Below are 56,935 nucleotides of genomic sequence, written 5' to 3'. Positions count from 1 at the left end.
ATCCGAGCCGGGACCGAGCCGCAGTGCGCGGGCGCCCTCGACGACGCGGGCGAGCACCTCGTCGTAGCGGCTCCGGTCGATGAACAGTCGGGAGCCGGCGATGCAGCTCTGCCCGCTGGAGGAGAAGATCCCGTACAGGATCCCGTTCACGGTGAGGTCGATGTCGGCGTCGTCGAGCACGATGGTCGGCGATTTTCCGCCCAGTTCGAGCGAGACCGGCATCAGCTTCTCCGCGGCCTGGTGCGCGATCCGCCGGCCGGTGGTCGTGCCGCCCGTGAAGGTCACCTTGCCGATGCCCGGATGCCGGACGATCGCGTCGCCCACCACCGAACCCTTGCCCGGGAGCACCGACAGCAGGCCCGCGGGCAGGCCGGACTCGTCGATGATCCGGGCCAGCCGCATCGAGACCAGCGGGGTCCACTCCGCGGGCTTGAGCACGACGGCGTTGCCCGCCGCGAGGGCGGGGGCGATCTTCTGCGCATCGCTCGCGATCGGCGAGTTCCACGGCGCGATCGCGCCGACCACGCCGATCGGCTCGTAGACGCTCATCGTGAGGTAGTCGCCCCGCGGTGCGGTGAGATCGGCGTCGCCGCTCTCGAGGACCGCGGCGAAGTAGCGGAAGGTACCCGCCGCGCTGCCCACCAGTGCTCGCGTCTCATGTATCGACTTGCCGGTGTTCGCGGTCTGCAGGGCCGCGAGCTCATCGAGGTGCAGCTCGATGGCGTCGGCGATCCGGGCCAGGTACCGGGCGCGCTGGTGCGGCTGCAGGCCGCGCCACTCCTGGTCCTCGGCGGCCCGTCGGCCGGCCTCGACGGCGATGTCGACGTCGTCGGCGGTGGCCTGGGTGATGGTCTGCAGCGCCCGGCCGGTGGCGGGGTCGACGACCTCGAACACGGGGCCCGTGCCGCGGCGCCACACGCCGCCCACGCCGATCTCGTCGGTCACCGGTACGAACGGCGTCGCCGTGGTCACAGGGGCGTTCATCGGTTGATCTCCTCGAGGGTGCGTTCCTTGGTCTCGATCCCGAACGTCGCGACCACCAGGCAGCCGACGACCGCCACGAGTCCGAAGGTGGTGAACAGCCAGGACAGTGAGTCGTTGCTCGCGGTGAGCACCCAACCGACGACCAGCGGGCCGAAGATGATGCCGAGGCGGCCGGCGGCCCCACCGAAGGCGCACCCCTGGGCGCGGATCCGGGTCGGGTAGAGCTCGGCGGTGTAGACGTAGAGCGCCATGTTCACGGCGAAGATGAACAGTGCGGTGCCCGCGGCCCACAGCACCACCTGGCCGGCCGAGCCGGTACCGAATCCGGCGAGCAGGAACAGCGTCAGGGCGGCGAATCCGAGCGAGGCGGAGATGCAGAGCCTGCGGCCCAGGCGGTCGATGAGGAACGCCACGGTGAGGCAACCGACCAGGCCGGTGAGGCTGGTCAGCACGCTGTAGTGCAGCGCGGTCTTCTCCCCCACCTTGAAGATGCGGGTGAACAGCACCGGCAACCACGAGGCGATGCCGTAGTTGACGAAGTAGGCGGTGAGCCACGCCGTGGCGACCATCGCGGTGCGGCGGCGGTAACGAACGCTGAAGAGTTCGACGAACGAGCTGCGCACGGTGACCTCGGCCGGCGGGTTCCGGTCGTAGTCGGGCAGCGTTCCGAACTGCTTGGTGACCTCCGACTCGATCTTCTCCAGGGTGCGGGTGGCGTCGTCGAGCCGGCCGCGCGAGGCCAGCCAGCGCGGCGACTCCTGCAGTCGGAACAGCGACGGGACCAGGAGGATGGGCAAGGCGCCCAGGGCGAAGAGCCAGCGGTAGCCGTGCGCCGGCACCATCCACGACGCGACCAGCGCCGAGCACACCAGGCCGATCGGGAACACCGTCTCGTAGAGCAGGACGAAGCGGCCGCGGCCGTGCGCCTTCGTGATCTCGCCGATGTAGCTGGCGGCCACCGGGACCTCGGCGCCGAGCCCCAGCCCCTGCAGGAATCGGAAGATCACGAACAGCTCGAGGCTGTGCGTCAGGCCCATGCCGAGGCTGAGGACCGAGTAGACCACGAGCGAGACGATGATCACGTTGATCCGGCCGTAGCGGTCGGCGAACCATCCGCCGAGAAGCGCGCCCACCAGCATGCCGATGCCGCCCACGGCGATCATCCAGGCGATCGATGACGAGGTCAGATGCCACTGCTTGGCGATCTGGGGCATCGAGTAGGCGATCATCAGTTGGTCGAACCCGTCGAAGAAGGTGACGGCGCCGGCGATGACTCTCGCCTTGATGTGCCATCGGCTGATCGGCAACCGCTCCATCCGTGCGCCGATCACCTCGGCGGACAGAGCAGGTGTGACGGAGGTACTCATTCTGAAGGGGCTCCCTTGGGCTGGGTGGAGCTGCAGTCGAGATTTGCTAAGTGCTCAACTATTTACCCCTAAGATGTGACCGCAGTCACAGTGCTGCGGTCAAGTGGGTCGCGAGAATTCGACAATCAGTACCGGAATTGCGCCAACGGCGATACGGACGCGATCACGGGACCACCGCGGACCCGGTCGCCGCGGAGCGCGTGTGCTACCCATGAACCATGAAGGCGATCGACGTCGACGAGACCACGCGGAACCTCCAGCTCGTCGACCTGCCCGTTCCCGAGCCCGGACCCGGTGAGGTGCGGATCGCAGTGGCCGCCACCGCGGTGAACCGGGCCGATCTGCTGCAGCGTCGGGGCCTGTACCCGCCGCCGCCCGGCGCCAGCCCGATCCTCGGGCTCGAGGTCGCCGGCATCGTCGACGCGCTCGGCGCGGAGGTCACCGGGATCGCTGTGGGCGACGAGGTGTGCGCGCTCCTGGCGGGCGGGGGCTACGCCGAGTACGCGATCGCGCCCGCGGCGCAGTGCCTGCCCGTCCCCGCCGGGGTCCCGCTCGTCGACGCCGCCGCCCTGCCCGAGGGCGCCTGCACGGTGTACTCGAACGTGGTCATGGAGGGTGGCCTGCGCGCCGGTGAGACGCTCCTGATCCACGGCGGCGGCAGCGGCATCGGCACGCACGCGATCCAACTGGGCAAGGCGCTCGGTGCCACGGTGGCGGTCACCGTCGGCTCGGAGTACAAGGCGCGGCGTTGCCGCGAACTGGGCGCCGACATCGTGATCGACTACCACGCAGAGGATTTCGCGGAGGTCCTGCGGGACCGCGCCGACGTGATCCTCGACATCATGGGCGCGAGGTACCTGCCGCGCAACATCCGCGCGCTCGCGCCGCAGGGACGGCTGGTGATCATCGGCATGCAGGGCGGCGTCGACGCCGAGCTGAACATCGCTGCACTGCTGCGCAAACGGGGCCGGATCAGCGCGACCAACCTGCGCGGCCGGCCCGCCGTGGGGCCGCACAGCAAGGCCGAGGTGGTGGCAGCGGTCCGGGAGCACGTCTGGCCCCTGTTCGCCGACGGTGCGCTGCGCCCCGTCGTCTCCGCCCGTCTCCCGTTCGCCGAGGCGAACGCCGCCCATGACCTCCTCGACTCCCCCGAATCCGTCGGAAAGGTGGTGCTGACACCGTGATCGACGACCTCACCGCCCGCCTCCTCGAGGCGCAGATCGCGTTCGCACGCAAGCAACTCCGGGACAACGCCTTCCACGCGCTGGTCATCGAGGAGGTGGACAACACGCTCGCCGTCGCCTCCGACCTCACGCTCGCCGAGGCCGTCACGCCCGCCATGATCAAGGCCGTCGCCGCCAAGTACGCCGTCCAGGTCCCGGTCGAGGGCGCGATCCCCGAGCTCGTCGGCGAGATCGCCGGCCGCCTGTACCGGCACACCGTCAACGACACCACCCGCCTCGACGAGGTGATCGACAGCCGCAGCTTCGAGGAGCTGCTGAGCACCGTCACCGAGATGGACCTGACCCGGCGCGTGCTCCAGGTGCTCTCCGAGAGCCCCGTCACCGAGGACGCCGTCGCCTCCGTGCTGCACGCGGCGGCATCGTCCGCGGCCGACGACGCCACGCGCGCCCTGGCCCGGAACGCGGTGACGCGCACCGTCGCCGGTGCCGCCACGCGGGCCCTGCGTCCCGCCCTCCCGGCGCTCGGTCAGCGCGCGGACGCCGCCGCTCGGCGCGGCGTCCGGTTCGCCCTGCGCAGGGTCGCCGCCGACGGCGACGAGACCCTCGCCGACGCCGTTCGGGACTTCTGGCGCGCACACCGCAGCAACTCCGTGGCGGAGTACCGCGGCGTGCTGACCGACGCCGATGTCGAGGACGTGGTGGTGCTGATCTTCGAGTTCTGGCGCACCTTCCGCGACACCGACTACTTCCGCGCGCTCCTGGACGAGGGCATCGACCACGTCTTCGACAAGTACGGCGACGCCTCGCTCTACGAACTCCTGGCCGAGCTCGGCGTGGGCCGCGAGGACATGATCGAGGAGGCCCTGCGCTTCGGCCCGCCCGTGCTCGCCACCCTCGACGAACGCGGCGTCATCGAGGATCTGTTGCGCCGCCGCCTCACGCCGTTCTTCGAGTCCGACGAGTACCGTGCCGCGATCGAACCCCGGCCGTGAGGCCCCGGCTGGTCGCCGGCGTCGCGGCGCTGCTCCTACTCGCCGGATGCGATCCGGTCGTGCCCGCGGGGCCGAGCAGCAGTGCGGCACCGTCGAATCCGATGGCTACGTCGAGCACCAACCCCTACAGTCCCTTCCGCAGCCCTGCCCCCGTCGCGCCCCTCGCGGTCGCTGCGCACGGGTACACGATCACGGCGATCACCACGCCGACATCGCAGCCCGGGCGGGTGCTCACGACCCCACAGCTGGCCGGCGGCGACCCAGCGGTCACCGCGCGGTTCAACTCCGCGATGCGGACCAGCATGGCCGGCATGCCGCAGAACGATCCCGAGACGGATGCCAGCGACGGTGAACTTCCCGGCGGCGACCGCAGCGGCGTCACCCGGATCGGTGCCGGCGCCGTGGCCGGCCGGCTCGTAGTGTTCTGGTACGGGCACGGCGCGGCTCACCCGAATCATTCGATGGGCACCGTCGTGATCGCGACGAAGACGGCGACTCCCGTCACCGTCGACGACCTGTACCGGGACCCGGCGGCGGCCCGCTCGCGTCTGCGCACCATCGTCCCACCGCTGGATTCCAGCCTCCGCCTACAGGACCGCAAGCTCGAGACCGAGACCTTCGCGAACTGGCTCCCGACGGCACAGGGACTCGAGGTGTATGTGTGGGTGGCGCACGTGATCGGCGACTACGTGCCCGTGACAGTGCCGTGGGAGCGCATCGCGGACCTGCTCAAGCCCGGCGTCGAACAGATGCTCCGCGCCGACTGACGGATCAGGCGAACGCGGTCACCAGCACGACCACCCCGCACACCGCGACGATCCCGCCGCCGATCCCGGTGACCACGCGCTGGATACGCGCGGTCGAGCGCGCGCGGAGGACCGCGCCGAGCGAGATCAGCACCAGGTTCCAGCCGAACGAGGCGATGCCCACGCCGACGGCGAACGCCGCCGCGACCGGCGGCCGGTGCAGCCCCTCCCCCAGGCCGACGGCGATCGCGCCGAAGTAGACGAGCGGGAACGGGTTGACCACGGTCAGCCCGAAGAACATCGCGTACCGGGCCCAGCCCGTCGCCCCGCCGGCGGGCTCGGCACCGTCGGCCCCGGGCACCGCGGGACGAAGAGCCTTGCGCACCATGAGAACCGCGACGGCGAGCAGGAGGAGGCCGCCGACCGCGGCGGGCCACCGGCCCCACCGCTCGACGATCGGCGCGAGCGCGGTGCCCGCGGCGAGGGCGAGCACCGCGAACAACAGGTCCGCCGTGCCGACACCGGCGGCGGCCGGCACCGCGCGGCGGCGGCCCTTCGAGGCGCCCTCGTGCAGGAGCATGATGCCGATCGCGCCGAGCGGCAGGACCACGCCGAGGCCGGCGACGATCCCCGCCCCGAACGCGGCGGCGAGCGCCGACGGGGCCACCCGCTAGCCCAGGGAGGCGAGCGCGCGGACCAGCTGATCCACGTCGTACGGGGTGGAGTACGGGCCCAGCCCGACGGTCACCGCGCCCCCGTACTCGGGCACGCCCAGCCCGGCGAAGTACCGGCTGGGCACGTTCGACAGCGCGCACACGCCGTTGTCGGCGAGGCGCTTGGCCGCCTTCGCCGCCGGGACGCCCGGCAGCGTGAAGGAGACCGTGGGCACCCGCCGCTCGGCGCGGCCGATGATGGCCACCTGCGGCGCCGAGGCCAGCGAGTTGAGCATGTAGAACAAGAGCCGCTGCTGGTACTGACGCAGGCCGAACATGGAGTGCTCCAGGCGATCCCGCCGGGCACCCACCGACGACTCGTCCAGCCCCGCGAGGTGATCGATCGACGCGATGAGGCCGGCGAGCATGGCGTACTGGTGCTCGCCGAGCTCGAACCGTTCAGGGCCCGTCGCGCCGCGGTCCGGGTTGACCGCCCGCAGGCGGTTGAAGATGGACGGATCGCGGAAGGCCATCGCCGCGACCTGCGGGCCGCCCCAGCGGTTGGCGCTGACCAGCAACACGTCGGCCCCGAGGCGCTCGATGTCGAGCAGCTCGTAGGGCGCGGCACTCGTCGCGTCGACCACGAGCAGGGCGCCCACCCGGTGCGCGGCCTTCGCCGCCGCAGCCACGTCGATGACGGTGCCGATGGTGGACGAGGCCAGCGGGACCGCGACCACCGAGGTGGCCTGGCTCACGAGCTCCTCGAACTGCCACTCCGGGACCTCACCGGTCTCGATATCGGCCTCGACCCACTTCACGCGGCCGCCGCCCCGGTCCGCGACACGGAGCCACGGGGCCACGTTCGCATCGTCGTCGAGGCGGCACAGCACGATCTCCGCGCCGAGCCCGAGCCGGGCGCTCAGCGATTCCGCCAACGAGGCGAGCAACTGCTCCCGGGAGGGGCCGAGGACGACACCCTCGGGCTTGCCGTTGACGAGATCGGCCACCGCGGTGCGGGCCGCCTGGACGATCCCCCGAGTGTGGGCGGCCCCGGCGTACACACCGTGCGGGTTGCTCACGAACCCGCGAAAGGCGTTGGCCACCGCCGACGACACCGCGCCGGGGATCTGGGCCCCTGCCTGCGGATCGAAGTGGATCCACCCGTCTCCCAGCGCAGGGTAGAGCCCCCGGACGCGGGCAACGTCGAATGCGGATACCGCAACCGCAGTCGAAGCCCGGCCGGGTGCACCCTGGCCTTCTGAGAACGTGTTCACTGGCACGGAGATTACACCGCCCCACCGACGACTCCGTGGCCCGCCCGCGTCGAGCTGCCAGAATGGTGCTATGAGTGATCGCAACGAGGTGGAGATCATCCCTGCCGGAGCCGACGGCGGTGCGTCCGGCGCGACGGACGGTGCCGACGGCGCGGCCGAGGAACTGCACGACATGGTCGAGCAGCCGGCGAAGGTGATGCGGATCGGGACCATGATCAAGCAGCTCCTCGAGGAGGTGCGCGCCGCCCCGCTCGACGACGCCAGCCGCGCCCGGCTCAAGGACATCCACCGCACGTCCATCAAGGAACTCGAGGACGGGCTCTCGCCCGACCTGCAGGCCGAGCTCGAGCGGCTCGCGCTGCCCTTCACCGACGAGTCGACCCCCTCGGACGCCGAGCTGCGGATCGCGCAGGCCCAGCTCGTCGGCTGGCTGGAGGGCCTCTTCCACGGCATCCAGACCGCGCTGTTCGCGCAGCAGATGGCGGCGCGGGCGCAGCTCGAGCAGATGCGTCAGGGCGCGCTGCCGCCCGGTATGACGCCGGGACCGGAGTCGCAGACGGGCCACGGCCAGTACCTGTGACGGCGACGGTGCCGGGCCCGAGCGGGCGGGCACCGTCGACCTGCCGGGGTCCGCAGGCGGCGACGGGTACCCTTCAGAATCGTGCCCGTCGATAGCCCCGCCGCCTCCCAGTCGGCGCCCCTCGTCTCGGACTCGCGCACCTTCAAGCGCGCGATCCGGGACCTCGTCGACGGTGCCGTCGTGCACCGCGAGCTGTGGCTGGAACTGGGCTGGCAGGACATCAAGCAGCGTTACCGCCGCTCCGTGATCGGACCGTTCTGGATCACCATCGCCACCGGTGTCACCGCCGGTGCGTTGGCACTGCTCTGGTCGGTGCTGCTCAACGCGGACGTCGCGACCCTGCTGCCCCAGCTCACCGTCGGATTCATCCTCTGGAGCTTCATCCAGAACTCGATCATCGACGGCTCCGAGGTGTTCATCGCCAACGAGGGACTGATCAAACAGCTACCTGCGCCGCTCTCGGTGCACGTGTATCGATTGGTGTGGCGGCAACTGCTGTTCCTGGCCCACAACGCGATCATCCTGGTGATCGTGCTGGCGATCTTCCCGCCGAAGCACTGGTCGTGGACCCAGCTCAGCATCATCCCGGCGATCGTGATGCTCGCGATCACCGCGGTGTGGGTGGCGATGTTCTTCGGCATTCTGGCGACCCGGTTCCGCGACATCTCGCCACTGCTCACCGCGCTCACCCAGCTGCTGTTCTACGTGACCCCGGTGGTGTGGACGCTCGACACGGTGCCCGGCGGCAACAGCGAGCGCGCCCAGCTGGTGAAGCTGAACCCGCTCTACCACTACCTCGAGCTGGTGCGCGGGCCGCTGATCGGCAAGCCCTTCGACCCGCAGCACTGGTACGTGGTGCTGGGCTGCACCGTGATCGGCGTGGCGCTGACCCTGCTGCTGATGAAGCAGTTCCGTTCCCGAGTCGCGTATTGGGTGTGAGATGACCGTTTCGATCCGGACGCAGGGCGCCTGCGTCGACTTCCCGGTGTTCGATGCGAAGTCGCGCTCGCTCAAGCGCGCGGTCATGGGCTCCGCCGGCGGCAAGGTGATGGCCGACGACAAGGTGGTCGTCGTCGAGGCCCTGCGCGACATCACGATGAGCCTCGATGAGGGCGACCGGGTCGGCCTCGTCGGCCACAACGGGGCCGGCAAGTCGACGTTGCTGCGCCTGCTGTCCGGCATCTACGAGCCGACCCGCGGCACCGCGGTGGTCAAGGGCCGCGTCGCGCCGGTGTTCGACCTGGGCGTGGGCATGGACCCGGAGATCTCCGGGATGGAGAACATCATCATCCGCGGCCTGTTCCTCGGGCAGACCCGCAAGTCGATGATGCGCAAGGCCGACGAGATCGCCGAGTTCACAGAGCTCGGCGACTACCTCTCCATGCCGCTGCGCACCTACTCGACGGGCATGCGCGTGCGGATCGCGCTGGGCGTGGTCACCTCGATCGATCCCGAGATCCTGCTGCTCGACGAGGGCATCGGTGCCGTCGACGCCGAGTTCATGCGTAAGGCCCGCAAGCGCCTGCAGGCGCTCGTCGAGCGGTCGGGCATCCTCGTCTTCGCGTCGCACTCCAACGAGTTCCTGGCGCAGCTGTGCGACCGCGCCATGTGGATCGACCACGGCCAGATCCGCCAGGAGGGCGGCATCGAGGAGGTCGTGACCGCCTACGAGGGCCCCGACGCCGGCGCCCAGGTGCGCAAGGTGCTCGACATGGTCGAGGCCGAGGATGACTGACGGGCGGCCCGACGGTGGTCGCACGCCCGGTCCGGCCGCCGGATCGACATCGGCATCGGCATCGGCATCGGCATCGGCGGGACCCGACCGGGAGACGGTCATCGCGGTGGTCGTCACGCATAACCGCGCGGAACTGCTGGCGAAGTCCCTCGAGGTGCTCAGCTCCCAGGAACGGCCCATCGATCACCTGATCGTCGTGGACAACGCGGCGCAGGAGCAGGTGCGCGCGCTGGTCGAGGCACAGCCTGTCGCGACCACGTACCTCCCCTCGCATTTCAACCTCGGCGGCGCCGGCGGCTTCGCGCTCGGCATGCTGCACGCGCTGGCGATGGGTGCGGACTGGATCTGGCTCGCCGACGACGACGGCCGCCCGGAGGGCCCGCAGGTTCTCGCGACGCTGCTCGAGGCCGCCGAGCGGCACGGCCTGGCGGAGGTCTCCCCCGTGGTCGCCACCATCGACGACCCGGAGACGCTGGCCTTCCCCCTGCGGCGCGGCCTGGTCTGGCGACGCAAGCGGTCGGAGCTGATCGACCCGGGCGCACCGTCGGACGACGTGCTGATGGGGATCGCGTCCCTGTTCAACGGCGCGCTGTTCCGGAAGGACACCGTCGCGGCGGTGGGCGTGCCGGACCTGCGGCTGTTCATCCGCGGCGACGAGGTCGAGATCCATCGGCGGCTGGTGCGTTCGGGGCTCCCCTTCGGCACCTGCCTGACCACCGCCTACCTGCACCCGAACGGCGCGGACGAGTTCCGGCCGATTCTGGGCGGGCGCATGCACACCCAGTACCCGGACAACGAGACCAAGCGCTTCTTCACCTACCGCAACCGCGGCTACCTGCAGTCGCAGCCGGGCATGCGCAAGTTGATCCCGCAGGAGTGGGCGCGGTTCGGCTGGTTCTTCCTGGTGCAGCGGCGCGATGTCGCGGGTTTCCGGGAGTGGCTGCGGCTGCGCAAGCTGGGGCGCGACGAGCGGTTCACCCGGCCCTGACCAGGTACTGAACCGGGTCTCGCACCGTCTTCCGAGCCACTATTGAAGCCCTCTCAACAAACCGGGGGCGGTGCGCCTATCATCGTCGTCATGGAAACGAGCCTGGTCTCCGATCTGTTCGCACAGGGCCATGCCCTCACGCGCATGCTGCAGCGGCGGGTCGTCGATCCCGCGCGGCCCGATGTCGCGCTGCGCGCCCTCGGCTACAACCGGCAGTACGGCCCGCAGGCCGCGCTGGTCATCAAGGGCGCGGCGGAGAGCCCCGACCGCACCGCCATCGTCGACGAGCGCGGCGCGCTGACCTACGCGCAGTACGAGGCGCAGTCGAACGCGCTGGCCCGGGGCCTGCGCGCGACCGGCCTCAAGTCCGGCGACGTGATCGCCGTTCTCGCCCGCGACCACCGCGGCCTGCTGCTCATCATCAGCGCCGCGGCCCGCGCCGGCATGCGCCTGGCCATGATGAACACCGGCTTCGCCAAGCCCCAGTTCGCGGAGGTCTGCGCCCGCGAGAAGGTGCAGGCGGTGTTCCACGACAGCGAGTTCACGAGCCTGCTCGACGCGCTGCCCGAGGACATGCCTCGCTATCTGACCTGGGTCGACGAGGCCGACGCGATCCCCGAGGGCGCGCAGACGATCGATCAGCTCGCCGCCGGACGCGACGCCAAGCGCGTCCCGCCGCCCGAGAAGCAGGGCGGCTTCATCATCCTCACGTCCGGCACCACCGGCCTGCCCAAGGGCGCGACCCGCAGCAAGGTCCCGTCCCTCGCGACGGCCATGCTGGTCGACCGGATCCCGTTCCGGCGACGCGGCACGATCGTCATCGCGTCGCCGATCTTCCACTCGACGGGCTTCGCCATGTGGTCCGCCGGGATGTCCGTCGGCTGCACGACCGTGACGATGCGCCGCTTCGACCCGGAGAACACGCTCAAGCTGATCGCCGACAACCGCGCCGACATGCTGGTCGCGGTGCCCACCATGCTCACCCGCATGCTCGGCCTGCCGGCCGAGACCATCGCGAAGTACGACACGAGCTGCCTCAAGGCTGTCGTCGTGGCCGGGTCCGCCGTCTCCCCCGAGCTGTCGGAGAAGTTCCAGGACGTCTTCGGCGACGTGCTCTACAACGTCTACGGCTCCACTGAGGTCGCGGTCGCCACCGTCGCCACGCCGCGGAACCTGCGCGCGGCGCCCGGCACCGTCGGCAAGCCCCCGGTGCTGACGACGGTGCGCCTCTACGACGAGAACGACCGGCTGGTCGAGGGCATCGGCAAGCGCGGCCGCGTGTTCGTCCGCGCCGGCGCGCCCTTCGAGGGCTACAGCGACGGCCGCACCAAGCAGATCATCGACGGCCACCTGTCGTCGGGCGACATGGGGCACTGGGACGAGCACGGCCTGCTGCACATCGACGGCCGCGACGACGACATGATCGTCTCGGGCGGCGAGAACGTCTACCCGCTCGAGGTCGAGAACCTGCTGGTCACCCGCACCGACGTGGTCGAGGCCGCGGTGATCGGCGTACCCGACCCCGAGTTCGGGCAGCGCCTGCGCGCCTTCGTGGTGATCGAGGGCGGTGCGCCGGCCGACGACGCCGTCGAGGAACTCACCAAGGAGCTCAAGGACTTCGTCCGCGCGAACCTGGCGCGCTTCAAGGTCCCGCGCGACGTGGTCTACCTCGATCGCCTCCCGCGCAACCCCACCGGCAAGATGGTCAAGCGCGAGCTGCCCAAGGACTGAAAACGTGTGGTCATTCGTACTCATGATCATGAGTACGAATGACCACACACCTGTGCGAGGGAACCGCACGCCGGGCTGGTGCGTCCAATTGACATGTGGAGGGATGCGGCACTGCTGTTCGCGGCGCAGGACGGCGTGGCCACCCGGCGGGAGCTGCACGCCGCGGGCGTGAGCGATTCGATGATCGCGGTTCGGGTCGATCTCGACGAAGTGGTCCGGATCGCGCCCGGGCTCTTCCGTACGAAACACCACCCGTTCACCGACAGGACGGCGATCCGGGTCGCGGGCCTGCTGTCCGGCGGCGTCGCGGACCGGGAGACCGCGCTGTTCTGGCACGGGATGACCGACGAATCGCCGTCGACGATCGGCGTGACAGTGCCGGTCGCTCGCCGACTACGCGCCACGCACGGCTACGCGATCCGGACGCGTCGCCGCGCGCTGGACCGCGCCGATGTCGTGGACGTCGACGGGGTCGCGGTCACCTCGAAGGCGCTGAGCGTCCTTGAGATGGCCGACGCGAAGGTCATGGACCGCGCGCTGCAGCAGGGTGACGTGACGCTGGAGGAGTTGTCGGAGGCGCTGGAGCGGAACGCGCACGCGAAAGGCATCAGTGCGGCGCGAGCGATCTTCGACATCGCCTCGGGCGACACCGAGTCCGAGGCCGAGCGCATCTTCCTGGCACTCCTCCACCTGCACGGAATCACCGGCTGGACCATGCAGCTCACCTTCCGCGGATGGAGGGTCGACATCGCCTTCCCGGATATCCGGCTCGCGGTCGAGATCAACGGCTGGGCCTTCCACCGGTCCCGGGCGCGGTGGCAGAGCGATCAGGACAAGGCGAACGCACTCACCGTCGCGGGGTGGTCGGTGCTGAACTTCTCCTGGCACCACCTCACTGACGACCCCGAGGGCGTCATCACCACCCTCGCCGAGGCGATCGGCGCCCGGGCCGCCTGAGGTCCGGCCGGCCGGCAATGTGTGGTCATCCGTTCCCATGATCGTGAGTACGAATGACCACACATTCCGACGGCGTGCGGTTCACCAGTAGGAGTGGCGGGTGTGCGGGGGCAGCGGGGGCGGAATCGGCCCCGATGACGCCTCCGGCTGCACGAGATGAACCACCTGCAGGATGTGGAACTGCTCCTGATGGGTCACCGCGAGGCCGCCGTCGTCCAGCGATACCTGCATGTCCGTCCCCATGAACTGGAAGGGACGGAAGGTCCACCACAGATTCCCGTTCTCCTGCCGGAAGTCCGTCTCCGGCCGGTCCGCATCTGTGAGAACCCATGCAGCCGTGCAGTTGTCAGCAGCCCACGAGGCCCACTGGTTGACGCCCTTCTCCTTGTCCCAGAGCTTGCCCTCGGTGCGCCGGTTCCCGTCGTCGCCCATGTCCCGCAGACCGTCGAACATCCCGGGCAGGCCGTCGTACGCGATGCGCAGCGAGGGCCACGCCCAGCTCGGCTGCACCTGGAAGAACACGCAGTCGCCCGGCCGCGCGTTGTCGCGGATGTATCGCGCCGCATAGCTGAAATCGCTGCCGCCCGGCTTCGACAGCGGGCTGTGCTGCCACAGGTAGCCCGGGATCGCGGCCACCGTGAGCGCGACGAGCACCACTGCGCCCGCCACCCGCGGCCGCGGCAGGGCGCGCGCCACCGTCGTGACCGCGGCGGCGAGCACCAGCACCACACCGGGCACCGTGAAGCTCACGTACCGCCCCACGTACGAGGGCACGACCGGCGAGACCAGCAGGATCGCCGCGAGCGGTACCAGCGCTCCCGCCAGTCCGTAGCGCACCGCGGGCCCCAGGTCCGACGGTGCCGCCCCCGCGGTCCGGGCGGGGCCGGCGACGCCGCGGCGCCACCACAGGACCGCCGCGACGGCGATCACGAGCCACGCGGCCGCGGCGAAGGCGAGGGAATGGTCGAACCACTGGTCGACCATGACGTTCTGGAAGATCCGCCACCCCGGCCAGCGCAGCCACGACACCTGATCGCGCTGGGTGGCCGCGAGGATCGCCACCGGGCTCGCGAGGACGATCGCGACGACCGACGCGATCACGGCCGGCCGGAGGACGGCGCGCGTGCGGGTCCGCGGGTCGGAGGCGAGGACGACCGCCACGGCGAGCGCGAGGGTCGCCGAGTAGAGGAACAGCACCGTGGCGAGGAGCAGCGCCGCACCGTAACCGAACCAGGCCCGCCGCATGACGGTCGCGCCTGACGTCGCGGCACCGGGGGCACCGGCCGCCGACGCCGCGCGGTGCGCCGCGATCAGGACGAGTGCCGCGGAGGCGATCACCCAGGAGTACGAGCGGGCCTCGACGCCGGCCCAGGTGATCCGGGGCAGGATCAGCGCGATAATCCCCGCGACCAGCGCGAAGACATCGCCGCCGAGCCGGCGGGCGAGGACGTAGCAGGCCGCCGTGGCCGCGCCGACGCCGAGCGCGGAGAAGGCCCGCAACGCGGTCTCGTCCATGCCGAATGCCAGGGAGAAGGTGCGCACGCACCAGTAGTAGAGGCCGTGCACCGCGTCGATGTTCGTCAGCAGGTGCCACAGCTCACCGGGCGAGCGGTCGATCGCGGACGCGGTGGCGAGCTCGTCGAACCACACCGAGGGCCGCCCGCCGTGCCACAGCGACAGCAGGACGCCGCCGAGCGCGAACGCCCAGGGAAGGAACAGTGCTCGCCGCGGCCAATGCCCCTCCCGATCTCGCCATCGCGGCCGCGGCCGCGGTGCCGAGGACATCACATCAACCGGAAGATCACCGTGCGCTGCACAATGAAGTTCACCACGGTCGCGGTGCCCTGAGCGATCACGAAGGCGACGAGACGGTTGACGTAGCTCCCGATCCCGTCCTCCGGCGGCGGGAAGAGCGTGAAGAACGCCATGTACAGACCCAGCTGCACGCCGTACATCGCGATGTACAGAGCCCACACCGCGATCAACCGCTTGGTCGACGGCTCGGCCTTGAAGGTCCAGCGGCGGTTCAGCAGGTACGCGGTGGTGGTTCCGCAGATGAAGCCGATGGTCTTGGCGAGGGCCTCATCGAGCCCGAGGAACTTGCCGAGGAGCAGCGTGAGGCCGAAGTCCACGATCGCCGAGAAGCCACCGGTCACGATGAAGCGCACGAGTTGCGTCTTGAGATCGAGATGCTCCCGATCAGCGGCTTCGGAGGTGGTCACGAGGTCATATCGTACCGACGGATCCTTCGTTATTCGAATACGTCGTCCTCGGCGGCGGCCCGCTCCTCGCTCTTGCGCTCGCGGGAGGCGAGCACGCGCAGGGCGACGAAAGCCGCGCCGGCGCCCACGACACCGCCGACCAGGCCGCCCGCGAGCGTGCCCAGATCGCGGAACCGGCCGCCCTCGTGCAGCAGGATCAGGATCAGCGCCGCGAGCCCGAGGGGGATCGTGGTCGCCAGGGATATCCACCGCCGCCGACCGCGGTTGAACATGCTCAGCACCTGGCTCAGGGGCACCCCGTGCCGCCGGCAGTACCGCTGCACCGCCGTCATCTGGATCGCCCCCGGCGCGACGAGCGCGAGCAGCGCGGCTGCCACCGCGCCCTCGGCCGCCGCGACGATCGCCACCCCGAAGAAGGCGTAGATGCTCCAGAAGGAGGCGATCGCATTGGCGCGGTAGTACTCGTCCCGGTTGCGCTCGTCGCCCCAGGCCGGGTCCGACGGGGCCAGGATGAACTCCTCGAGCTTCGTATCAGCGGACATGACTCTCCTCCTCCAGCGGAAAAAGCAATTCGACGGTGCTGTCGAGGGCCCGGGCGATCTTCAACGCCAGGTACACGCTGGGCGCGTAGTCGCCCTTCTCGACCGAGACCACCGTCTGACGGCTCACGCCGACGACGACGGCCAGCTCGGCCTGGGTGATGCGCTGGGCGCGTCGCCGCGCCCGCACCGGGTTCTCATCCTCCACGCACATAGTCAAGCAGACTTGACATTTCTATGTCAAGCCTTCTTGACATCGCGACTCGAGCGCGTCGCGATACGCAGGTTTCGTCTCAGTTCTGCCCGATTCCGGGCAGATAATTGACACGGCACCGTCGAACCCGCAAGATCGAGGCGTGCCGGACAGCGACCTCGTGGATCACATCGCGCGGACCACGGGGCTCTCGGCCGCCGAGGCCGGGCGCGTGATCGACGATGTCACGGCCTACTACCGGGAACCCGTCGAGGAGTTCGTCCGCCGCCGCCACAGCGCCCTGCAGGGCCGCGGGGCGAAGAACGCGGAGATCTTCGCGACCCTGTCCGACGAGCTGCGCAGCAGGCTCGTCGCCGCGCCCGATCTCACCGAGCGGCAGCTGCGCCGTCTCATCTACAGCTAGGAGCCCCACCCCAGCATGTGCGGAATCGTCGGATACATCGGTGGCCAGACGGCCGTGGACATCCTCGTCGACGGGCTCACCCAGCTCGAGTACCGCGGGTACGACTCGGCGGGCATCGCGGTCCTCGGCCCGTCGGGCGCCAAGCGAGTGCGCAGCGTCGGCCGCGTCCGCGATCTCGAGGCGGCGCTGCCCAAGCGGCTGGCGGGCAAGACCGGCATCGGCCACACCCGGTGGGCCACGCACGGCGCTCCCTCGGAGCCGAACGCCCACCCGCACACCGACGTGACCGAGCGGATCTTCGTGGTGCACAACGGCATCATCGACAACGCCCGGGACCTCCGCCTCGAACTCGAGGCCGACGGGGTGGAGCTCACCTCCGACACCGACACCGAGGCGGTCGCGCACCTCATCGCCCGCACCGGCGCGGACAACCTGGAGGACGCCGTCCGGCAGACCCTGGCCCGGCTCAGCGGCACCTACGCACTGGCCGTGATCGACACCGAGCACCCCGACCGGATCGTCGTGGCCCGCAACGGCTCGCCGCTGATCCTCGGCGTGGGCGACAAGGAGATGTTCGTCGCCTCCGACATCTCCGCCGTGGTGCGGCACACCAGCCAGGTGGTCCACCTGGACGACGGCGAGTGCGCCACCGTCACCGCGTCCGGGTTCCGCATGTTCAACGCCGACGACAACCGCGCCGTCGCGAAGTCGGCCACCACCGTGGACATCTCGCCCGACGACCTGGAGCTGGGCAACCACAGCCACTTCATGCTCAAGGAGATCGCCGAGCAGCCCTTCTCGCTCGAGCGGATGCTCTCCGGCCGGCTCGACGAACGGTTCGCCACCGCCCGCCTCGACGGCCTGAACCTGGATGCGCAGGCGATGCGCCGGTTCAAGCGCGTCAAGATCCTCGGTTGCGGCAGTGCCTATTACATGGGTCAGCTCGGCGCGTCGCTCATCGAGGAGCTCGCGCGCATCCCCGCGGACGCCGAGCCCGCCAGTGAGTTCCGTTACCGCAACCCGATCGTCGAGCCCGACACCCTGTACGTCGCCGTGAGCCAGTCGGGCGAGACCGCCGACACCGCGTTCGCGGTGCAGGAGGTCAAGCGCAAGGGCGGCACCATCGTCGGCCTGGTCAACGTGGTCGGCTCGACCATCGCGCGCGAGGTCTCGGGCGGCATCTACCTGCACGCCGGGCCCGAGGTCTCCGTCGCCTCCACCAAGGCCAATACGCACATGGCGGTCGGCTTCGCTCTGCTCGCGCTCGCCCTGGGCCGCGTCCGCGACCTCTCCATCACCGACGGTACGCGGATCGTCAAGGGCCTCAAGGCCCTCCCTGCGCAGATCGGTGAGATCATCGACGCCCCCGGCGATGTCGAGCAGGCCGCGAAGCTGCTCGCCGAGGCGCCGAGCCTGTTCTTCATCGGCCGGGTGCGCGGGTACCCGACCGCCCGCGAGGGCGCGCAGAAGTTCAAGGAGATCAGCTACCGGCACGCCGAGGCGTACCAGGCCTCCGAGCTCAAGCACGGCCCGCTCGCGCTGATCAACCCGGAGATGCCGACCGTCGCGATCGTGCCGGACGACGAGCTGCTCGACCGCAACATCGGTGCCCTGCACGAGATCGCGGCCCGCGGCGGCGACATCGTGGCGATCACCAACCCGGGCGTCGACCTGCCCGAGTCCAAGGTGACGCTGACGGTGCCCAAGAACGAGCCCGAGCTGGACCCGATCCTGCTGATGATCCCCACCCAGCTGCTGGCCTACTACGCGGCGCTGAGCCTGGGCCTCAACATCGACCGTCCCCGGAACCTGGCGAAGTCGGTCACCGTCGAATAGGCGGCGGCACGGTCAGTCCCGCTTCGGCCCCACCCACACCTGCTGGGCGTTGACGAACTCGTGGATACCGGCGCGGCCCAGTTCGCGGCCGTAGCCGGAGCGTTTGATCCCGCCGCTGGGCAGCCGCGGGTCGGTCTTGACGATGCCGTTGACGCTGACCTGTCCGGCCTCCAGCTCACGCGCCATGGCCTCGCCGCGCGCGACGTCGGTCCACACGCTCGCGGCGAGGCCGTACGGGGTGGCGTTGGCGAGGTCGACGGCGTGCTCGGCGTCGACCGCCGCCATCACCGCGGCGACGGGGCCGAAGGTCTCCTCGGCGCACGCGGCCATGCCCGGGCGCACGCCGGTCAGCAGGGTGGGCGGGTAGTAGAAGCCGGGGCCGTCGGGCACCGTCCCGCCGAGGAGACAGGTCCCACCGGCGGTGACGGTCTCGGTGACCTGGCGGTGCAGGTTCTCGCGCAGGTCGGCACGCGCGATCGGTCCCACCTGAGTGTCGTCGTGGCGGGGATCGCCCATCCGCAGCGCGGCGAGCCGTGCGCGCAGCGCCTCGACGAACTCGTCGTGCACCGGCCGCTCGACGATGATCCGCTTGGCCGCGATGCAGGATTGTCCGGCGTTGATGATCCGGGACAGCGCGAGCGTCTCGGCCGCGGCCTCGATGTCGGCGTCCGCCAACACGATCGACGGGTCCGAGCCGCCCAGCTCGAGCACGGCGGGCTTGATCTCCGACGCGGCCACGGCGGCGACCGCGGCGCCGGCGCGATCGGACCCGGTGAAGGACACCGCCCGGATCCGGCGGTCGCGGATCACTCCGGCCACGTCGGGGGTGGCCGCCGGGAGGGATGCGAAGACCCCGTCGGGCGCGCCGACCGCGCGGAAGGCACCCGCGATCGCGGCGGCGCAGCCGGGCACGTGCGGATCGTGCTTCATGACCGCGGTGTTCCCCGCCATGAGCGCGGGCGCGCAGAACCGGAAGGCCAGCCAGAACGGGGCGTTCCACGGCAGCACGCCGAGTACCGGGCCGAGCGGCAGGTACTGCACGTAGCTGGATGTGGCATCGGATTCGACGGACTCCGCCGCCAGGTACTGCTCGCCGTGCTCGGCGTAGTGCTCCGCCGCCCATGCCGCCTTGATCACCTCGCCACGCGCCTCGGTGATGGGCTTGCCCATCTCTTCGGTCATCACGTACGCGTAATCCTCGACACCCCTGCGGAGTTCGGCGCCCACTGCGCGCAGCAACCTCGCCCGTTCGGTGAATCCGGTCCGCCGCCAGTCGACGAAGGCGGATTCGGCGCGCTCGAGCGTCGTCTCGATCTCCACGGGCCCGGCGGCCGGAACCTCCCGGATCTGTTCACCGGTCGAGGGATCGATCGCGGTCAGCATCGTGGTCATGGCAGCGTCTCCTCGGTCGTGTCCTGGTGTGTCGTACCGCCGCCGGCGGAACCGTCGTGCACGGTGAAGTCCTCGTCCAGCGTGAAGAAGGACTCGCACCCGTCGTCGGTGATCCGGATGGTGTCGGAGATGCCCACGGTCTTGTCGCCGTCGACACCCCACATCCACGGGATCACGTGGAAGGTCATGCCCGGTTCCAGCGCGGTGAAATCGCCCGGGTTGAGGGACAGGATGTAGCCCTCGTCCCACGACGGCGGGAAGGCGATCCCGATCGAGTAGCCGGACCGGGTCACCAGGCGCGCCCCGACGGTGTTGTCCGAGATGATGCGGCGCACCAGCGAATCGGCGTCGGACACCGTCATACCCGGCCGCATCAGCGACTTCAGTTCCGAGAGCGCCAGCTTCATCCGCTCCTGCGCCTCGAACATGGTGCCCGACAGTTCCCCGTTGACGACCGTGCGCATGAGCGCCGCGTGATAGCGGCGGTAGCAGCCGCCCACCTCCAGGAAGACGTGCTCCCCCGGCTCGATCGTGCGGCCCTCCCAGGTGGCGTGGCCGATCATCGACCGCGGGCCCGACGCGACATAGGGCATCACGGCGGGGAACTCGCCGCCCGCCCGGAACATCGCGGCGCTGATCGCCGCCGCCACGTCGTTCTCCGTGTTGCCGGGCACCGCGGCCTCCAGCCCGGCGGCCATGCCCGCTTCCGCCGCGTGGGCGGCCTTGCGCATCACCGCGATCTCGGCGGCGGACTTGCGCGCCCGGCCGGCCTCGACGATGCCGAAGCAGTCCATGAGCACGCCCTGCTGGAACGAGGTGTGCACGCGGTCCTGCTGGTAGGCGGGGAAGAAGTAGCTGTTGCGCTCGTAGCCCACGCGTTTGGTTCCGAGCCCGCCCTCCTTGAGGGTGAGCACCAGTTCCTGGATGGCATCGCCCGTGTCGGGGTACGGCCGGGTGCGCTCGACCCAGGTCCGCGCGATCACGTTCGACTCCTCCATCGCGCGGGTGATCATGACGGGCTCGTCCTCGAGCGGGACGACCAACGCCTGGAAGAACGAGTACCCGGTGGTCTGGTAGTCGGTGAGGTACATGAGGTTCTCGGGATCGGTGATCACCACCGCGTCGAGCCCTCGCTTGTCCATCCGCTCCCGCAGCTCCGACAAGCGCCGCTCGTACTCCTCGGGTGGGAAGGTCATGTCGTCGCGCGCCCTCATCGCGCCACCTCCGCCACGGCCCGCTCCAGGATGTCGAGGCCCGCGACCAGGTCCTCGTCGGGGATCGTCAGCGGTGGAATGAGTTTGAGGACCCGACCGCCGCTGCCGCAGGGGCCGATGAGCAGCCCCTCGTCGAAGCACGCCTTCTGCACGGCCTTGGCGAAAGCGCCGTCGCCCGTGTCCAGCGCCTGCATCATGCCCTTGCCGCGCACCTCCCAGTCCCGGTCCGGGTGGGCCGCGGCGATCGCCGCGAGCCGCTCGCGCATCGTCTCGCCCTTCGCCCGGACCGCGTCCATCAGCACGTCGTCGGCGAAGTAGTCGAGGGCGACGGTGCCCGCCACCATCGACAGGCCCTGACCGCGGAAAGTACCGGTGTGCGCGCCGGGGGACCAGTGCGCGTCGACCGCGGGCTTGTTGAGGTTCATCGCGATCGGAGTGCCGTAGCCGCCGAGGCCCTTGGCCAGGGTGATCACGTCGGGGTCGAGGTCGTAGCCGTCGAAGCTGAAGTAGCTGCCGGTGCGGCCGCAGCCGGCCTGGATGTCGTCGATGATGAAGAGCGAGCCGGTCTCCCGGGCGAGGTCCTGCACCGCGTGCAGCCAGTCGGGGCTCGCGACGTTCACACCGCCCTCGGCCTGCACGGCCTCCACGAGGAAGGCGGCGGGCGCGGTGTGGCCGCTGGACGGATCCGCCAGGGCGGCGGCGTAGTCGGCGAGCGCGGTCTTCCCGCCGGGCGCGGTCTCGAAGGGCAGGCGGACGACATCGCGCAGGGGCACGCCGGCCCATTGCCGGAAGGCCTCGTTCGCGGTCGCGGCGAGCGCGCCGAGGGTCATGCCGTGGAAGCCGTGGCTGAACGCCACGACCTCGCGCCGGCCGGTGGCCAGCCGTGCCAGCTTGAGGGCCGCCTCCACCGCGTTGGTGCCGGTCGGGCCGGTGAACTGCATGCGGTGGTCCATGCCGCGCGGCGCGAGGATCACGTCATGGAAGCGGGTGAGGAAATCGCGTTTGGTGGTGGTGTAGGTGTCGAGGCTGTGGACGACGCCGTCGGCTTCGAGGAAGTCGATCATGGCGCGCTTCATGTTCGGGTTGTTGTGCCCGAAGTTGAGCACACCGGCGCCGGCGAAGAAGTCGATGTAGCTCTTCCCGGCTTCGTCCACCTGCCGAGCGTTCAAGGCGGACGCGAAGACGGTGGGGAAGTTCCGGCAGTAGCCGCGGACTTCCGATTCCCAGTTCTCGAATGCAGTGGTATCCATGCGAATCCCTCTCGTTCCGTGCGGTTTTCTTCCGTTCAGGGCGGCTCCGGCGCTCCCGTGAGACCCACCAGCAGGCGCGCGGCGGGTTCGAGCAGGGCATCGTCGAAGTCGTAGTCGGCGCTGTGCAGCGGCGCCGTCGTGCCGGTGCCGAGGAGTGCGAACGCACCGGGTATCCGCTGCAGGTAGTAGCTGAAGTCCTCGGAGGCGAGGACCGGTGTCGGCGCGGCGGGATCGTGCCAGTCGGGGCCGAGCACCGTCGAAAGACGTTCCCGCAGTTCGGCCGCCGGCCCCGGATGGTTGACGGTGGCGCCGTAGCGCACGACGGTCCGGACCTCGGCCGCCACGCCGTGCGCCGCGGCGGTGGCCCGGGCGATCTCGTCGATGAGCCTGAAGACGCGGGTGCGCGCACCGTCGTCCGCGGCGCGGATGCTGCCGGCGAGCGAGGCCGACCCGGGCGTGACGGTGGCGGCGCTCTCGGCGCGCAACGACGTGACGGCGACGACGGCCGCCTGCTGCGGCGACATTCGCCGCGCAACGATCTGCTGCAGGGCGACGACGACCGCGGCCGCGGCGAGCACGGGGTCGCGGGTCGCCTCGGGCTGTGAGGCGTGGCCGCCCCGGCCGACCAGCTCGACCTCGAAGGTCCCGTTCGCCGACATCACGGCACCGTCGGGGCACAGCGCCCGGCCGAAGGGCAGTCCGGGCCAATTGTGCCAGCCGAAGACGACATCCACGCCGTCGAGCGCACCGTCGTCGATCATCCCTCGCGCTCCGTGCCCGCCCTCCTCGGCCGGCTGGAACAGCAGGGTGACGGGACCCGGAAGGGATGACCTGTGGCGGTGCAGCCAGCGGGCTGCGGCGAGCAGCGCGGCGGTGTGGCCGTCGTGACCGCACGCGTGCATGACGCCGTCGTTCTCCGAGGCGTACGGCAGTCCCGTCGCCTCCGGAATCGGCATGGCATCGAGGTCGGCGCGCAGCGCCGTGTGCCGCCCGGCGGCGTCCGGCGCGAGCCGGACGACGATGCCCGTGCCCGCACAGGCCTTCCACGCGAGGCCGATCGCGTCGAGTTCGGCGCGCACGGTCGCGGCGGTGACCTGCTCCGCCCACGCGAGTTCGGGGCGGCGATGAAGTTCGCGTCGGAGTTCGGTGGCCCGGGCAACGGTCTCGGCCCAAGATTCGTTCATCGGACCTCCTCGGATGGCGTCCGTCTCGGTCCCTCTCAACGTACCGCCGAATCGGTCCGCACGTCGTCCAACGTCGAATCGTCCGATAGTCGGAGGACTCATCATCCGTTCGGCGGATGCGGTGACGGCGCGCGGCTCCCTACCGTGGGAAGAACCATGGGACCCGAATCTCCGTGCGCCGATGCGCGCCTGCGGGCAGCGCTTCCGCCCGAGCTGTACCGCGTGTTGCACCTGCGCGTGGTGCAGCGGCGCACCGTCGAGCAGACGGCCGCCGCCCTACGGCTCTCGCCGAACACCGTCCGGGTCCGCCAGCACCATGCCCTCGAGGCCCTTCGCGCGGACCTCAGATCCCCCGGGCGATCAGCTCTTTCATGATCTCGTTGGTGCCTCCGTAGATCTTCTGGACGCGCGCCGCCGCGTACATCTGGGCGATCGGGTACTCCATCATGTAGCCGTAGCCGCCGAACAGCTGCAGGCAGCGGTCGATCACGCGACACTGCATCTCCGTCGCCCACAACTTCGCCATCGAGGCCGTGGCGGCGTCCAGGCCACCGGTGATGGCGAGCCCGATGCAGTGGTCCACCAGCGTCTTTCCGGCGAGGACCTCGGCCTTGCACTCGGCGAGCACGAACTTGGTGTTCTGGAAATCGGCGATCGCGCTACCGAAGGCCTTGCGCTCCTTGGTGTACCGGACCGCCTCCGCGAGCGCGGCCTCCGCGGCCGCGACACCGCCGATCGCGATGCTCAGCCGCTCGCGCGGAAGCTGTCGCATCAGCTGGTAGAAGCCCTTGCCCTCGACACCGCCGAGGAGGTTCGCGACCGGAACCCGCATGTCGACGAAGGAGAGTTCGCGCGTGTCCTGGCCGTGCTGGCCGATCTTCTTGAGCACTCGCCCGCGCTCGAAGCCCGGGAGTCCGGCGGTCTCGGCGACGATGAGCGAGATGCCCTTGGCACCCTGGGACGGATCGGTCTTGGCGACGACGATGAGCAGGTCGCAGTGGCTGCCGTTGGAGATGAAGGTCTTGCTGCCGTTGATGACGTACTCGTCGCCCTCGCGGACGGCGGTCGTGCGCACGGCCTGCAGGTCGGAGCCGGTACCGGGTTCGGTCATCGCGATCGCGAGGACCGCATCGCCGGAGGCGGCGCCGGGCAGCCATCGCGCTCGCTGCTCCTCGGTCCCGCAGTCCTCGATGTAGTGCGCACAGATCGTCGAGTGGACGCCGAATCCGAAGGCGGAGTCCCCCGACAGGGCCAGCTCCTGCACGACCACCGAATCGTGGCCGAAGTCCCCGCCGGCACCGCCGAGGGACTCGGGCAGCTCCGTGCACAGCAGTCCGGCCGCGCCCGCCTTGTTCCAGAAATCACGGTCCACCTGGTGCTGCTCGGCCCATCGCTCCTGGTTCGGGGCGGCCTCACGGCGGAAGAACTCCGCGGCGTGCGCGCGCAGCTCCGTGTGCTCGGGGGTCTCCCAGGAAGGGCGGTACTCGGGGAACAGTGCGGTCACGGTGGTCTCTTCTCCAGTTCGATCAACGTACGATACGTTTGTATAGTCCACGATGCGTATGTACAGCGCAACCCCCGAGCCAGTACCATCACGCAGGTGGAAGGGACATCCGTGACCGATCTCCCTGCGACGAGCGACGACCTCACCGCCAAGGCGAGGATCCGCAACGCCGCACTGGAGCTGTTCGCCGCGCAGGGTGCGAGCGCCGTCCCCCTGCGCGCCGTCGCGGCCCGCGCGGGGGTCACCGTCGGCCTCGTGCAGCACCACTTCACGACGAAGGACGGGCTGCGCGGCGCGGTCGAGGAGCAGATCGTCGAATACCACGCCCGGGCGATAGCGAGCGTGCCGGACGAGGGCCCTCCCGCGGAGATCGCGGCCGCACGCGACGCGGCCGTCCGCGAGATGCTGGCCCGGCATCCGGCCGTCGTGGACTACCTGCGCCGTTCCTTCCTCGACCCCGCGGGCTCGCGCCTCTTGATCCGGCTCACCGAGCTCGGCCGCAGCGAGGTGGTGCGGCTGCGTGCGGCCCACCTCGCGTCCACCGACCGCCCCGAGTCCGACCAGGTCATCGCCATGATGGTCCGGCAGCTCGGCACTTTGTTCCTCCAGCCGCTCGTGGACGCGATGTGGGAGCACCTGCGCGAGCCCGGCGCACCGTCGGACGACAAGCCCCGGCTGTCCGTGACCACCGAGCCCGGGCGGCCCCAGGGCTCCTGAGTGTGACGAGGACGAGGTCACAGCGGTCGGAAAGCTCAGTGTCGACTCAGGTTGGGCGCGGTATTCTGGCCTGCGATGTCCGAGACAACTCTTCCCTATCTGCCCATCTCGACGCGCAAGCTCGTGGGCTGGTCGCGCACCACGCCCATCGAGGGGCACGTGCTGTCCACGCCCGACGTGGACCAGATCGCTCGAGCGGTGGCCATCGTCGCCGACGCCGAGGCCGACAAGCCCGCCTACCTGCGCCGCGGCGTCATCGCGCGCGGCCTGGGCCGCTCGTACAACGAGTCGGCGCAGAACTCCGGCGGCCTGACCATCGACATGACGCCGCTCAGCGCGATCCACGACATCGATGCCGACACCGGCATCGTCGAGCTGGATGCAGGCGTCAGCCTCGACACGCTGATGCAGGCGGCGCTGCCCTACGGCCTGTGGGTGCCCGTGCTCCCCGGAACGCGCCAGGTCACCATCGGCGGCGCGATCGCGCACGACATCCACGGCAAGAATCACCACAGCCAGGGGTCGTTCGGCAACCACGTCACCGAGATGACGCTGCTCACGGCCGACGGCAAGGTGCTCACGCTGACCCCGAAGGGGTCGTCCGACGATCCCGACGGTGAGCTGTTCTGGGCCACCGTCGCGGGTGTCGGCATGACCGGCATCATCCTGCGCGCCAAGGTGCAGATGAAGCGCACCGAGAGTGCCTATTTCATCGCCGACACCGAGCGCACCGGCTCACTGCAGGAGACCATCGACCTGCACCTGCAGGATGGCTTCGAGGACGGCTACGAGTACGCGTCCGGGTGGTTCGACGCGATCAGCGCGCCGCCGAAGCTGGGCCGCGGCACCTTCTCCCGCGGCAACCTCGCCACGCTCGACGAGCTGCCCGAGAAGTACCGCAAGAACCCGCTGAGCTTCAACAACAAGCCGCTGTTCAGCCTCCCGAACGTGTTCCCCAACGGCCTGGCGAACAAGTTCGACTTCTCTCTGGTCGGAGAGGCCTACTACCGTGCCGGCGCTCCCAGCACTGGCAAGGTGAAGAACCTCGCGGGCTTCTACCACATGCTCGACGTCTTCGGCGGCTGGAACTACGCGTACGGCCCGGCCGGCTTCGTGCAGTACCAGTTCATCGTGCCCACGGGCAACGAGCCCGAGTTCGTCCGGCTCATCGAGGACATCCAGGCCTCCGGCAATGTCAGCTTCCTCAACGTGATCAAGCTGTTCGGCGACGGTAACCAGGCGCCGCTGAGCTTCCCGTTCAAGGGCTGGAACGTGTGCTTGGACTTCCCCGTCAAGCGGGGCGTCGCCGAGTTCCTCAACGAGCTCGACAAGCGCATCATGGCGATGGGCGGTCGCCTGTACACGGCGAAGGACTCGCGCACCACCTCCGAGCGCTTCCACGCGATGTACCCGCAGATCGACCAGTGGATCGCAACCCGCCGGCGCATCGACCCCACCGGTGTGTTCATCTCCGACCTCGGCCGACGCCTCGAACTCGCCTAAGCACTAAGGAAACGATCCCCATGAAGAACGCCGTCGGCGTCCCCCAGTCCATCCTGCTGCTCGGCGGCACCTCCGAGATCGGCCTCTCGATCGTCGAGGAGTACCTCGCGAAGGGCCCGATCCGCGTCGTGCTCGCCGCGCTGCCGAACGACCCGCTGCGCGAGCAGGCCGTCGCCCAGGTCGAGGCGGCGGGCGCCACCTCGGTCGAGGTCGTCGACTTCGACGCCACCGATTTCGACGGTCACACGAAGACCATCGACGCAGCCTTCGCGGGCGGCGACATCGACGTCGCGATCGTGGCCTTCGCCCTCGACTTCGACGCCGAGGAGCTGTGGCAGAACCAACGCAAGGCCGTGCTGCTGGCGCAGGTCAACTACACCGGCGCCGTGTCCGTCGGCGTGCTCCTGGGGCAGAAGTTCAAGGAGCAGGGCCACGGCCAGATCATCGCGATGAGCTCGGTGGCGGGCCTGCGGCCCCGTCGGAGCAACTTCGTCTACGGCTCCTCCAAGGCCGGCTTCGACGGCTTCTACCTCAACCTGGGCCAGGCCCTCGAGCCCTTCGGCGGCTCCGTGCTGGTCGTCCGCCCGGGCATGGTGCGCACCAAGTTCTCCGCGCACGTCAAGGAGGCCCCGCTGACGATCGACAAGGACGTCATCGGCCGCCTCGCCGTCGACGCCGCGATCGCCGGCAAGTCGCTCATCTACGCGCCCGCGCCGTGGGGCTTCGTGAGCTTCGGGCTCAAGAACATCCCCCAGCCGATCTTCAAGAAGCTGCCGATCTAGGGCTGTCCATGACCCGCGACGAAGCCGTCTACGCTGACCCGCGTGACTGAACAGCGCACCGTCGACGCCCCCGACGCCCCTGTCCGGGCCCGGGACCTGGCCCTCGACCTCGCCGCCGCCGTGATCCTCGCGGCGGCGGTCGGCGTCATCGGGTGGCTCGCCATCCGTTCGGTCGACTGGCCCGCCTACAGCAGCTCGAACGTCACGCGGGCCTTCGCGACCGTCGGGCAGGTCGCCGCGATCGCGGTGCTCACCGCCTGCGCGCTGGTCCTCTCCCACGCCCGACGGTGGCCCGCCCGTCTCGCCCGGCTCGTCTCGTTCGCGACGGTCGCGGGATTCGTCACGCTCACCCTGGCGCTGCCGCTCGGCGGTACGAAGCTGTACCTCGGCGGCATCTCCGTCGACCAGCAGTTCCGCACCGAGTACCTCACGCGCCTCACGAGCTCACCGCGGCTCGCCGACATGACCTACGCGGACATGCCCCCGCTGTACTCGCCCGGCTGGTTCTGGCTCGGCGGGCGGTTCGCGAGGGCGTTCGGGATGGACGGTTGGGAGGCGTACCAGCCCTGGGCGATCATCTCGCTCGCGGTGGCCGCGTCGATCGCGCTCGCCCTCTGGCTGGCCGTGTGGAGCCCCGCCCGCGCGATCGCCGCGACGCTCGCGACCACGGTCGCGATGCTGCTCTACGGGTCGTCCGAGCCCTACGGCGCGGCGGTCGCGATCGTGCTCCCGCCCGTGCTGATCATCGCCTGGTACGCGATCCTGCGCGGCCATCGCGGCGCGATCGCGCTGGTCGGTGTGTACCTCGGCGTCGCGGTCTGGTTCTACACGCTCTACCTCGGGGTCGCGGCCTTCGTCGTCGTGCTGATGGGCGTGGTCGCGCTGATCGCCGCGTGGGTGCGCGAGCGCCGGTTCGCATGGCGCTACCCGGTACGCGTCGCCGCGATGGGCATCATCGCCATCGTCATCGGCACGCCGGCCTACGGCCCGTTCCTGCTGCGCGCCCTCCGCGACGGCACCGACCCCAAGGGCTCGGCCTTCCATTACCTGCCCGAACAGGGCTCCGTACTGCCCTTCCCCATGCTGCACTTCTCGCTGCTCGGCGCGCTCGCGCTGATCGGCATCGTCTGGATCCTGGTGCGCGCCCGGACCTGCCTGCACGCCCAGGCCCTCGGCCTCGCGGTCGGCGGGGTGTACCTCTGGGCGCTGCTGTCGATGGTCGCAGCCCCCGCCGGGACCACGCTGCTGGGCTTCCGCACCGAGCCGGTGCTGCACATCCTGCTGGCCGCCGCGGGCGCGCTCGCTGCGGTCTCGCTGGTCGGCTCGCTCGGCGAGGGCTACCCCCGGTACCGACAGGCCGGGATCGTGCTCGGCGCGCTGGCCGCGGTCGGCGTCGCGCAGACGATCCCCGCGCAGCTGGCCGGCGAGATCGCCGTCGCCTACTCCGACACCGACGGTGACGGCCACCGCGGCGACCGCCGCCCCGCCGGCGCGGAATCGTCGTACAAGGACGTGGACGCGGCGATCCTGGCCGCGACCGGAAAGCCCCGGACCGACACCGTGGTGCTCACCGCCGACTACGGCTTCCTCGCGATCTACCCGTACTGGGGCTTCCAGAACCTCACCTCGAACTACGCGAACCCGTTGGCGCACTTCAGCGCCCGGTCGGCGTTGATCGAGTCGTGGGCGAAGCTGGACACGCCGGACGAGCTGATCCGCGCGCTCGACGCCACGCCCTGGCGCGCCCCGACCGCGTTCGTGTTCCGACGATCCGCCGACGGCCTGTCGCTGCGCCTGGCCGAGGACGTCTACCCGAACGACCCGAACGTACGCCGGTACACCGTCGTGTTCCCCGAGAAGCTGTTCGAGGACCCCAGGTTCGCCGTCACCGAGACGGGCCCGTTCGTCGTGATCGTGAGGAAGTGACCGATGTCGATCTCTCTGCGTGACCTGATGCAGCGCCGGAGCCTGCTGCCCGAGTCGCTCGACAACGTCCTGTCCGGCCCGGGCCGGACGGTCCGCGGCCTGCGGATCGTGGTGACCGGGGCATCGTCGGGCATCGGGCGTGAGGCGGCGCTCCAGCTGGCCGGGCGCGGAGCCCACGTGATCGCGGTGGCGCGGCGCGAGCAGGAGCTCGAGGAGCTCTGCGCGCTGACCGGCGGCGAGTACCGGGTGTGCGACCTGACGGACTCCGACTCGATCGACGGGCTGCTCACCAATCTCGGCGAGGTTGACGTGCTGATCAACAACGCCGGCCACTCGATCCGGCGGACCATCGCCGATTCCACCGACCGGTTCCACGACTATCAGCGCACGATGAACCTGAATTACTTCGCGGCCGTGCAGCTCTCGCTCGGCGTGCTACCGGGGATGATCGAGCGGGGCCGCGGTCAGATCGTCAACGTGTGCACCTGGGGCGTGCTCGCCAACACCTTTCCCAAGTTCTCCGCCTACGCGGCGTCCAAGAACGCGCTGTCGATCTTCGGGCGCAGCCTCAACGCGGAGCGACCGCATCCGGGCGTGCACGCGACCAACGTGTACTTCCCGCTGGTCCGCACCGAGATGATCGCCCCGACGACCGAGTACTCCGGCGCCTCGGCCCTCGAGCCGGACGAGGCCGGGCGGTGGCTCGTCCGGGCCGTGACGCACCAGCCGGTCGAGGTCTCGCCCGCCGCGCTGCGTGCGCTGCTCCCGGTCGTCGACCTGTTCTCGCCCGCAACGACGGACCGCACCATCGCGTCGCTGACCTGACCTCGGGCTCTCGGCGGTTTCCCGGAGCAACTTTGATATGCCTCACCTAAATAGTCCGCTAGGATTCCGCAGGTGATGACACGATCCCTCGCCCGACGACTCGCGCCCGCAGTCGTCCTGTTGGCCGCCACCGTCGGCATCAGCTCCTGCTCGAACTCGAACGACGACGCCAAGAACTCGGGCAACACCGAGGTCGCGACCGGCGGCGAGCGGTTCGGCACGGCCGACGCGGAGACCGCCAAGCTCGGCACCGACGCCGCGCCCGGCGTGTTCCCCCGCACCATCAAGCACGCGCGCGGCGTCACCGAGATCCCGAAGAAGCCGGAGCGCATCGTCGTGCTCGACAGCGGCGAGCTCGACTCCGTGATCACGCTCGGCATCAAGCCGGTCGGCATGGTGGTCACCGACGGTGCCAGCCCCGTTCCGACCTACCTCGCCGACAAGGTGCAGGGCGTCGAGACCGTGGGCAAGAACACCACCCTGAACCTCGAGGCCATCGCCAAGCTCAAGCCCGACCTGATCCTCGGCAGCCAGCTGCGGGTCGACAAGCAGTACGACCAGCTCTCGGCGATCGCGCCGACCGTCTTCTCCATCCGCCCGGGCTTCCCGTGGAAGGAGAACTTCCGCCTCATCGGCGCCGCGGTCGGCGAGGAGCAGAAGGCGAAGGACGCGCTGAACTCCTACGCCGACAACGCCAAGGCGCTCAGCGCGCGCTTCACCGGCGCGAAGCCGACCATCTCCCTCGTGCGGTTCATGCCGAACCGACTGCGCCTGTACGGCAACAAGTCGCTGATCGGCGTGATCCTGCAGGACGCGGGGCTGCCGCGCGCGGGCAAGCAGGGCATCGACGAGCTGGCCACCGAGATCTCGCTGGAGAACATCTCCCAGGCCGACGGCGACTACATCTTCTACTCCAGCTACGGCAAGCCCGAGAACACCGGCGAGACCGCCGCACTCGCCAATCCGGGCTGGACGCAGCTGAGCGGCGTGCAGAAGGGCAAGGCCTTCCGCGTGGACGACGACGTCTGGTACCTCGGCCTCGGGCCGACCGGCGCCAACCTCATCGTCAAGCAGCTGGGCGAGTACCTGGCGAAGTAGGCGGCCCACCCGCTGAAATGTGCGCCCCAGCGGCGCTGGATCTGCGCCGCTGACGCACTGCCCGCCCTACAGGCCGCGGGCGGCAAGGGCCTCGCCGAGCAGATCCGCGTCGCGGATCAGGCGGACCAGCACCGTCGGGAGAACGCGGACGAGGGAGGCGCGCTGCCCGCGCGCCCAGGCCGCCTCGCGGGTCTGCCGGACGACGGCGATCACCGTCGGGATGGAACGGATCGTCAGGGCCACGAGCAGCTCGACGCGCCACCCGAGGACCCGCCCCGCGAGCGCCGCGAGGTCGCTCGCGCGGGTGGTGAAGACGAGCAGATTGCCCGCCAGGACGCCCACCACGAGCTGTCCGACGGGGCCGATCGCGGCCCGGGCGCCGTCGGCGACGCCCTGGCTGATCAGGTAGAACGCGGTGAGCACCACCGCGAACAGCAGCGCCGGGCGCAGGGCCCGCCACAGGTGCACGGGCCGCAGTCGCGCGACTGGGAAGAGAGCGGCCACGACCACCGCGGACACCGCCAGCGGCACCGGGCGCGGCACGATCGCGAGGAGGGTGACCAGCGCCAGCATCGCGACCAGCTTCGCCGCCGCGGGGGTGCGGTGCAGCGGCGAATCGCGCGGGAGATATCGACCGATCACGGGCGCATCACCGCGCCGCCAGCTCGCGGTAGAAGGCGATCGCTTCGCCGGGGGCCGCGTCGTGGACCACGGCACCGTCGTCCATGACGAGCACACGGTCGAAGTCCTCGAGCATGTCCAGGTGATGCGTCAGAAGGATCACCTGCTGCTCCAGCGCGGCGAGCCGGTCCCGGACCTTGAGGACGTTGCGCAGGTCGAGCAACGTCGTGGGCTCATCGCAGACGAGGATCTCCGGCTCGGTGACCAGCACCGACGCGAAGGCGAGCATCTGCTTCTGGCCGGAACTGAGCAGCTGCGCCGGCGCGTCGAGATGGTCGGCCAGGCCGAACTCGCCGAGGATCTCCGCGACGCGACGGGAGACCTCGGCATCGTCGGGACCGCCGCGCCGGGAGCGACCCGGCGGGCGCAGGGACAGGGCGACGTCCTCGGCGGGCGTGGGCATGACGATCTGCGCGGACGCGTCGGCGAACATGAAGCCCACCTTCCGGCGCACCTCGGACCGCTTCGCGCGGACGTCCAGGCCCAGGGTCTCGACGGTGCCGCGGTCGGGGACGACGAGGCCGTTGAAGGTGCGGGCCAACGTCGACTTGCCGGAGCCGTTGGCGCCGATGATGCCGATCCGCCGCTCCGACAGCACCGCGGTGATGCCCCTGAGCACCGGTCGGTCGTCGAAGGCGTGGTGGACGTCATCGAGGCGGATCATCGTGGGCCGGGCGCCCGCTTCGCGATCGCCGGGTAGGCCCGCACCACGGTGACCACGACGAGTGCGGTGATGACGACCTTGATCAGGTCGCCGGGCACGAACTGGAATCCCAGCGTGAGCTTGGCGAACAGGCCCGAGCCGGTGCGCCAGCCGAGCCAGGGCAGGCCGACGGCGTAGACGATCACCATGAGCCCGATGACGTTCGCGAGGCCGATCAGGATCGGGTTGGTGCGGCCCCACTTGTCGACGAGCCACCCCGTCACCAGGGCCCCGACGATGCCGCCGATGAGGAAGCCACCGGTGGGTCCGGTGAGCACCGCGAGCCCGCCGCGGCCCCCGGCTCCGATGGGCAGGCCGACCACGATGAGCAGCACGTACAGCGCCACCGACGCGCCGCCCCAGGGGAAGCCGAGCAGTGAGGCCGCGAGCATGAACCCCAGCGTCTGCAGAGTGATGGGCGCGATGCCGCTGATCGTCACGGTGGGGAGCGCGAGCACCGCGGTGAGGGCGGTGAAGACGGCGATCAGGGCGAGGTCGCGCGGCGTGGCGCGATAGGTGGCGGCGTTGAACACGGTTCAAGAAGTATCGGGGCGCTCGGCTAGAGTCAAGTCCGTGGCCATCAACCGCTCGGACGTGCTGACCTCCGCGATCGGCGTCCTCGACCGATCGGGACTGCCGGACCTGACGATGCGGCGCGTGGCGGCCGATCTGGGCGTCGCGCCGGGCGCGCTCTACTGGCACATCCCCAACAAGCAGTCGCTCCTCGCCGGCATCGCCGACACCATCCTCGCCGACCCGTCGCTGGCCGCCGCCGCCTCCAAGTCGCGGATGCGGTGGGACCGTCAGCTGACCGGGTACGCGCACGCCCTGCGGTCCGTCCTGCGCAAGCACCGCGACGGTGCCGAGGTCGTGTCCGCATCGCTGGCCTCGCAACTGGGCACCAGCAACCTGCAGTCGCAGATCGCCGAGATCGCGGTCTCCGCGGGCGCGGGCGCGGCGGACGCGAACGCCGTCGCGCTGGCCTTGACCCACTTCGTCGTCGGTTTCACCTTCGAGGAGCAGACCCGCGAGGCCATGGCCCTCGCGGGCGCCGCCGCGGGCGAGGTGGACCGGACCGCGACCGACCGCGCCTTCGCGGGCGGCGTCGACCTCATCGTGGACGGCCTGCGCGCCCGCGTCGCCGCACCGGCCTGAGCCGGGCACCGTCGGTCCCCGGAACCACGCGGTGCGCGAGCCCGCTACTCGGACAGGTCGACCGCGCGGTCCACGGCGTAGCCGTAACCGGCCAGTCCGAACCCCGCGATCACGCCGGACGCGATCGGCGAGACATAGGAGTGGTGCCGGAAGGACTCGCGGGCGTGCACGTTGGAGATGTGCACCTCGAGGATGGGGATCTCGGGGATCACCAGTGCGTCGGCGACCGCGACGGAGGTGTGTGTCCACGCCGCGGGATTGATCACGATCGCGGAGAATTCCCGGTTCCGCGCGATGTCGTGGATCCAGCCGATCAACTCCGCCTCGTCGTTTGTCTGCCGGACATCGACCTCGGCGCCACGGGCGGCGGCCGTGCGCATGCAAAGGTCCACGATATCGGCGTACGAATTCTCCCCGTACACCTCCGGCTGGCGCACTCCCAGCATGTTCAGGTTCGGTCCGTTGAGCACCAGAATGCGAGGTCCCATGGGTTGAGAGCCTAGTCGTCCCGGATACTTCGGAATTGAGATCGTTATCCCACGGCGTGCGCATCCGATCCGCGGATCATGTAATGTTCGACGTATTCGCAATCTGGAAGGGAGGGCCTGATGACTACGTTCGCGGCCAAATTGAATCGACTTTTCGAGGTCGTACATCCCGCAGACCGAGGGCCCTACACCTCCTCGGAGTTCTGCAGGATGGTCGAGGAGGGCGGCGGCAAGCTGTCCGTGCCGTACCTGTCACAGCTGCGCTCGGGCCGGAGCTCGCGACCCGCGTACGACATGGTGGCGTCGATCGCGCAGACCTTCGGTGTGCGCGCCGAGTACTTCTCCGACCCGCTGTACGAGCGCGAGATCCTCGCCGACCTCGAACTGACGCGGGAGCTCCGCGAGTCGGGGATGCTCGAGATGGCGCGGCGTTCGACCAAGCTGTCGGCGGACCGTCGTGCGGCGCTCGCCGGGCTCCTCGCCGAACTCGAGGCGGAGGACGGAACCGAGGGCGCGGCCGGATAGGCCGTTCCCACTCCGGCGGCGATTCGACCCGCTCCCGACGTCGAGGGCTCAGCGCACCCGCTCCAACAGTGGCGACGGGGTGTGCTGGGCCCTTTTCGTCACTGCGGCCGTCCAGCGTGCCGTCCGCCAGCCCGACGGTGGCTCGAGATCGACCGCGTGCACCGAACCGTAGGGCGCCGTCCGGTCCAGCCAACGGGCCACCGCGGCGGCCCGCTCGGAGGGGGCCGCGTCCGCGAGCATGCCGGCGCCGGGGCTCGCGAGCATCGCCCAGCCGTCCAGCACGACGACCGCCCGCGCCTCGGCCGTCTCGACCCATCCGCCGCCGGGACGCACCACCGCCTCGAGGTCCGGGAACAGCTCGGTGACCTGCTCGTAGGCCGAACGGAACCGCAACCACTCCCGGGCGGCGATGAGCATGGACGCGAGCCACGACGCCATCAGCACCAGCGTCCAGCCCGCGAAACCGGCGTCGAGCATGAACCGGTTGAGCCGGAGCACCCACACGCCCACCTGCAGGCGTTGCAGGAGGAATCCGCCCGCGATCACGTTTGCGACCGCCACCACCGCCAGGATCACGCCGCCGAGCGCCAGGATGCGCAGCTGGACCCGGTGGGTACGGGTGCGCTTGGACACCCGCCACGCCGCGACCGCCACGATCAGCGAGGTCACCCCCAGGCACGTGTAGACGAGGGCCGTCTCGACCGCGAGGCCGAACGCCCGGCCGAAGCCGAGCCCCGTCGGGTCCCCGAGGCGGGCCAGCACGCTCCCCGTGCCGATCACCACTCCCACGACGACGAACGCCACCGCCCACGCGGTGATCCTGTCGCGGGTGAGCACCCCGTCCAGCGCGAACGCGAACACGAGCGCGCCGAAGCAGGCCACGAGCAGCAGCATCCGCTGGATCGTCACCACTTCCAGCTCATCGAGCCCACCGCCGATCATCCAATCCCGGATGACGGGCGTGTCGATGGTGACCATCACCGCCAGCGCGATCGCGGTCAGCAGGGCGCCGCCGGCGGGAGGGTTCCGATTGGTCTGCCACCTGCTGAACCTCTCCAGCGCGCCGAGCCAGAGGATCGGCGCGACGAGCGAGGCGATCATCCGAGCAGCTCGTCGACCACGGAGTCGACGCGGGTGAGCGTGTGCCCGGCCTTGACGCGGCGCACCAGCAGCGTCGCGAAGGACTCCGCCTCCTCCTCGCGCCTCGCGGCCCGGCCACTGTCCGGATCGGCGGAGCACCCCTCGTCGTGCCCCAGTACCAGGTGCCCGAGTTCGTGGGCCAGGGTCTGCTCGAACGTTGCGACGCCCGTGGACACGACCAGCAGGTCGCGCTCGTCCGACCGCAACCACATTCCGAACACCCCGACCGGCATCGTCATCCGCTGCACATCGATCCGTCGGCCCAGGTAATCCGCGTAGGCGGCGACCACCTCGGCGATGGTGACGGGGCCCGAACCGGACGACGGGGTGACCGCACGCACGACGGAGCGCACTGCCCTCGTCGGTCGGTCGGATCCCCTCATGCACGAAACGATACGTCGGTTCGTCGGTTCGTAGTACACCAAGCGGTCGGTAGTGATCCGTCACTGGAAATCCACGAGGTCGCGGGCGTCTAGACTCGCGGAGTGCCCGAACCGTCCGTCACGGCCCGCGCGGCCCGCACGACAGCCCGGACCGCCGCTATCACCGGCGTCCTCGGCGTGCTGTTCGCGCTGCTCACGCCGTTCATGCCGGTGCAACAGACCACCGCGGCCCTCGACTGGCCGCAGAGCGGCTCCCTCGACCCGGTGGCCGCGCCGCTCGTCTCCTACGTTCCTGATCGGGTCACCGTCTCGGTGCCCTGCACGGCCGTCGCCGAGCTGCCCGGCGGGACCGGGACCCTGGTCGCGACCGGCCCCGTCGACTCGCCGGACACCCTCCGACGGGGCCTCTCGATCGCGGTCAACACGCTGCCGGACCAGCGGCGCCTACTCGAGGTGGTGGTCCGCAACACCCCGTTGCTGACCGTCGACGTGGCGGCGCTCGCCGCGCCGAACTGCGGCGCAATCGTCTTCACGGGCGATTCCAAGACGGTGAAGGCCGAGGTCACGGGCATCACCGCACCGGACGGGCAACCGATCCGCGGCAGCAAGGACAACGGCTTCGACTACCGCCCGCAGATGGTCGGCGTGTTCACGAGCCTGCACGGCGCGGTCGCCGACGCCACGAGAATTCAGTTTCACGCGGACATCGACACCCGCTACTCGACGGTGCCCGCCCCTGCCCGCTGGGTGGTGATCGTGCTCGCCGTCGTGCTGATCCTGGCGAGCCTGGTCGCGCTGCACCGGCTGGACGTCGCGGCGGACGGCCGGCGGCACCGTCGGGTCCTGCCGGACGGCTGGTGGCGGCCCTCCAAGCTGGACAGCACCGTCATCGCCCTGCTGGTCGCCTGGCACTTCATCGGGGCGAACACCTCCGACGACGGCTACATCCTCACGATGGCCCGCACCGCGAGCGAGGCGGGGTACACCGCCAACTACTACCGCTGGTACGGCGCGCCGGAGACCCCGTTCGGCTGGTACTACCAGGCCTTCGCGTGGCTCGCGCACTTCTCGACCGCGAGCCCGTGGGTCCGGCTGCCCGCGCTGATCTGCGGAATCGCGACCTGGCTCATCATCAGCCGGGAGGTCGTCCCGCGCCTCGGCCGCGCGGCGCGGTCGCGGTTCGCGCTGTGGGCCGCCGGCGGCGTCTTCCTGGTGTACTGGTTCGCCTTCAACAACGGCCTGCGTCCGGAGCCCGTGATCGCGCTGGGTGCGCTGCTGACCTGGTGCTCGGTCGAGCGGGCGATCGCCACGGGCCGGGTGCTGCCCTTCGCCGCCGCCGCGATCATCGCGGGCTGGACCGTCGCCGCCGGTCCGACGGGCATCATGACGGTCGCGGCACTGCTCGCCGGGGTCCGCCCGGTGGGTCGGCGCATCCTCGCGCGGGCCCGCAGCGGCCGGCTCGACCGGCGCCTCGTCATCACGGCGTACGTGGCGCCCGTGCTGGCGGGCGGCGTCCTACTGGTGCCGATCATCTTCTCCAAGCTCACCGCTTCGGCCTTCGTGGCCAAGACCCTCATGCAGTCCGACGTGGGCACCGTCGTCGACACCAAGAAGTGGTACAACGAGATCGACCGGTACTCGGCCCTGTTCACGTTCACGGCCGACGGCGGCGTCGCCCGACGGTTCGCGGTCCTGGTCACCGTCCTGTGCCTGCTGCTCGCGGGCGCGGTTCTGCTGCGCAAGGGCCGCATTCCGGGCGCGAGCCTCGGCCCCGGTCGACGACTCCTCGCGGTCACCTTCGGCGGCCTGCTGCTGCTGATGTTCACCCCGACCAAGTGGACCCACCAGTTCGGCGCGTTCGCCGGCCTCGCGGGCGCGCTGGCGGCCCTCACCGCGATCGCCATCGCCCCCACGGCGATGCGGTCGCCCCGCAACCGCGCGCTCACCGCGGCCGGAGTGTTCCTCGTCCTCGGGCTGTCCTTCAGCGGCCCGAACGGCTGGTGGTACGCCAGCAACTACGGCGTGCCCTGGGGGGAGTCGACGGTGCTCGCGCTCGGCGGGATCTTCTTCGCGGCGTGCGGCGTGTCCGTGCTGGCCGCAGGCTGGATCCACTTCCACGAGCCCCAGCCCGCGCCGGTGCCCGGCCTCGTGCGACGCGCCATCGGCGTCGCCGGCCGGCAGTCGCCGCTGAGCTGGGCCGCGGGCACGGTCGTGGTGTTGTGCGTCGGCTCGATGGTGGCGACGACGACGCTCACGCAGTTCTCGTCCTTCTCCAACGGCAAGGCGAACCTGCAGGCCCTCACGGGCAAGGAGTGCAACCTCGCCGACTTCGTGCTCACCGAGCCGGACCCCACGTCCGGCCTGCTGCTCCCGCTGGACGGGAACACGCGGGACGGGCTGGCCGGGCCCGGCACCACCGGTGTCTCGCCCGACGGGGTGCCCACCATCATCAACGCCACCACCAGCTCGAACACCGACGACTCCAGCACCTCGCTCGACGCGATGGCGCGACTCCCCCAGGACACGACCTCCGGCCGTACGGCGACCGCCGGGATCAACGGCTCGCACATGCGGCTGCCCTACGGCCTCGACCCGGCGCGGACCCCTGTTCTGGGCTCGTACTCACAGGAGTCGCAGTCGATGGCGAAGATCGTCTCGAAGTGGTACCCGCTGCCGGCCGCCGCTGCGGACCAGTCGCTGATCACCCTGTCCGCGGCCGGCCGGTTCACCGACGACGAGCTCTACCTCGAGTACACGACCGATCCCACCGGGCCGGGCGCGCAACCGAAGGTCGCCGGGAAGAAGGCCCTCATCGACATCGGGCCCAAGCCAGCCTGGCGGAACCTGCGGCTCCCGCGCACCGACCTCCCCGCCGATGTCACGGCGATCCGGGTGGTCGCCGTCGACGACGACCTGGCCATCGACCACTGGCTGGCGGTGACGCCGCCGCGGGTGTCCAAGCTCGTCACCGCGCAGCGGCTGATCGGCTCCACCGAGCCGGTGCTGCTGGACTGGACCTCAGGGCTGGCGTTCCCGTGCCAGCGCCCGTTCACGCACCGCAACGGAGTCGCCGAGGTGCCGCAGTGGCGGATCACGCCCGACCAGAACCTGTCGCCGGTGACCACGGAGTGGGAGGGCACGCTCGGCGGCGGCCCGCTCGGGTGGACGCAGATGCTGCTGCAGCAGGAGAAGATCCCCGCCTACCTCCGGGCTGACCTGGGACAGGACTTCGGCGACGTGATGCGGCTCGTGCCGTACTCGCAGGCTCGTGCGGCGGATCTCACACTGGGCACCCGCACCGTCTGGGGGACGCACGTCGAGGCGCCGATCCGCAAGGACAAGACGGATTCCTGACCGCATTTCCTGACCTGCGGCATCGCACCGACTGAGAATCCGGTAAGCGATCGGACGAACACCGGCGGGCGAATCGGTTCTCACAGCCGACTCGAATACCATGAGCACCCGTGCCCGTGCCTACGTCCCGCTCCGAGTCGGAGCCCGCGCAGCGGCCCACCGCCGGCGATGCTCCTCGCGGCGTCGCCGTCGCCCGGATCGCGGCGGTCGTCGCCGGCGCGGTCGGCCTGCTGCTGTGCCTGCTGACCCCGCTCCTGCCCGTCCAGCAGACCACCGCCTCGTTGGATTGGCCGCAGCTGCAGCCCGGCGCGCAGAGCGCGAACACGACCGCCTCCCTCGTCTCGCAGTCCCCCGCGGACCTCACGGCGACGGTGGCGTGCTCGGTGATCGCGCGCGCCGCGCAGTCCGGCGGCACTGTGCTCTCGACGCTGCCCGTCGGCACCGGCCCGGCCCGCGATCTGGGGCTGACGGTCACCGTCGGGGCTCCCGGTCCCGGACAGTCGGTGACGGTGGCCTCCCGCAACGCCGTGATCACCGCCGCTCCGATCGACCGGGCGCGCGCCTGCTCGCAGCTCCGGATCTGGTCGAACCCCACCGAGGTGGGGGCGCGGTTCGAGGGCACCGACATCTCCGGCACCGTTCCGACGGAGAACCGTCCCGTGATGGGCGGTGTGTTCACCTCACTGAGCCCCGCGGACGTCGCCGCGGCCGGACCCGGTCTGCGCCTGCACGCCGAGGTCGACACCCGGTTCGAACTACATCCCGCGCCCCTCAAGGCCGTTGCGATGACGATCGGCCTGCTGTGCGTGATCGCCTCCCTGGTCGCGCTGTGGCTCCTGGACCGGAGCTTCGGCTACCACCGCCGGACCCCGCGCCGCCCGCTGTGGCAGCTCATCCGGCCCCGCCCGGTCGACGTGGCCGTGATCGGCGGCCTCGTCCTGTGGACCTTCCTGGGCGCCGGGAGCTCCGACGACGGCTACATCCTGTCCATGGGCAAGGTGGCCCCCGAGGCCGGTTACACCGCGAACTACTACCGCTTCTTCGGCGCCCCGGAGGCGCCCTTCGACTGGTACTACTCGTTCCTCTCGCACTGGGGATCCGTCTCGTCGAACGCGCTGTGGATGCGGCTGCCGATGCTGGCCGCGGGCGTCGTCGTCTGGCTGCTGCTCAGCCGCGTGCTACTGCCCCGGCTCGGCCCGGCGATCCGTCGCTACCCGCTCGCCGTCTGGGCGGCCGCCGCGATGCTGCTGGCGTTCTGGTTCCCGCTCGCCTCGGGCCTGCGCTCGGAGCCGATCATCGTGCTCGGCACGATCGTCACCTGGGCCGCCGTGGAGCGGGCCGTCGCAACACACCGCGCGCTGCCGGCCGCGGTCGCGGCCCTGGCCACGGGCCTCACGCTGGGCCTCGCGCCGCAGGGCGTCATCGCCGCCGCGTTGCTGCTGGCCTCGTCGGCCGCGGTGCTGCGGGTCCTGATCGCCCGGCGCCGCGAGGCCGGCCTCGCGGCGCTCGTCCTGCCGATCGTTGCGGCGGGCGCGGTGATCGTGCCGATCGCCTTCCGCGACCAGTCGCTCGCATCGGTGGCCGAGGCCATTCGCATCCGCCTCGAGGTGGGCCCGGCGGCGCCGTGGACGCAGGAGTACCTGCGCTTCTTCTTCCTCACGGTGAACACCAACGACGGCTCGCTGGTCCGCCGCGTGCCGGTCTACCTCTTCGTCATGTGCCTGTTCGTCGCACTGTTCATGATGCTGCGCGGCAGGCGCATCCCGCGCATCGCGCCGGGCCCCGTGTGGCGCCTCGTCGGCGCGGTGTTCATCGGCGCAGCGCTGCTTTCTCTCACGCCCACCAAGTGGACGGTGCACTTCGGGGTGTACGCCGGGCTCGCCGCCGCCCTCGCCGCGGTGACGACGGTGGCCGTGGTCGAGGCCGCGCGCACCTCCGTCCGAAACTTCACCTTCTTCCTCTGCGGCATGATCTTCGCGCTGGCCGCGGCCTTCGCCGGGTACAACCTGTGGGCGTGGCCGTACCTGTGGGGCGTGCCCTGGTTCGACCGCCAGCCGGTGCTGGCCGGCATCAGCTTCAGCGGGGCACTCCTGGTGCTCGCGGGCCTGACCGGGGCCCTGGCCGCGTGGCAGCACTTCCGGATGGACTTCCGCCGGCGCGGCGAGGGCGGCCTGGTCGAGGACGGCACCGTCGACGATGCCGCGCTCGAGGACGCCGATCTCGCCACCCACACCCGCGCCGATCACGACCAGGCGGTACGTAGTCGCCGGCGCCTGCAGCTGGCCTCGCTGCCGCTGGTCGTCGTGCTCGGCATGCTCGTGCTCGGCGAGGGCGCGATCTTCGCCAAGGCGGCGGTCTCCAACCCGTCGACGTACACCGTCGCGAAGGGCAATCTCGACGCGCTGCGCGGCGACAGCTGCGGTATGGCTAACAAGGTCCTCGTGGAGACCGACCCCAACGCCGACATGCTGACCTCCGCCGACGGCCGCCCGGCCGCTCAGGCGCTCGTCGGGGCGGGATCGCACGGATTCACTCCCGACGGTGTCGCGAACGAGCTCAAGCCGCTCCCGATCAGCTCCGCACCGGGCCAGATCAACATGGCGTCGCCGATCACGCAGCCCTTCACCTCCACTGCGGCGACCGCCGGGACCGGCGGCGGCCAGGGCCCGAAGACCATCAACGGGAGCACGGCCGCCCTGCCCTACGGCCTGGACCCCGCGCGCACCCCGGTGGTCGGCTCGTACGGCCAGAACACCGTGCCCGCCGAGCTGTTCAGCGACTGGTACACGCTCCCGTCGCGCTCCGCCGACCGGCCACTGGTCACGTTCGCGGCGTCGGGCTCGATCGCCTCGGTCGGCCCGACGGGCAAGAAGGAGTACGGCCAGCCGGTGAATCTGGAGTGGGCGGAGCGCCGTCCGGACGGCTCGCTCGGTGCGCGCGGATCGCTGGATCCGATCGATCCCGGGCCGAACAAGCCCTGGCGCAACCTGCGATTCCCGATGGAGGCCATCCCGGCTGCCGCGAACGTCGTCCGCATCCACGTGCGCGACCCGAACCTCGGCGCGCAGGACTGGGTCGCCGTGACGCCGCCGCGGGTGCCGCGGCTGCGCACGCTCCAGGAGGTCGTCGGCAGTACGGACCCGGTTCTGCTGGACCTGCTTGTGGGCCAACAGTTCCCGTGCCAGCGCCCGATGGCGATCCGCAACGGCGTGTACGAGCTCCCGAAGTGGCGCATCCTGCCGACGCGCAAGGACGCGCTGTCGACGTCGTCGACGTGGCAGGCGCGCGAGGCCGGAGGCCTGCTGACGGTGCCCGACACACTCCTGAGCACGACGACCCTGCCCACCTACATGTCGGGCGACCTCGCCCGCGACTGGGGTGACCTGCAGAAGTACACGCCCATCGTCGACGACGCCCCCGCAGCCGCCCTGACGGTCGGCAGTCGGACGCGATCCGGTTGGTGGCGTCAGGGCCCGATCCGGGCGCTGACGAACCAGACCGTGAAGAACTAGGAACGTCTCATGACAAGCGAGAACTCGACCGTCCCGCCGGAGCGCCGCTACGGGACCTGGCGCATCGTCGCCGCGGTCGCGGGCGTACTGGGATTCGTCCTGGCGATCCTGATCCCCTTCCTGCCGGTGAAGGAGACCACCACCTCGGTGCACTGGCCGCAGAACGGCCGTGTGAGCGACATCGACGCGCCGCTGGTCTCGTACACACCGGTCCGGCTCGATGTGTCACTGCCGTGTTCTCTGGTGAACGAACTGCCCGCGCAGGGCGGTACGCTCCTGCGCACACTGCCGGAAGACGGTCCGCGGTCCGGCCGGCAGGGCCTGGTGATCCGCGCGGACGCGAAGGACGTCATCGTCGCCGACCGCGACGTGGCGCTGGCGACCGCGAGCCGGGCGGATGTCGCCCGCGCCGGCGCGGGCTGCACCATCGGATTCGTCTCGACGCCCGAATCGACGATCGCGCGGTTCACCGGTATGCCCGCGGGCGCGCAGACCTCGAACCAGTTGTCCAACACCGTCGCCGACCCGAATCTGCGGCCACAGATCACCGGTTTCTACTCGGACCTGCCCGCGACCACCCCGGTCGCCGGTATGGACGTCAAGACCCAGGTCGACACCCGGTACAACAGCTCTCCGTCGCCGATCAAGCTGGCCGCGATCATCATCGGGATCGCGTCGACGATCCTCGCCATGGTGGCGCTGGGCTTCCTCGACCTGCGCGACGGTCGCGGCCACGTCCGGATCATGCCGCCGGGTTGGCTGCGCCCCCGGCCGGTGGATTTCACCGTGATCGCGGCGCTCGGCATCTGGTGGCTGATCGGGCCGAACACCTCCGATGACGGTTACCAGCTGACGATGGCCACGCAGGCCGGTCACAGCGGGTACATGATCAACTACTTCCGCAGCTTCGGCGTGCCGGAGAATCCGTTCGGCTGGAACGACTACCTGTTCACGCTGATCTCGCACGTCACCACCGCGGCGCCCGCCATGCGGATCCCCGGCCTGGTCTTCGGCCTGTTGACCTGGCTTGTGATCTCCCGCGAGATGATCCCCCGGCTCGGCCGCGCGGTGCGCAACAACCCTGCCGCCATGTGGGCGGGCGCCGGCGGCTTCCTGCTGATCTGGCTGCCGCTCAACAACGGCCTGCGCCCCGAGCCCGCCGTGGTCTTCTTCTCGCTGCTGACCTGGGTGTCGGTGGAGCGCACCATCGCCACCGGCCGGCTGCTCCCGGTGGCCATCGCCGTGCCCTGCGCCGCGCTGAGCCTGGGCGCCGCCCCGGGCGGCCTGATCGCCGTCGCGGCCCTGCTCGCGGCGTCGCGGCAGATCGTCACGCGGATCGTCAAGCGCCGCAAGCGGGACGGCCTGCTGCCGCTCGTCGCGCCCATCCTCGCGTCCGGCACGGCATATCTGTTCTACGCCTTCTTCAGCCCGACCTTCGCCTCGCTGCGCGAGGCCATCACGGTCAAGGGCGTCACCGGTCCCACGCTGCAGTGGTACGAGGAAGGCGTCCGCTACTACTACCTGATGCTCGAGACCGAGGACGGCTCGCTGGTGCGCCGCATCGGCGTGCTGACGGCCTTCCTCTGCCTGCTCACGGTGCTCGTGTTCATGCTGCGCCGCAAGCGTCCCGCAGGCATCGCGTCGGGCCCGGTCTGGCGGCTCATGGCGGTCTTCTTCGCGACGATCGTGCTGCTCGCCTTCACTCCCACGAAGTGGACGCACCACCTGGGCCTGTTCGCCGGCTACGCGGCCGGTATCGCGGCCGTCGCGGCCACGCTGACGATGACGCCGATGATGCGCTCCAAGCGCAACCGCGTCTTCTTCGCCGCCGCGGCGCTGTTCATCGTCGGGATCTCGTTCGCGGCCCGCATCGGCTACTACTGGGTGGGCACCTACGGCATCCCGTGGAACACCATGCCGCCGCAGCTGTTCGGGCTGCAGCTCTCCTGGGTGTTCTTCGCCGCGGCCGTCCTGACCGCGCTGTACGGGCTGTGGTTGCACTACCGCCGCGACTACGCACCGGAGCCGACGAAGCCCGGCGGCCGCGCCATCCCCACGCTGGCGATCCTCACCATGCTCATGGTGCTGCTCGACATCACCACCATGGCGAAGGGCGCCTACACCCAGCGCGGCAGCTTCTCCTGGACGGCGTCCAACGCCCGTGCGCTGCAGGGCGACACGTGCTCGATGGCGGACTACGTCCTCGTCGAGGGCGACCCGAACGCCGGGCAGCTCAAGCCGGCCCCGCGGCCCGACGGTTCCGTGCCCACCGCCGCCCAGGCCCTCGCCGGGAAGTCCACGGGCTTCACCCCCACCGGCGTTCCCAGCTGGGTCTCGCCGGTGCTGTCCGATCCCGGCCACAACACCGACTCGACCAACCAGGACGTGCCGGAGACGGTGGGCGGCAAGCGCGATCCGGATTACAAGACCGACGGCGTGCCCCTCCCGTTCGGCCTGAACCCGGCGACCACGCCGGTCCTCGGCTCCGGCGGCGCGACGGGTCTGGCGAACCTCACCACCGATTGGTACACGCTCGGCGCCGTCACCGACCGCACGCCGCTGGTCACCCTGTCGGTCGCGGGTTCCATCGCTGCGACCGGGTTGAACGGCGTCAAGCGGGACGGCCGCACGCTGTACCTGGAGGCCGGGCACCGCTCCGCGAACGGTGCGGTGCAGCCGCTGGGCCGCATGACGCCCATCGACGCGTGGACCAACAACAACTGGCGGAACCTGCGGTTCCCCACCGCCGATCTGCCCAAGGGCACCGACACGGTGCGTGTCGTGATCGACGACCGGGTGCCCTCGCCGGACCCCGTCGTGCTGACGCCCCCGCGCCTGACCACGATGAAGACGGCGCAGGAGCTGCTGGGCCGGAACACCGTGGTCTCGCTGGACTTCATGGTGGCCTTCGCCTTCCCGTGCCAGCACCAGGTGCGCGCGCTCAACGGCGTCTTCGAGCGCCCCGAGTACCGGATCTCGCCGGACTACCTCGCCACGATCAACACCTCGAACACGTGGCAGGGCTGGAAGACCGGCGGTCCGCTCGGCGTGACCGATGCCGTGTACCACGAGCAGGTCGTTCCGACCTATCTGCGGGGCAAGTGGGCCATGGACTGGGGCACGTTGACGCAGTTCACGCCGTGGACGCCCGCGGAACCCGCGCAGCTGGAGATCGGCTCGACGACGCGCAGCGGCTGGTACACGCCCGGACCGATGCGCTCGGCCCCGTACTGATCCGCCCGGCGGGCGTACCGTCGGAGGTATGGAACCGCTCACCGGACACCGCATCGAGGACGTCACCCGGCGCACGCTGCGGGCGTCGTTCGGGGTGCTCGCCCGCGCTTTCACCGACGATCCGGTGCTGCGGTGGGTCCAGCCGCGCCGTGGTCGCGACGCGGCGGTCTTCGCCGGGATCCACATCGCCTCCCACGGGGCGCCCGGCACCGGCCATCTCCTGTTCGACGGTGCCGTCCCCGTCGGCGCGGCGTACTGGGATCCGCCCGGTTACGAGCCGCCCGTGGCGCGCCAGGTCGCGTCGCTGCCCGTCCTGATCGCAGGGATCACCACCGGGCTGCGCCGCGGGGCACGGTTGGTGCAGGCGCTCGAGGAGCGCAGACCGACGGAGCCGCACTGGTACCTGGCCACGCTGGGCGCGGTGATCCCGGGCCGCGGTATCGGCTCTGCACTGCTACGGCACGGCCTCGACAAGGTCTCGGGCCCGGCCTATCTCGAGTCGAGCAACCCGCGCAACGTACCGCTGTACCGGCGCTTCGGGTTCGAGCCCGTCGCGCCGATCCGGTTGCCCGGCGGCCCGGAGCTCATCCCGATGTTCCGGCCCGCGCGGTAGCGCTCGGACCGGGGCGGGTCAGCGCACGCCCTCCCACACCGCCATGATCGCCGCATCCGGGTCGGTCTCGAGCGGCTCGTCGCCGCCGAACACCCGCACCTGGCGACCGGCCGCATACGGCGCCCACCCGGGATCCTCGCCGCGCGCGAAGCGCACCCAGGTGCCGTGCATCTCGTCGGCGAGCGCCTGCGGCGGGTTCGGCCCGGTGAGCGCCTGGGCCGTGGTCCGCTGCAGCGTGTCGAACACGAAGGGCAGTTCGACGGCGTGCGTCGCCCCCAGCGTCCCCCCGAGGGCGGTGGAGCGGTAGTCGAAGCGGTAGACGAAGGTGTCCGACGGTGCGCCGTCCCGCGCCTCTGCGAGGCGGTTGGCCGGCACGGTGAAGGTCCGGTCCTCGAGCAGGAGCGTGAACAGCTCGCCGGACGTCCGCGCCCCGCGAGCCCGGTAGGCCTCGACGGCCGCCTGGGGATCGGGGAAGCCGTAGAGCGCGGCAGCGCCGAGCGCCGCGGGTTCGGGAATGTGATCGATCACGCCACCGGGGACGATGAACAGGCGCCCCTCCTCGAGGTTCCGTCCGATCAGCATCCGGACATCGGAACCGGTGCCGTCGCGGAGGGATTCGATCGGCAGCACCGGCAGCACATCGTCTCCGACGGTGGGCTCCCAGGCCATGGTGTCGGCGACGACCTCGCCCCAGCGGCCGGGATCGGGCTGGGCGGCGATCTCCGCGGAGAGCGCCTTGGAGGCGGCCACCACCTCGAGGATCGGTACGGCGCCGAGCGCCTCCCGGGTGGGATCGACGCCGAGCTTCGCGGCGAGCGCGCGGGCGACCGTCTGCGCGGTGCTGCGGCGCAGACCGTGGTGCCCGGCACCGCTCTCCAGGATCGTCTGGGTGAACAGTCCCTGCGCCAGAGGCGAACTCAGCAACGATGCCACGCTCATCGCACCCGCGGACTCACCCATGATCGTCACCCGCGCCGGATCGCCGCCGAACGCCGCGATGTTGTCCTGCACCCAGTGCAGCGCCTGGATCTGGTCCCGCAGGCCGACATTGGTGTGATCGTCACCGAGGTCGAGGAAGCCGAGGGCGCCGAGGCGGTAGTTGATCGAGACGAACACCAGGCCGTCCCGGGCGAAGGCGGCACCGTCGTAGGTGGGGATCCGCGCGGTGCCCGCACGGAAGGCGCCGCCGTGGATCCACACCAGGACCGGCGCGCTCCCCGCCGTGTCCGGGGTCCAGACGTTGAGGTTCAGGCACTCCGCCCCCGGAAAGTCCGGCTCGTCCGCGAGGACCTCGTTGATCGGGGGGTCGTACGCGGCCTTGGGCACCGTCGGTCCGAAAACCGTGGCGTCGCGCTCCCCGTCCCACGGTTCCGGGGGCGTGGCGGGCAGGAACCAGCCGGCACCGTCGAGCGGGGCGGCGTAGGGCAGGCCCAGGAACCGGGCCACACCCCGCTCGACGGTGCCGCGCACGCGGCCGGAACGGGTCTCTGCGGTGACGAAGTCGGTCATGCCTCCTGTCTACCGGGCGAGCTCCTCCTTCGGATCGGTTTCGATCGCCTTCGGATCGATGTCGATCGGACCGGAATGATCTGCGTCGTAGGCCTCGACGGTGACCAGTTCCCCGGTGTGCGGGGGGTGGTACAGGTCCTCGGGGACCTCGCCGTCGGAGTAGACGGGCAGGTCGTCCGAGGGAAGTACGTCGGTGCTGTCGTCGGTGACGGCGAGGGTGTTGGCGTGCCAGCGCATGCGCTCGCCGAGCTCCTCGCGGTGCGTGCGCTCCGCGACGATCAGCGGGTCGTGCCAGAGGTCCATCATCAGCGCCACGCACATGCCGATCATCACCACCAGGAAGGGCGCCGCCGCGATGATCGCCATCTGTTTGATGCCGGTGAGGGCGTCGTCGCCGCTGACCCAGAGCAACAGGGCGGCAACGGTTCCGGTGAGCACACCCCAGAAGATGGTGATCAGCCGATTCGGCTCCTCCGCGCCGCGCTGGGACAGGGTGCCCATGACGATGGACGCGGAGTCCGCGCCGGAGACGAAGAAGATCCCGACCAGCAGGACCACGAGGAAGGCCGTGATCGTCGGCCACGGGAGGTGACCGAGCGAGTCGAAGAGCAGTACCTCCTCGTTCTCCGCCTTGCTGACCCCGAGACCCGCCTGTTCCTGGTGGATCGCGGTGCCGCCGAAGATGGCGAACCACACCAACGAGACCAGGGTCGGCACGCACATCACGCCGATGACGAACTCGCGGATGGTGCGCCCCTTGGAGATCTTGGCGAGGAACAAGCCGACGAAGGGGGTCCAGCTGACCCACCACGCCCAGTAGAAGATGCTCCAGGTGGCGAGCCACTTGCCCGCGTCGGGCTCGTTGGCCGCGGAGCGCGCGGACATGTCCATGAAGTCGGCGAAGTACGCGCCGATCGAGGTGGGCAGCAGGTTCAGGATGAACACGGTGGGGCCCACGACGAAGACGAACACCGCGAGGATCAGGGCGAGCACCATGTTGGTGTTCGACAGCCACTGAATACCCTTGGCGATGCCCGAGACCGCGGAGGCCACGAACGCGAGCGTGAGGACGGCGATGATGCCGACCAGCAGCAGTTTGCTGGAACCGTTCTCCGCCCAGCCGAGCCGTTCGAATCCGGCGCCCACCTGCGCGGCGCCCAGGCCGAGGGACGCGGTGGTGCCGAACAGCGTGGCGAAGATGGCGAGGATGTCGATCACCCGGCCGCCCACGCCGTGCCCGCCGGTGCGGTTGAAGATCGGCGCGAACACCGAGCTGATCAGCTGGCTGCGCCCGCACCGGTAGGTGCTGTAGGCGATGGCCAGGCCGACCACGGCGTAGATGGCCCACGGGTGGAAACCCCAGTGGAACATCGTGGTCGCCATCGCGACGGCCACGTCGTGGCTGTTCATGCCGGGCGGTGCACCGACGAAGTGGGCGATCGGTTCCGCAGCGCCGAAGAACATCAGGCCGATGCCCATGCCGGCGCTGAACATCATCGCGATCCACGAAACGGTCTTGTACTCGGGCTTCTCGCCGTCCCGGCCCAGCGGAATGCGGCCGAATCGGGAGATGGCGAGGAAGGCGGCGAAGAGGACGAAGAAGCTGGCGGCGATGAGGAACAGCCAGCCCAGGTCCGTGATGATCCAATTGAGGACATCGGAGGTCGTCTTCTTCAACCCATCCGAATCCAGGAAACCCCAGAGGACGAACGCCAGAACAGCAGCGGCCGTCACGCCGAACACGACCCAGTCGGTCGTCCGGCGATGGTCTCCTGTCTTATTAGTTGCAGTAGCCATGATCCCACTAGATCACAGTGGTCATGGCACTGGTCAAATCTCCGGCGAACCTCCCCGGCGCGCAAAGCGGCGAACTAGACTGCGCGACCTGCGGGTTCGCACTCGCATCACGCCGACGGCACGACCGACCGCACCCAGCCCTCCAGACCGCGCGGGTTGCGCGTCTGCAGTAGCACCCGGCCGGGCCCGGTGAACTCGAAGACCATGCCCTCGCCGGACTTCATGGACTGGATCCACTTGCCCTGCACGGCGCGCCGCATGGTGAACTGCATGTTCAGGTCGTAGGCCACCACGTGACCGGTGTCGATCACCACCTGCTCGCCGGGCTGCAGGTCGATCACGTCGATCGCGCCGTAGCAGGCGACGAGCACCTCGCCCTGGCCGGCGGCCTGCAGGCCGAACGCGCCCTCGCCGCCGAAAAAGGTCTTGGCGCCGCCGAACTGGGTGGTGGTCTGCACGCCGTAGGAGCTGGCGAGCCAGCCGCCGCGCGTCACGTAGTAGGGCCGATCGGGCTGGATCTGCAGCACGGCGATGTCGCCGGGGAGCGTGCCCGCGATGTCCACCCATCCGCCCGACGGCGGCGCGGTGAAGGTGGAGACGAAGAAGGACTCGCCGGACAGGAGGCTGCGCTTGAGGCCCTGCATGATGCCGCCCTGCGCCTGCGATTGGAGGTTCATGCCCGCCGAGTGCGCGACCATCGCGCCGGACTCCACGGTCATGGGCTCGTTGGGCGCCAGCTGGCACCGGGCCATCGAGAACGAGGGATTGTGACGGAGCTGTACCTGCATGCCTCCAACCTAGCCGAATCCGGTCAGCAGGCCGCCCGCTCGAGGCGCCGCGCGTCCCGCTCGAGGGCGCGATCGCGCGCCGCCTCGAACCTCCGGGCCCCGACCTCCAGCTCGTCCACGAATGCGCCGATGAGATCCCGCATCCGCGCGGCCTCGCCGGTGAGGTCCGTCCGCTCCAGCAGGCGCCAGTGGCGCAGCACCGGCACCACCACCGCGTCGCGATGCTGCCGCAAGTCGTAGATGCCGTTCTTGGCCATGAGAACCGCGTCGCGCCGGAAGTGCGGCAGCGCGGCGCCGGGCATCTGGAAGTTGGTGAGCACGGCGTGGATAGCGGTCAGCGCCTGTTCCGGCGACACCTCGATCGCTGCGCCGAGAACGTTCCGGTAGAAGAGCATGTGCAGGTTCTCGTCGGCCGCGACGCGGGCCAGCATCCGGTCGGCGACGGGGTCGGCGCACGCGGCGGCGGTGTTGCGGTGGCTGATCCGGGTCGCGAGCTCCTGGAAGGTCACGTAGCTCACCGACAGCAGCATCGAGTTCATCCCCGGCGCGAATCCGTGCTGCATCTGCGTCATCCGGAGGTCCTCGAGCTCGACGGGGTCCACGCCGCGCGTCACGGTCAGGTAGTCGCGCAACACGATCGAGTGCCGCGCCTCCTCCGCCGTCCAGCGGTGCACCCAGAAGCCCCAGGCCCCGTCGAGCGTGAAATTCGCGGCGATCTCGCGGTGGTAGCTGGGCAGGTTGTCCTCGGTGAGCAGGTTCATCACCAATGCCGCGCGCGCTACGGGTGACAGCGCGGAGTCGTCCTCGCGGAAGTCCTCGCCACCGAGCGCCGCGAAGTCCCGGCCGCGGCTCCACGGCACGTAGTCGTGCGGGTGCCAGTCCACCGCCTGCCGCAGGTGCCGGTCGACCTCCCGTTCGGCGGTGTCCGACAGCTCGTACAGCAGTTCCAGATCGGTCAGGTCGTTCATGGCCTCCACCCTGCTCGGGAGGAGGCCGACGGAGCAGTGGCGATCGTCCCCGAGAACGTCCCGCCGCCCGCCCCGACGGTGCGTCTGCGCAGGTGAGGACGTGCGTACTGGACGGACCGGGACAGATGTCCCGAGATCCGTCCCCGGCCGTCCCGCAGCGGGGGCCGGGCCGCCACACGGGCCTACGCTGGGTGCATGCCCTCGGTATTCCTCGTCGACGACCACGAGATCGTCCGGCGCGGACTGGCCGATCTCCTCGCCACGGACGGCACCCACACCGTGGTCGGCGAGGCGTCGACGGTCCGCGAGGCCCTCGCGCGCATCCCCGCCGTACGGCCCGATGTCGCGGTGGTCGACGTGCGCCTGCCCGACGGGTCCGGCATCGACCTCATCCGGACGGTGCGCGGCCACCTTCCCGGCCTGCCCTGCCTCGTGCTCACCTCCTACTCGGACGACGACGCCCTGCTGGACGCGATCACCGCGGGCGCACAGGGCTACGTGCTCAAGCAGATCCGCGGAACGGAGTTGGTGTCCGCCATCAGCACGGTGGCGAGCGGCGGCTCGCTGCTGGACTCCGCGAGCACAGCGCGTGTGTTGCAGCGGATCCGCCGGGCGGACGAGCCCACGTCCACGATTCCCGCCGGGCTGACGGGGCAGGAGGAGGCGGTACTGGCGCTCCTCGCCGAGGGCTTGACGAACAGGCAGATCGGCGAGCGGATGTTCCTGGCGGAGAAGACCATCAGGAACCACGTGACCGGGATCCTGGCGAAGCTCGGGGTCGAGAACCGCGTGCAGGCGGCGCTGCGGGCCGCACAGTGGCGCGACTCCGGCGGGTCGCGCAGGTGAGCGCCTCAGGCCAGGGCCGCGCGCGCCCGCTGCCAGGCGTCGACGGCGGGCGTGCCGTCCTGCATCGCGCGTTCCGCGAGCAATCGGCCCAGGAGCCGGCACACGAGGTACTCCCAGTCGAGCTCGTCGACAGTCGCAGTCGTACGCACCTCGTTCCAGCGGGTCAGCCGGCCGGTGTATGCGGCCTCAGCGAGGTCGATGACGAGCGCGCGCACGTCCGAGCAGTCCAGCGGGTCGATCTCGATGGCGTTCACGGTGCCCAGCTTCGCGATGATCGTGGCTGCGCGCCAGGGACTTCCGTCCTGACGGCACTCCCCCTTGCTCGGGGCGTGGAGCTGTGACCGACGAGCAGCCGACCGGCACGCAGCGGCCGGACACCGACCTGCAGGACATCCTCAGTGCGGTCATGGTCGTCGCGCAGGGCCTGGATCTTCCCGCGACGGTGCGCCGCATCGTCACCTCGGCGATGGCGCTCGTGGACGCGCGCTACGGCGCTGTGGGCGTGAGCAGCGACGACGGCTCGCTCGAGGAGTTCATCTACGTGGGCATCGATGCGGAGACCGCGGCGCGGATCGGCGACCCACCGTGCGGCCGAGGACTGCTCGGGCATCTGCTCGAGGTGCAGCAGCCGGTGCGGATCGCGGAACTGTCCGAGCATCCCTCTTCGGTGGGCTTCCCGCCGAATCATCCTCCGATGCACAGCTTCCTGGGCGCGCCGATCATCGTGGGCGGGGAGCTGTTCGGCTGCATCTACCTGTCGGAGAAGGCGGACGGACTGGCGTTCACGGCCAGCGACGCGAAGGCCATCGAGATCTTCGCCGCGGCGACCGCGGTGGCGATCGACAACGCGCAGATGCACTCGGCGGCCATGCGGCAGCAGGAGCGCCTCGGCGAGCTGCAGGTCATCGAGGAGCGCGAACGCATCGGGCGGGACCTGCACGATCACGTGATCCAGCGCATCTTCGCCGCCGGCCTTGGGCTGCAGGTAGCCCGTTCCACCGCGGAGGACGAGCCCGTCCGCGAGCGACTCGATTCCGTGATCGGTGAGCTGGACCGCACGATCGCCGACATCCGCTCGACGATCTTCGAGTTGTCCACCGGTCAGAGCGGATTGCGCACCCGGCTGGTCCGGGCGGTGCGGGCCGTCGCCCACGGCGGCGACCTGTCCGCCGATGTCGGCTTCTCCGGACCGGTGGAAAGCGCGGTGTCCGACGACGCCCTGGCCCGCGACCTCGAGGCCGTGGTGACGGAGAGCGTCTCGAACGCGATGCGCCACTCCGGCGGCACACGGGTATCGGTCACAGTCATCGCCGGCGGCGACGCGGTCACTGTCGAGGTGGCCGACGACGGCTCCGGGATTCCCGACGGTGGCCGGCGCAGCGGCCTGCGGAACCTCGCCACGAGGGCCGAACTGCGCGGCGGCACCGTCGAACTGCTGCCCGCGGACGCGAACGCCGAGCGGCCCGGCACCGTCGTGCGATGGTCGGTGCCGCGCGAGTCCTGAACCGTTCGCTCCGCGCTTCTACCGGTTCGGTTCTGGCCTCGCGTTGACCGCGGACGCGTTGATCGCACTCAGCCCCGACCTTGGCGCTGCGGGCACGCAGAGTACGGCGTTCCGGTTCGGAGCGGCGACCACTGCGCACATCCCGCCCGGCACCGTCACCGAATTCTGGGCCGCCTCGCAAGCTGCGTCCCTGCGAACGCTTCGCGTGCATCAGACGATCGCCGCGGTATTCATCGCGCTCATCGCCATGAGCCTCGGCCTCGGCCTCGCCCTCGGCGCCGTCACCGCATGAGGCCTGCGATGAACGCCCGCCAAGATCGTGACACCCGGCTCGCATCCGGGGTCGCCGAGGTGGCCGCTGGGCTGCACGGAGATGGGCGATTTGCGTTGTTCAGTGGGGCGTTGAACAAGCCCCGAACCGGGGTGCCGTGTTTAGTCACCTCACTAAACACCACTAAACAAACCAGTCCTGGCCTGCGAAAACGCGTGTTCAGTCGGATTCGGTGGTTGACAACGTCGAATCGTGTGGAAGTTTGGCATCCATCACCCGGCACTTCGCCGAATCTCCGATCCGCTTCCTCGTACTTTGGAGTGTTCTGATGCCCACACCCACCCCGCCGTCGCGGCAACCGCAGCCGGCGCCGCTCCCACCCGGCAGTCCGCGGCACGCCCGCACCGCAGCCGGGCCGACCACCCCTGCGCCGACCGATCCCGCGTCCGACGACTCGTCGCAGTCGGTGCTGCAGCAGCGGCTGCAGGGAGCGTTCCTCACCATCATCGGCATCGCCGGCCTCATCGGTGGTGTCCTGTTCTCCATCGAAGCGCCCCGGTTCGCCCCGGTGCCGGTGGTGTTCCTGACCTTCTGGCTCGTGATGGTCATCATCGGCAAGATCCTCTTCACCGGACTAGGCAAACTTCGTGAATCGGGCGTCACCGCTGCGCCCGCGGCGTCGCAGGTGCGCGCCGCGGCGGCGGTCGCTGGGATCGTCGTCGCCGTCGGGATGATGGGGTTTGCCGCCACCACCGGCGTCGGCGCGGGTGTGGCGAACGCGGTCTGCCCGGGGGATGCGACCTGCCCGCCCGGCCCCGGACCGACGCTGACCTTCGACCCGCCCACCCAAACCCCCGGCGGGCAGCAGGGCAACCAAGGCGGGCAGCAGACCGGCGGCAACACCGGCGCCACCTCCCCCTCACCGGCCGGTAGCGGTGGGGACAACGGCCCCGGCATCCAGGCCCAGACCCCGCAGTTCGGCAGCCCCGGCCAGCAGGCACCGAACATCCCCGGCAACGAACAACCCGGCCAAGGCGGACAGCAGCCGGGGCAGGGCCAGCCGACCGGCCAGCAGAACCCGGTGCGCACGACAGCTCCCGCGCGTCCTGACCAGACAGGTCAACAGACCGGCCAACGGGACTGCTGCACCGATAGGTGACAGTTTCGGTGTCATGCCGCAAATGCGGCTGTGTTGATGATCGTCTCGTATTCGATCGGGGTCAACCGGCCGAGGCGGGCTTGCCGGCGTCGGCGGTGGTAGGTCCGTTCGATCCAGGTGACGATCGCGATCCGCAGTTGCTCGCGGGTGGCCCATCGTTGCCGGTCGAGGACGTTGCGCTGCAGTAGCGCGAAGAATGATTCCATCGCTGCGTTGTCGCCGGCTGCGCCGACTCGCCCCATGGACCCGACCAGATCGTGCCGGTTGAGCGTGGACACGAACTTCCGTGACCGAAATTGAGAGCCCCTGTCCGAGTGAACAATACAACCCGTAACATCGCCTTCTCGGCGGGCGACCGCACTGTTGAGCGCATTCACGGCGAGACGGGACTTCATCCTGGAGTCGATGCTGTAGCCGACGATCCGCCCCGAGCACACGTCCTTGATCGCGCAGAGGTAGAGCTTGCCCTCATCGGTCCAGTGCTCAGTGATATCCGTCAACCACA

General features: G+C 70.2%; 53 protein-coding genes (1 of these 53 cut by a window edge). 28 read left to right on the top strand and 25 right to left on the bottom strand.

Annotated features, from left to right (window positions below; translation table 11 throughout):
• Positions 1-984, bottom strand: the 5' portion of a protein-coding gene (locus AXK60_RS06645; protein ID WP_068570283.1) for an aldehyde dehydrogenase. The gene continues 525 nt to the left of window position 1, outside the view; only the first 984 of its 1,509 coding nucleotides appear in the window; it begins with the start codon at positions 982-984; the stop codon falls past the left edge of the window.
• Complete coding sequence (locus AXK60_RS06640) at positions 981-2,351, bottom strand: MFS transporter (RefSeq protein WP_068570282.1); 1,371 nt, start codon at positions 2,349-2,351, stop codon at positions 981-983. The genes AXK60_RS06645 and AXK60_RS06640 overlap by 4 nt, the downstream gene beginning before the upstream one ends.
• 218 nt (positions 2,352-2,569) lie before the next feature.
• Here AXK60_RS06640 and AXK60_RS06635 point away from each other — a divergent pair, with 218 nt between their 5' ends.
• The 3 genes from AXK60_RS06635 to AXK60_RS27560 are packed head-to-tail and all read left to right on the top strand — an operon-like array spanning position 2,570 to position 5,294.
• On the top strand, positions 2,570-3,535 hold the full coding sequence (locus AXK60_RS06635; protein WP_068570281.1) for an NAD(P)H-quinone oxidoreductase: 966 nt from the start codon (positions 2,570-2,572) through the stop codon (positions 3,533-3,535).
• Entirely contained in the window at positions 3,532-4,527 is a 996-nt protein-coding gene (locus AXK60_RS06630) for a hypothetical protein (RefSeq protein WP_068570280.1), read from the top strand. The genes AXK60_RS06635 and AXK60_RS06630 overlap by 4 nt, the downstream gene beginning before the upstream one ends.
• The gene (locus AXK60_RS27560) at positions 4,524-5,294 is read left to right on the top strand and encodes a hypothetical protein (protein ID WP_231855485.1); all 771 of its coding nucleotides are present in this window, start codon (positions 4,524-4,526) and stop codon (positions 5,292-5,294) included. Before AXK60_RS06630 ends, AXK60_RS27560 begins: the two co-directional genes overlap by 4 nt.
• A 4-nt stretch (positions 5,295-5,298) precedes the next feature.
• Here the strand turns inward: AXK60_RS27560 and AXK60_RS06620 are convergent, their stop codons facing one another.
• Entirely contained in the window at positions 5,299-5,940 is a 642-nt protein-coding gene (locus tag AXK60_RS06620; protein ID WP_068570279.1) for a LysE family transporter, read from the bottom strand.
• Positions 5,941-5,943: 3 nt separating this feature from the next.
• A complete protein-coding gene (locus tag AXK60_RS06615) occupies positions 5,944-7,200 on the bottom strand; it encodes a cysteine desulfurase-like protein (RefSeq protein WP_269451160.1) in 1,257 nt (418 codons plus the stop codon).
• A 70-nt stretch (positions 7,201-7,270) separates the two neighbouring features.
• Here AXK60_RS06615 and AXK60_RS06610 point away from each other — a divergent pair, with 70 nt between their 5' ends.
• From AXK60_RS06610 to AXK60_RS06585, 6 genes are all read left to right on the top strand, one after another.
• Positions 7,271-7,780 carry a bacterial proteasome activator family protein gene (locus AXK60_RS06610; protein ID WP_068570278.1) on the top strand — a complete coding sequence of 170 codons (510 nt, stop codon included), beginning with the start codon at positions 7,271-7,273 and terminating at the stop codon, positions 7,778-7,780.
• An 81-nt stretch (positions 7,781-7,861) separates the two neighbouring features.
• A complete protein-coding gene (gene wzm, locus AXK60_RS06605) occupies positions 7,862-8,719 on the top strand; it encodes a galactan export ABC transporter permease subunit Wzm/RfbD (protein WP_068570277.1) in 858 nt (285 codons plus the stop codon).
• 1 nt (position 8,720) lies between these two features.
• Entirely contained in the window at positions 8,721-9,515 is a 795-nt protein-coding gene (gene wzt, locus AXK60_RS06600; protein WP_068570276.1) for a galactan export ABC transporter ATP-binding subunit Wzt/RfbE, read from the top strand.
• Complete coding sequence (gene glfT1 / locus AXK60_RS06595; protein WP_244881046.1) at positions 9,508-10,503, top strand: galactofuranosyltransferase GlfT1; 996 nt, start codon at positions 9,508-9,510, stop codon at positions 10,501-10,503. The genes wzt and glfT1 overlap by 8 nt, the downstream gene beginning before the upstream one ends.
• 90 nt (positions 10,504-10,593) lie before the next feature.
• Complete coding sequence (locus AXK60_RS06590; protein WP_068570275.1) at positions 10,594-12,234, top strand: acyl-CoA synthetase; 1,641 nt, start codon at positions 10,594-10,596, stop codon at positions 12,232-12,234.
• 93 nt (positions 12,235-12,327) lie between these two features.
• Positions 12,328-13,191, top strand: coding sequence for a type IV toxin-antitoxin system AbiEi family antitoxin domain-containing protein (locus tag AXK60_RS06585; protein ID WP_068570274.1), 864 nt, complete (start codon positions 12,328-12,330; stop codon positions 13,189-13,191).
• Between the two features lie 81 nt (positions 13,192-13,272).
• Here the strand turns inward: AXK60_RS06585 and AXK60_RS06580 are convergent, their stop codons facing one another.
• Genes AXK60_RS06580 through AXK60_RS06565 form a run of 4 tightly spaced genes read right to left on the bottom strand, consistent with a single transcriptional unit; the run spans position 13,273 to position 16,160 of the window.
• The gene (locus AXK60_RS06580; protein WP_068570273.1) at positions 13,273-14,976 is read right to left on the bottom strand and encodes a glycosyltransferase family 39 protein; all 1,704 of its coding nucleotides are present in this window, start codon (positions 14,974-14,976) and stop codon (positions 13,273-13,275) included.
• The gene (locus tag AXK60_RS06575; RefSeq protein WP_068570272.1) at positions 14,976-15,413 is read right to left on the bottom strand and encodes a GtrA family protein; all 438 of its coding nucleotides are present in this window, start codon (positions 15,411-15,413) and stop codon (positions 14,976-14,978) included. Before AXK60_RS06575 ends, AXK60_RS06580 begins: the two co-directional genes overlap by 1 nt.
• 29 nt (positions 15,414-15,442) lie before the next feature.
• Positions 15,443-15,955, bottom strand: coding sequence for a hypothetical protein (locus AXK60_RS06570; protein ID WP_068570271.1), 513 nt, complete (start codon positions 15,953-15,955; stop codon positions 15,443-15,445).
• Complete coding sequence (locus tag AXK60_RS06565) at positions 15,945-16,160, bottom strand: helix-turn-helix transcriptional regulator (protein WP_231855487.1); 216 nt, start codon at positions 16,158-16,160, stop codon at positions 15,945-15,947. Before AXK60_RS06565 ends, AXK60_RS06570 begins: the two co-directional genes overlap by 11 nt.
• A 148-nt stretch (positions 16,161-16,308) precedes the next feature.
• On the opposite strand from AXK60_RS06565, the gene AXK60_RS06560 reads away from it, so the two are divergent.
• Positions 16,309-16,569, top strand: coding sequence for an HU family DNA-binding protein (locus AXK60_RS06560; protein ID WP_068570269.1), 261 nt, complete (start codon positions 16,309-16,311; stop codon positions 16,567-16,569).
• Positions 16,570-16,584: 15 nt separating this feature from the next.
• Positions 16,585-18,405 carry a glutamine--fructose-6-phosphate transaminase (isomerizing) gene (glmS, locus tag AXK60_RS06555; RefSeq protein WP_068570268.1) on the top strand — a complete coding sequence of 607 codons (1,821 nt, stop codon included), beginning with the start codon at positions 16,585-16,587 and terminating at the stop codon, positions 18,403-18,405.
• Positions 18,406-18,417: 12 nt separating this feature from the next.
• On the opposite strand, the gene AXK60_RS06550 is transcribed toward glmS, so the two are convergent.
• The 4 genes from AXK60_RS06550 to doeB2 are packed head-to-tail and all read right to left on the bottom strand — an operon-like array spanning position 18,418 to position 23,445.
• Complete coding sequence (locus AXK60_RS06550; RefSeq protein WP_082777863.1) at positions 18,418-19,797, bottom strand: aldehyde dehydrogenase family protein; 1,380 nt, start codon at positions 19,795-19,797, stop codon at positions 18,418-18,420.
• Positions 19,794-21,011, bottom strand: coding sequence for an ectoine hydrolase (gene doeA, locus AXK60_RS06545; RefSeq protein WP_068570267.1), 1,218 nt, complete (start codon positions 21,009-21,011; stop codon positions 19,794-19,796). Before doeA ends, AXK60_RS06550 begins: the two co-directional genes overlap by 4 nt.
• Positions 21,008-22,261 (bottom strand): aspartate aminotransferase family protein, encoded by a 1,254-nt coding sequence (locus tag AXK60_RS06540; RefSeq protein ID WP_068570266.1) that lies wholly within the window; start codon positions 22,259-22,261, stop codon positions 21,008-21,010. The genes doeA and AXK60_RS06540 overlap by 4 nt, the downstream gene beginning before the upstream one ends.
• A 35-nt stretch (positions 22,262-22,296) precedes the next feature.
• Positions 22,297-23,445: a N(2)-acetyl-L-2,4-diaminobutanoate deacetylase DoeB2 gene (gene doeB2 / locus AXK60_RS06535; RefSeq protein WP_068570265.1), complete on the bottom strand. Its 1,149-nt coding sequence runs from the start codon at positions 23,443-23,445 to the stop codon at positions 22,297-22,299.
• Between doeB2 and AXK60_RS27915 the strand changes: the two genes are divergently transcribed.
• Complete coding sequence (locus AXK60_RS27915) at positions 23,386-23,820, top strand: RNA polymerase sigma factor (RefSeq protein ID WP_082777867.1); 435 nt, start codon at positions 23,386-23,388, stop codon at positions 23,818-23,820. The genes doeB2 and AXK60_RS27915 overlap by 60 nt on opposite strands.
• Here AXK60_RS27915 and AXK60_RS06530 read toward each other — a convergent pair.
• The gene (locus AXK60_RS06530) at positions 23,789-24,949 is read right to left on the bottom strand and encodes an acyl-CoA dehydrogenase family protein (protein WP_068570264.1); all 1,161 of its coding nucleotides are present in this window, start codon (positions 24,947-24,949) and stop codon (positions 23,789-23,791) included. The genes AXK60_RS27915 and AXK60_RS06530 overlap by 32 nt on opposite strands.
• 111 nt (positions 24,950-25,060) lie before the next feature.
• On the opposite strand from AXK60_RS06530, the gene AXK60_RS06525 reads away from it, so the two are divergent.
• The 6 genes from AXK60_RS06525 (at position 25,061) to AXK60_RS06500 (ending at position 31,800) form a co-directional block, all read left to right on the top strand.
• Positions 25,061-25,666 carry a TetR/AcrR family transcriptional regulator gene (locus AXK60_RS06525; RefSeq protein ID WP_068570263.1) on the top strand — a complete coding sequence of 202 codons (606 nt, stop codon included), beginning with the start codon at positions 25,061-25,063 and terminating at the stop codon, positions 25,664-25,666.
• A 75-nt stretch (positions 25,667-25,741) separates the two neighbouring features.
• Positions 25,742-27,169, top strand: coding sequence for a decaprenylphosphoryl-beta-D-ribose oxidase (gene dprE1 / locus AXK60_RS06520; RefSeq protein ID WP_068570262.1), 1,428 nt, complete (start codon positions 25,742-25,744; stop codon positions 27,167-27,169).
• A 20-nt stretch (positions 27,170-27,189) separates the two neighbouring features.
• Positions 27,190-27,951: a decaprenylphospho-beta-D-erythro-pentofuranosid-2-ulose 2-reductase gene (gene dprE2, locus AXK60_RS06515; RefSeq protein ID WP_068570261.1), complete on the top strand. Its 762-nt coding sequence runs from the start codon at positions 27,190-27,192 to the stop codon at positions 27,949-27,951.
• Positions 27,952-27,993: 42 nt separating this feature from the next.
• Positions 27,994-29,877 carry a galactan 5-O-arabinofuranosyltransferase gene (locus AXK60_RS06510; RefSeq protein WP_082777862.1) on the top strand — a complete coding sequence of 628 codons (1,884 nt, stop codon included), beginning with the start codon at positions 27,994-27,996 and terminating at the stop codon, positions 29,875-29,877.
• A 3-nt stretch (positions 29,878-29,880) separates the two neighbouring features.
• On the top strand, positions 29,881-30,702 hold the full coding sequence (locus AXK60_RS06505) for an SDR family NAD(P)-dependent oxidoreductase (RefSeq protein WP_068570260.1): 822 nt from the start codon (positions 29,881-29,883) through the stop codon (positions 30,700-30,702).
• 75 nt (positions 30,703-30,777) lie between these two features.
• A complete protein-coding gene (locus tag AXK60_RS06500) occupies positions 30,778-31,800 on the top strand; it encodes an ABC transporter substrate-binding protein (protein WP_068570259.1) in 1,023 nt (340 codons plus the stop codon).
• Between the two features lie 66 nt (positions 31,801-31,866).
• Here the strand turns inward: AXK60_RS06500 and AXK60_RS06495 are convergent, their stop codons facing one another.
• Genes AXK60_RS06495 through AXK60_RS06485 form a run of 3 tightly spaced genes read right to left on the bottom strand, consistent with a single transcriptional unit; the run spans position 31,867 to position 33,717 of the window.
• Positions 31,867-32,442, bottom strand: a complete 576-nt coding sequence (locus AXK60_RS06495) for an energy-coupling factor transporter transmembrane component T family protein (RefSeq protein WP_068570258.1) — start codon at positions 32,440-32,442, stop codon at positions 31,867-31,869.
• A 7-nt stretch (positions 32,443-32,449) separates the two neighbouring features.
• Positions 32,450-33,145 carry an energy-coupling factor ABC transporter ATP-binding protein gene (locus AXK60_RS06490; RefSeq protein ID WP_068570257.1) on the bottom strand — a complete coding sequence of 232 codons (696 nt, stop codon included), beginning with the start codon at positions 33,143-33,145 and terminating at the stop codon, positions 32,450-32,452.
• A complete protein-coding gene (locus tag AXK60_RS06485; protein WP_068570256.1) occupies positions 33,142-33,717 on the bottom strand; it encodes a biotin transporter BioY in 576 nt (191 codons plus the stop codon). Before AXK60_RS06485 ends, AXK60_RS06490 begins: the two co-directional genes overlap by 4 nt.
• Positions 33,718-33,757: 40 nt before the next feature.
• On the opposite strand from AXK60_RS06485, the gene AXK60_RS06480 reads away from it, so the two are divergent.
• Positions 33,758-34,339: a TetR/AcrR family transcriptional regulator C-terminal domain-containing protein gene (locus AXK60_RS06480; protein ID WP_068570255.1), complete on the top strand. Its 582-nt coding sequence runs from the start codon at positions 33,758-33,760 to the stop codon at positions 34,337-34,339.
• 44 nt (positions 34,340-34,383) lie between these two features.
• Here the strand turns inward: AXK60_RS06480 and aroQ are convergent, their stop codons facing one another.
• A complete protein-coding gene (gene aroQ / locus AXK60_RS06475) occupies positions 34,384-34,827 on the bottom strand; it encodes a type II 3-dehydroquinate dehydratase (protein ID WP_068570254.1) in 444 nt (147 codons plus the stop codon).
• Positions 34,828-34,947: 120 nt separating this feature from the next.
• Here aroQ and AXK60_RS06470 point away from each other — a divergent pair, with 120 nt between their 5' ends.
• Positions 34,948-35,352: a hypothetical protein gene (locus AXK60_RS06470; RefSeq protein WP_068744829.1), complete on the top strand. Its 405-nt coding sequence runs from the start codon at positions 34,948-34,950 to the stop codon at positions 35,350-35,352.
• A gap of 48 nt (positions 35,353-35,400) precedes the next feature.
• On the opposite strand, the gene AXK60_RS06465 is transcribed toward AXK60_RS06470, so the two are convergent.
• Positions 35,401-36,453 (bottom strand): hypothetical protein, encoded by a 1,053-nt coding sequence (locus tag AXK60_RS06465; protein WP_068570252.1) that lies wholly within the window; start codon positions 36,451-36,453, stop codon positions 35,401-35,403.
• The gene (locus AXK60_RS06460; protein WP_082777860.1) at positions 36,450-36,875 is read right to left on the bottom strand and encodes an ImmA/IrrE family metallo-endopeptidase; all 426 of its coding nucleotides are present in this window, start codon (positions 36,873-36,875) and stop codon (positions 36,450-36,452) included. Before AXK60_RS06460 ends, AXK60_RS06465 begins: the two co-directional genes overlap by 4 nt.
• 102 nt (positions 36,876-36,977) lie before the next feature.
• On the opposite strand from AXK60_RS06460, the gene AXK60_RS06455 reads away from it, so the two are divergent.
• The 4 genes from AXK60_RS06455 (at position 36,978) to AXK60_RS06440 (ending at position 47,588) form a co-directional block, all read left to right on the top strand.
• Positions 36,978-40,229 carry an arabinosyltransferase domain-containing protein gene (locus tag AXK60_RS06455; RefSeq protein WP_068570250.1) on the top strand — a complete coding sequence of 1,084 codons (3,252 nt, stop codon included), beginning with the start codon at positions 36,978-36,980 and terminating at the stop codon, positions 40,227-40,229.
• 110 nt (positions 40,230-40,339) lie between these two features.
• Complete coding sequence (locus tag AXK60_RS06450) at positions 40,340-43,741, top strand: arabinosyltransferase domain-containing protein (protein WP_068570249.1); 3,402 nt, start codon at positions 40,340-40,342, stop codon at positions 43,739-43,741.
• 9 nt (positions 43,742-43,750) lie between these two features.
• Positions 43,751-46,975: an arabinosyltransferase domain-containing protein gene (locus AXK60_RS06445; protein ID WP_068570248.1), complete on the top strand. Its 3,225-nt coding sequence runs from the start codon at positions 43,751-43,753 to the stop codon at positions 46,973-46,975.
• A gap of 28 nt (positions 46,976-47,003) precedes the next feature.
• Positions 47,004-47,588 (top strand): GNAT family N-acetyltransferase, encoded by a 585-nt coding sequence (locus AXK60_RS06440; protein ID WP_244881045.1) that lies wholly within the window; start codon positions 47,004-47,006, stop codon positions 47,586-47,588.
• A gap of 18 nt (positions 47,589-47,606) precedes the next feature.
• Here AXK60_RS06440 and AXK60_RS06435 read toward each other — a convergent pair whose 3' ends face one another.
• From AXK60_RS06435 to AXK60_RS06420, 4 genes are all read right to left on the bottom strand, one after another.
• The gene (locus AXK60_RS06435) at positions 47,607-49,097 is read right to left on the bottom strand and encodes a carboxylesterase/lipase family protein (RefSeq protein ID WP_068570247.1); all 1,491 of its coding nucleotides are present in this window, start codon (positions 49,095-49,097) and stop codon (positions 47,607-47,609) included.
• Between the two features lie 9 nt (positions 49,098-49,106).
• On the bottom strand, positions 49,107-50,894 hold the full coding sequence (locus tag AXK60_RS06430; RefSeq protein WP_082777859.1) for a BCCT family transporter: 1,788 nt from the start codon (positions 50,892-50,894) through the stop codon (positions 49,107-49,109).
• Positions 50,895-51,001: 107 nt separating this feature from the next.
• The gene (locus AXK60_RS06425; RefSeq protein WP_068570246.1) at positions 51,002-51,682 is read right to left on the bottom strand and encodes a TIGR00266 family protein; all 681 of its coding nucleotides are present in this window, start codon (positions 51,680-51,682) and stop codon (positions 51,002-51,004) included.
• A gap of 23 nt (positions 51,683-51,705) precedes the next feature.
• The gene (locus AXK60_RS06420; RefSeq protein ID WP_068570311.1) at positions 51,706-52,650 is read right to left on the bottom strand and encodes an acyl-ACP desaturase; all 945 of its coding nucleotides are present in this window, start codon (positions 52,648-52,650) and stop codon (positions 51,706-51,708) included.
• A gap of 195 nt (positions 52,651-52,845) precedes the next feature.
• Here AXK60_RS06420 and AXK60_RS06415 point away from each other — a divergent pair, with 195 nt between their 5' ends.
• Positions 52,846-53,496 (top strand): response regulator transcription factor, encoded by a 651-nt coding sequence (locus tag AXK60_RS06415; RefSeq protein WP_068570245.1) that lies wholly within the window; start codon positions 52,846-52,848, stop codon positions 53,494-53,496.
• Between the two features lie 5 nt (positions 53,497-53,501).
• On the opposite strand, the gene AXK60_RS06410 is transcribed toward AXK60_RS06415, so the two are convergent.
• Positions 53,502-53,750, bottom strand: a complete 249-nt coding sequence (locus AXK60_RS06410) for a hypothetical protein (RefSeq protein WP_068570244.1) — start codon at positions 53,748-53,750, stop codon at positions 53,502-53,504.
• An 83-nt stretch (positions 53,751-53,833) separates the two neighbouring features.
• On the opposite strand from AXK60_RS06410, the gene AXK60_RS06405 reads away from it, so the two are divergent.
• From AXK60_RS06405 to AXK60_RS06395, 3 genes are all read left to right on the top strand, one after another.
• The gene (locus tag AXK60_RS06405) at positions 53,834-55,000 is read left to right on the top strand and encodes a GAF domain-containing sensor histidine kinase (protein WP_068570243.1); all 1,167 of its coding nucleotides are present in this window, start codon (positions 53,834-53,836) and stop codon (positions 54,998-55,000) included.
• Between the two features lie 58 nt (positions 55,001-55,058).
• The gene (locus AXK60_RS06400; RefSeq protein ID WP_139057784.1) at positions 55,059-55,292 is read left to right on the top strand and encodes a hypothetical protein; all 234 of its coding nucleotides are present in this window, start codon (positions 55,059-55,061) and stop codon (positions 55,290-55,292) included.
• Positions 55,293-55,599: 307 nt separating this feature from the next.
• Positions 55,600-56,430, top strand: coding sequence for a hypothetical protein (locus AXK60_RS06395; protein WP_068570241.1), 831 nt, complete (start codon positions 55,600-55,602; stop codon positions 56,428-56,430).
• 11 nt (positions 56,431-56,441) lie between these two features.
• On the opposite strand, the gene AXK60_RS06390 is transcribed toward AXK60_RS06395, so the two are convergent.
• Positions 56,442-56,935: IS3 family transposase (locus tag AXK60_RS06390; RefSeq protein WP_139057783.1), on the bottom strand; the 494-nt coding region annotated here is incomplete at its 5' end.

Origin of the sequence: Tsukamurella pseudospumae (genome assembly GCF_001575195.1) — a bacterium.
In the GTDB taxonomy this organism is placed as follows: domain Bacteria; phylum Actinomycetota; class Actinomycetes; order Mycobacteriales; family Mycobacteriaceae; genus Tsukamurella; species Tsukamurella pseudospumae.
This window is presented reverse-complemented; position numbering and strand designations above follow the sequence as displayed.

Excerpts from the sequence above, each read along its gene's own strand:
- wzt (WP_068570276.1), top strand. The coding sequence starts at position 8,721 with ATGACCGTTTCGATCCGGACGCAGGGCGCCTGCGTCGACTTCCCGGTG.
- AXK60_RS06490 (WP_068570257.1), bottom strand. The coding sequence starts at position 33,145 with ATGATCCGCCTCGATGACGTCCACCACGCCTTCGACGACCGACCGGTG.
- AXK60_RS06585 (WP_068570274.1), top strand. The coding sequence starts at position 12,328 with ATGTGGAGGGATGCGGCACTGCTGTTCGCGGCGCAGGACGGCGTGGCC.
- glfT1 (WP_244881046.1), top strand. The coding sequence starts at position 9,508 with ATGACTGACGGGCGGCCCGACGGTGGTCGCACGCCCGGTCCGGCCGCC.
- AXK60_RS06500 (WP_068570259.1), top strand. The coding sequence starts at position 30,778 with ATGACACGATCCCTCGCCCGACGACTCGCGCCCGCAGTCGTCCTGTTG.
- AXK60_RS06580 (WP_068570273.1), bottom strand. The coding sequence starts at position 14,976 with ATGTCCTCGGCACCGCGGCCGCGGCCGCGATGGCGAGATCGGGAGGGG.
- AXK60_RS06460 (WP_082777860.1), bottom strand. The coding sequence starts at position 36,875 with ATGAGGGGATCCGACCGACCGACGAGGGCAGTGCGCTCCGTCGTGCGT.
- AXK60_RS06550 (WP_082777863.1), bottom strand. The coding sequence starts at position 19,797 with ATGACCACGATGCTGACCGCGATCGATCCCTCGACCGGTGAACAGATC.
- doeA (WP_068570267.1), bottom strand. The coding sequence starts at position 21,011 with ATGAGGGCGCGCGACGACATGACCTTCCCACCCGAGGAGTACGAGCGG.
- AXK60_RS06445 (WP_068570248.1), top strand. The coding sequence starts at position 43,751 with ATGACAAGCGAGAACTCGACCGTCCCGCCGGAGCGCCGCTACGGGACC.
- AXK60_RS06505 (WP_068570260.1), top strand. The coding sequence starts at position 29,881 with ATGTCGATCTCTCTGCGTGACCTGATGCAGCGCCGGAGCCTGCTGCCC.
- dprE2 (WP_068570261.1), top strand. The coding sequence starts at position 27,190 with ATGAAGAACGCCGTCGGCGTCCCCCAGTCCATCCTGCTGCTCGGCGGC.
- AXK60_RS06415 (WP_068570245.1), top strand. The coding sequence starts at position 52,846 with ATGCCCTCGGTATTCCTCGTCGACGACCACGAGATCGTCCGGCGCGGA.
- AXK60_RS06610 (WP_068570278.1), top strand. The coding sequence starts at position 7,271 with ATGAGTGATCGCAACGAGGTGGAGATCATCCCTGCCGGAGCCGACGGC.
- AXK60_RS06430 (WP_082777859.1), bottom strand. The coding sequence starts at position 50,894 with ATGGCTACTGCAACTAATAAGACAGGAGACCATCGCCGGACGACCGAC.
- AXK60_RS06640 (WP_068570282.1), bottom strand. The coding sequence starts at position 2,351 with ATGAGTACCTCCGTCACACCTGCTCTGTCCGCCGAGGTGATCGGCGCA.
- AXK60_RS27915 (WP_082777867.1), top strand. The coding sequence starts at position 23,386 with ATGAAGTTCGCGTCGGAGTTCGGTGGCCCGGGCAACGGTCTCGGCCCA.
- AXK60_RS06570 (WP_068570271.1), bottom strand. The coding sequence starts at position 15,955 with ATGTCCGCTGATACGAAGCTCGAGGAGTTCATCCTGGCCCCGTCGGAC.
- AXK60_RS06635 (WP_068570281.1), top strand. The coding sequence starts at position 2,570 with ATGAAGGCGATCGACGTCGACGAGACCACGCGGAACCTCCAGCTCGTC.
- AXK60_RS06420 (WP_068570311.1), bottom strand. The coding sequence starts at position 52,650 with ATGAACGACCTGACCGATCTGGAACTGCTGTACGAGCTGTCGGACACC.
- AXK60_RS06440 (WP_244881045.1), top strand. The coding sequence starts at position 47,004 with ATGGAACCGCTCACCGGACACCGCATCGAGGACGTCACCCGGCGCACG.
- AXK60_RS06435 (WP_068570247.1), bottom strand. The coding sequence starts at position 49,097 with ATGACCGACTTCGTCACCGCAGAGACCCGTTCCGGCCGCGTGCGCGGC.
- AXK60_RS06540 (WP_068570266.1), bottom strand. The coding sequence starts at position 22,261 with ATGGATACCACTGCATTCGAGAACTGGGAATCGGAAGTCCGCGGCTAC.
- AXK60_RS06425 (WP_068570246.1), bottom strand. The coding sequence starts at position 51,682 with ATGCAGGTACAGCTCCGTCACAATCCCTCGTTCTCGATGGCCCGGTGC.
- aroQ (WP_068570254.1), bottom strand. The coding sequence starts at position 34,827 with ATGGGACCTCGCATTCTGGTGCTCAACGGACCGAACCTGAACATGCTG.
- AXK60_RS06590 (WP_068570275.1), top strand. The coding sequence starts at position 10,594 with ATGGAAACGAGCCTGGTCTCCGATCTGTTCGCACAGGGCCATGCCCTC.
- glmS (WP_068570268.1), top strand. The coding sequence starts at position 16,585 with ATGTGCGGAATCGTCGGATACATCGGTGGCCAGACGGCCGTGGACATC.
- AXK60_RS06465 (WP_068570252.1), bottom strand. The coding sequence starts at position 36,453 with ATGATCGCCTCGCTCGTCGCGCCGATCCTCTGGCTCGGCGCGCTGGAG.
- doeB2 (WP_068570265.1), bottom strand. The coding sequence starts at position 23,445 with ATGAACGAATCTTGGGCCGAGACCGTTGCCCGGGCCACCGAACTCCGA.
- AXK60_RS06395 (WP_068570241.1), top strand. The coding sequence starts at position 55,600 with ATGCCCACACCCACCCCGCCGTCGCGGCAACCGCAGCCGGCGCCGCTC.
- dprE1 (WP_068570262.1), top strand. The coding sequence starts at position 25,742 with ATGTCCGAGACAACTCTTCCCTATCTGCCCATCTCGACGCGCAAGCTC.
- AXK60_RS06470 (WP_068744829.1), top strand. The coding sequence starts at position 34,948 with ATGACTACGTTCGCGGCCAAATTGAATCGACTTTTCGAGGTCGTACAT.